We start from the raw sequence: 45,376 nt of genomic DNA, 5'->3' as shown, positions 1-45,376 counted from the left end.
TTTCTACTGGTTTTGTTTCGTTTGATTGTTTGTCACTCATTTGACAGCCACCTAAAATCAGGCTACTGAGAACTATGGCTAGCGTTTTTTTTGTTTTTATATGCATAGTTCTCCTCCTAATTTTTAGCACTTATGTACCTTTCTTTTATGGTATCAACATGTATAGAGATTGTTATTTAAGCTATCTCCCTAATAGTTCACTAAACCCAACCTTAATGATTTGCTCATCTTAAATTTCAATTATAAGCGTAAGATTTGTATCAAACAGACAATAATAAAAACTAACTGCTTCAATTTTATCTAAAGATTGAAATATATGATTCAGGCTTGTTTCGATTACTGGAAGTTAATTGTCATCCCAAATGAGATAAACTCTGTCTTCAAAGTCCTTTACTCTTTGCTTAATGCGTGGAAGTAACTCTTCCCTGTTCTGAATAAGCAAATGATTTTCTATATTGCTCCAATCAACTTTTCCAGAAACAGAGATAGGAAACTTTTCTTCTATTAAATTAGTAATTGCTTGACTCTTTTCGTTCGAAAGGATTACTGTATTTTCTCCAAGCGTTTCAATACATTCATCAAATAATTGATGGTCACTACCTTTCGTGTTTATTTTAAGGTCTTTTAAGTTTTGTTCTAACTTCTACTGCCTTACTATTTTATTATCCACTTAATCTCATCTCTTTCCACAAGAAAAATTCATAAAACAACTATAGCATATAGCCAGAGAAGACGTTAAAAGGCTTATAGAGAAAAAGAACTCCTACCTTTTGGAATTCTTCTATTTCTATATAAGCTGTTTTCGATTTCACTTAAAGGTAATTGATGACATTACCTTGTGTGCTCGATCTTTTATTTTTTCATTTGATGGTTCACACTGGACCTGAAGCTGATTACACCCTACTGAATATACTACTTTTACTCCACCTTTTTGACTTTTGGGATGAACATATGCCGCATAACCAACTGCGTCTTCGTCCACCTTGAATGGTGCTATATACAATGTTCGATTTTTCAAGTCTACTTTTTCAAAAGCTGATGAGATCCCTAAGTTATTCGTCAAAAAATCAATAGAATAACTTACTCCTTTTTTATCGTTATAAAGCTCTTGGTTATAGTTGATACGGATTTGCGCTTCTACTTGATCATCGTATACTGCGCCTATTACATAGGATTCAATTTGGTTTTCTGTATATGAATAAAGCGTCTCAGAAATTCCCCCACCAGCCGGAAACAACATCTCATACTCCCCCGTTTTGGATTCAAGCGTATAGTATCCTTTTTCCGTTTCCTGTGCGGATTTCAGCATGCTGCGCGTAAATTCATCTTGGAGTGCTCTTGCTTTTATTTGTTCTTCTGTTGTCGCTTCCGGTTGCGTTTCTTCCTGTTCGTTTACGCTTTGACAAGCTGTGAGGCTCAACGTTACTATCAGTAAAGCGGTGAATCTTTTTAAATTTAAACGCATTGTATATCCTTACCTCCTGTTGTTACAGATCATCAAGTGAAACGACTTCTCCAGTTATAGCATTTACAGCGTAATGGCAGTCTAGCTTTCCGCAAAGAACGTACCTTCCTTGTTTGCGGTCATAAACATAGCATGGCGTAAGTTCTATGAAATTGTGCAGCTTCTCAAGCGCTTCTGCTTTCGCAACTGTTACTTCTTCTGCTTTTTGAAAGTCTGCAATCATTTCTAAAAGGGACTTTGTATCCATATAGTTCATAACCTCATAGCAAGAACGATCAATAAACAGCTGAATGTTTCGTTTCAACACACTCTGCGTTTGTTCTTTTAATTGTATTTTAGCGACTAAGTAGCCTTTGTCTCGATGTATAGATTTTAAAGACCACTTTCCAGAGTCGCTCTTATATACTTGTGCTAAAAAGCGCTGAACCGCTGCGATGCTCCGCTCAATATCTTCCTTCGTCACTTCTTTTAAGTCAGGATGTGGCTCTCGTTTCAATGCTTGATTAAATGATACTTCTTCTGTTAGCGTCAAGCTTTTTTCTTGAAACGCTTGTTGAACTTCACCTTCCCACTTGATTAGTTTATCAAGTTCTACATAGGCCTTTTCAGCAACAATGACGCTGAATGGTATCAGCGACAAATCGCGATTTCGTATGTATACTTCTTCAATCGCATAAGCAGGCGTCATTTTTTCCGTCTTCATATTTGGAAATTCAGCTAACTTTAGCTGCTCAGCCACAATGTGCTTCACTTGCGGTAGAGTAAGCTCATACTTTTCTCTGTTAAACGTCTCTTTCTTTGAAAAATCTCCGTTGATTGAGAAAAATGTTAAATTCCCCGCTTCATCCACTTCAACTTCAATCAATCCAGATGGCGATACGGAAACACCGTTTAGGATTTTTCTAAAGGACATTCGCTTGTCCTTACGCTTATGAAATACAAAATGAGTGCCTTCTTGAAGTCCCGTTTCGCTCTCAATCCAACGAACAACAGCATTCGAGTCTTCAATCGAAAGCTTGACACCTTCAGCATAAGAAATCCCGCCAACGAAAATAGCAGTTGTAAACAGTCCTGTGTGAAAATCGACTTCCACTACAGCTGTTCCAGTAGGGTTAAGATCTTCATCTAACAAGTCTTGTTCATGATTGGGAAACCACTCCATTGAAAGTGTATAGACTGTGTTTCCTAAAATAGTAGCACTGCGCCTAACGTCTGAACGATATAAATAGTAGTCTTGCAAGCCCAATTTCTCTTTTGTATGTTGAATGAGTTCATTTATTCTTGATTTCATTTGATTCTCCTTATCCTATTCCATAGTTTGGTAGATTTACCCACTATGATAAGGGAGAAACGCATTTTTTACAATTATTTTCCACAAACACTTTTAGAGCTTCCCTTTCCGATAAGCAAGTGGCGTCATTCCCATCATTTTTTTAAACTGATCAATAAAGTAGCTGGTGCTGTTAAATCCCACTTCAAAAGCTACGTCCGTAATGCTTTTTTCCTCTTGCTTTAAGAGCAGAATACTTTTTTGAATGCGATACTTCATCACGTACTGAAGCGGCGTAACGTCTAGCATCCTTTTAAAATAGCGGCAGCACTCAGATCGGCTTATTTGACCGGATGCTGCAATATCATCGAGAGTAATTTTTTCGCTATAGTTCATATGCACCCACGTCAACATAGCTTTTATGCGCTGATTTTTCACTTCTTCTGTGTACACGTACTGCTTCTGAAAAGCGTGAACCAAGAGCTGTTTCCAAACCTTAATAAGATTAGCCGTAATCTCAATTTCAAACAGCGGTTCTTTCGTTTGCACAAGCTTGCGAATGACAAATAAAGCTTGTTGAATAGCTCTGCTCCACTCTTTGCTTCCATCAATCAATACATACGATAAATTGGTGGATTGAACGTAAGGCAAAACGTAAGTTGTATAGAGCTCTTGAGGTAAAAAAAGATGCGGAAGCACGTTTAAACAAATATACACGCAGCCCGTTTTCTTGAGATCTTCTGCCATATGCAAGCAGCCGCTGTTAATAAAGAGTCCATCCCCGCTACGCAGCTTAATTTTTTCTTCGTTCACTTGAAAAATCGCTTCTCCTTTTAAAACGTAGATGAGCTGAATTTCATCGTGCCAGTGAAGCGGAATGTAACCGCTGGCGTGTTCTAGTATCGTCGTCTCATAGCAAGCAATCGGCAGCGCTCCCGTGTAGTGCTTCGTTAGCTCTTTTAAGTTTTGTTCATTGATTAAAAACTGCTTAAACTTCATAGCCCACCTCAATATTTTTATATTTTTAAGCTCGATTTGAATATAAATACGCGTTTTTTCTCTTTATGATTATACTATCATGATATTTTGTAAAGGTAGGAAATCAAATGAAATCTAATCGACGTGCTGGCTTATTATTCGTGATTGTGGGCGCAACGTTTTGGGGAATTGGAGGAACAGTAACAAAAAAGCTGTTTCAAGACTATGAAATTGACGTCAACTGGCTAGTGACCACGCGTTTATTACTAGCCGGATTGCTGCTTTTACTTTTAAGCTGCTTTGGTAAAAATCGCCGGGAAGTCCTTTTCATTTGGAAAGAAAAGCAGACGGCTCTTCAGCTCGTCACTTATAGCATATTGGGCATGCTTGGCGTACAGTATACATATATGGCAGCTATTCATCATGGAAATGCAGCCGTCGCAACGCTGCTTCAATATTTAGCACCCGTCATTATTATTGTATACTTGCTGTTTCGAAGACAAATGCGTTTTACTAGACAAGACGGAACGATCCTTTTATTAGCTTTAACCGGATGCTTCTTCCTTCTTACAAACGGGTCGCTCTCAACGCTTTCTGTGCCCTATCTAGCCATCGTATGGGGACTGCTTTCTGCGGTATGCTCCGCTTTTTATACGCTGTATGCAGTTCGGCTTCTTAAACGATTTAACTCTTTGGTTGTTGTTGGATGGTCAATGGTGGTTGGCGGAGTTGCGCTTAGCTTTATTCGAGCGCCTTGGGAAGCTCATTTTGATACATTTACGTTTGCTGCGTACGGCTACTTGCTCTTTGTCATCATCTTTGGAACGATGCTGGCGTTTTGGCTGTATATTAAAAGCTTAGATAGCCTCCCCCCAAAAGAAACAAGTTTGTTAGGAAGTCTGGAGCCTCTTGCTGCTGTTTTGACAACGGTCTTTTGGCTTCAGCAGCCGTTTGGGTTCTTTCAGTGGGTAGGAGCTGCTTGTATCTTTGGTGTTGTCTTTTTACTTACGCTTCAAAAAGCTCCTAAAGCAAACACGCTTGAACAGAAAGATCCCCCTCTCAAAATCTCTTAAATGATGAGAGGAGGATCTTTCTCTATAGTTTATTCAACTGGCGTTTGAACGTCTTTGGTGGTTTCAATACTTTTAATTTTAAGCTTATCTTCACCTTTTAGCTCCACGCGATAGATTCGATTCTTTACAAACTTTGTACTGGCATCATACGAATCGGTAAACGTGTACTCTTCTGTTGCATACACCGAATACTTACCTTCACCTGTCTTTTCAACTTTACCAACAAGCAATTGATCATTGGCAAACGACACGTTTTTTCCAGCTAAAGACGTAATATACGCTTCTAAATCACTATACACTTGCGCATCTTCATCGATATAAGGTGCCATTCCGCTAAAGTCACCGCTGTTTAAGCTTGAAAAATAAGCGGCTTTATAAGACCCTACAAAGTTGTGAATCTCTGTTTCACTCACGTCTTTTACAGGCTTTGGGTCATTTTCTGCTGATTGCTTATCTTTTGCCTCTGCTTTTTCTGTCATAGCTGGTGCAGTGTTATCATCCGTAACCCCGCGGCCAAAATTCATATACACAATAAAAATGAGCACGATTGCAAGAACTGCCCCTACGAAAAAGGGAAACGTTCGCTTTGTTTTTTGCTGCTTTTCTAAAACCGGATAGTCGGCTGTAGCTGGAACGCTTAGCTTTTCTTCTTTCACTTGCAAACTAGCAAAATAAGAAGGAAGAGAAACAGGTGACATACGTTCCGGCCCGGTAAGCATTTGTACTTCTTCAGCAACTTCAATAAATTCAGCAATAGCTGAGCTTCGGTACAGGTCTGCTACTTGGTCGAACGCTTCAATTTCTTTTCCTTGAAAAAACGTTCGTGAAGCGTTCATAAACGATGATAGCCATTTATAGTGCGCATCCATTTCTTCAACGTAGGTTACTCTCTCGATTTGTTTTTGTAGCTGTTGTTGAGAACGCTCGCTATCGTTTATCATTTCATTAATTTCTTTTTCAATAGCCCGCAGCGCCTCGATAGCGTATGCTTTCATATCAGTTTCAAGATTCGCAAAACTGTTCTTCAAACCAGGTAAGTCGATTTCTTCGAGCTGTTTATTTGCGACGGTAAGACGGCGAATGCTTTCATTGTATTCGTGCTGCTTCGTACGAAAACCAGTTGCTGTTTGCTTTGTCACGTACTGCTTTTTTCGGAGCTGATTCCATTCTTCAAGCAGCTCACTTTCTTGCTTTTGAGCAGTTAAAGCATCTTCTTTTAACCCTTCACGCTTTTGATCAACATCCATAAACGCTGGCAAATATTCTGCGCACTTCGCTTCAAGATTCGCTAGCTTTTTTGTTTGACCATATGCTGATATAGCATCGAAAAAACGATTTAACAAGCTGGTCATGTCAGACGATGTGTTAATGTTTGTTTCAAAAAGGCTTAGTATCTCTGTATGTAGTTGTTTTAACTTCTCTACTCGGCGCAAGTTTTGACTGCGCGCTTCCAGAAAAGCTGGATAATCTGTTGAAAGCAGCGTTGTCACTAAAAATTCTCCGTTAGTCATATCATACTGCTTGCGCTCTGTTTTCACTACTTTATAAACCTCATGCAGCTCTTTAGAAACTTCCATCATAAACTCTTGTTCCGTCAGCTGATGAAGCTTGTCCTTTACGTTACGTAAATGGCGTGAGCGCAGCGGTTCTTTTTCGTTATATAAGCTCAGCCATTCTTGCAGCATCTCATAAGCTGCTTCATTCCATTTAATTGTGCTCATGTAGTTATTCACCCGTTAATTCAATATTTTCTACTATCACTATACAGGAATTTCACGAGATTTCCAGACAAAAATAGCTATACGATAACCCGCATAGCATTTCGACATTAATATTCATAAGCTTTTAACTCTTCTTCAAATACCATTTGCATCGCGGTAAAATCATCTGGATGGGCCTTCATCGCATCATGTAGGTGGTTTAGCTCAAACTGCGAAGTAATCTCGTATTCTTTTAAATATTCATAGCTTTCAAGCTGTTCTTTAACCACGTACTGCTGCATCGTTTTGTTCTTAGGATATTTCTCTTCGGCAGCTTGATAGACCGCATGCTCAACCTCTTTTTTATCTAATGACAAAATTGGATTCGTAAGCGTAGCTGAAAAAGCTGTTGGCGTATCATGACTGGTTGCCGTTTGACCTGCGAGCTTATCTTCAAGCTCAGACAGCTGCATTTTTACATGTTCAAGCTGCTTTAAAGCCTGATTTTTTTCTACGAGGACTTCTTTCTTTTCTTCTGTCAGTTCAGCAAGCTCTTCTTCTAGCAGTGAAATTTTTTGATAGCTCGTAATAATAAGTGCAGAACAAAATAAAAAGACAATCGTTAGCGCAAGCATCAGCGCAAGAAACCACCATTTTTTATAAAGAGGCATTGGAACTGTTGACATGTAAAACCCCTCCTTTATAGCTTGGCACACTCTTTTAATACCCATGTATATGCGTAAAGAAGGGATTTTATTTATTGATAGACGGCTAAAACGTTTTTAATACAAACTCTTTAAAATTCTGCACGGCTGGTGAAATGTATCTTCCTTTAACCCAAGCTATGCCAATAAGACGTTCGCATTTCGGGTAGTGGATTGGAATTTTCACGATATGACTTTGATCTACTCCTTTTAAATCCGGCAAAATCGATACGCCAAGCCCAGCGGCCACAAGCCCCGCAACCGTGTCTGCTTCTTCTCCTTCAAAGGTTACGTGAGGATTCACACCCACTTCATGAAGAAACTGCTCAACCGTGACGCGTAGGCTAAACCCTTTTTTCAAATGAATAAACGGTTCTTCTACTAGCTCTTCAATGGTTATTGCTTCTTTTGTGGCAAAAGCATGATTCGTCGGCACAATCGCAAATAACTCTTCTCTCCAAAGCTCTTTCCACGCTACGGGTTCTTTAATACCCATGGGAGAGATTAAGCAAATGTCTAACTCTCCTTTTTCCAGCTGATCTAGTAGAATATGCGTTGGACTCTGTCTAAGTGAAAAGTTGACCTTGGGATACTGTCTGCGAAATTCCACAAGCAAATCAGGTATGAGGTTGGTGCTCAGCGTATGTAAAAACCCTAGAGAAACCTGACCTTGTTCAGGGTCAAGTAAATGCTGAATCTCTTGCTTCCCTTTCTCAAATTCACTCATCATATTCGTAACGCTTTTTAGTAGAATTTCACCGTACTGATTTAAGCGAATCGATCTTCCCTGTCGTTCAAAGAGTGAAACACCGATTTCCTCTTCAAACCGAGCTAGCGACCTGCTTAAAGCGGGTTGCGTAATCGAAAGCTCCTTGGCTGCTTTTGTCATATGCTGTAAGCGTGCTAAAGTCTGGAAATACTCAAATTGCTGCCATTCCACCTCGTTTGACACCCCTTCCACTCATTACATAAATACATTAAAATCATGATAACTATGCATTATACATTATATATCAGAAGTGATAGGATATACAGGAGAGAAATTCTTCTATAGCTATAGAATCGAAATTAATAATCAAAAGGATGGATAAAACATGTGTGGAGAATATGATCATGAACAAGTGATGATAGTATGAGCTATATTCAGCAGGGAACAAAAGCGTTTCGCAAAACGAGCTTTGCATTTTTTGCAGCGGGCTTCAATACTTTTGCCATTCTTTATTGCACTCAGCCATTAATGGTAACGTTCACAAACGAATTTGATGTTTCACCGACTATCGCAAGCTTATCGCTATCCATCACAACTATTACCCTCGCCATCAGTATGCTTGTCTTTGGTTCTCTTTCTGAAGTCTGGGGTCGAAAACCTGTGATGGTTTATTCGATGTTCACTGCTTCTGCGCTTTGCATTTTAACAGCTTTTAGTCCTAATTTTTATATATTATTAGCATTTCGAGCACTCGTCGGAATCGCTTTAGCAGGGTTACCGGCCGTTGCAATGGCTTATCTTGGCGAAGAGATTGAAAGAAAAAGCTTAGGTGCAGCCATGGGATTATACATTAGTGGAAATGCAATTGGAGCCGTAGCGGGGCGCGTCATTTCAGGAGTTGTCAACGACGCAGCCAGCTGGCATCTTTCCATTGGATTAATTGGAATTATTAGCTTAGTTGCTACAATTATTTTTTGGCGCAGCCTACCTGCTTCAACAAATTTTGTACCGCGTAGCCTCAATGTCGTAAGTTTAGGAAAATCACTAGTTGATCACTTAAGAGATCCTGGCTTACTCTTTTTATTCTGTATTGGCTTTTTGCTATTAGGAAGCAACGTTGCTTTGTTTAATTACATCGGCTACGTGCTAACCGCTAAGCCTTACGGACCCAACGAATCTGTTATCAGCTGGATTTTTATTATTATGATGATTGGAACATTCAGCTCGATTTGGAACGGAAAGCTCATTGATCACCACGGTAAACAGCCCATCTTGCTTGTGAACCTACTCGTTTCGTTTGCAGGTGTCTGCCTTACGTTGGAAACCCACTTACTCTTAAAAGTTATCGGTATTGGCCTCTTTACCTTCGGCTTTTTCGGCGCTCACTCCATCGCTAGCAGCTGGGTGGAACAGCGAGCCCTGCACAACAAAGCACAAGCTTCGTCCTTATATTTATTTTTATACTATACGGGTTCAAGCGTCGGCGGGACTCTAGGCGGGATATTCTGGTCACACTACGGCTGGCACGGCGTTATTGGAATGATCGGTGGATTTCTACTGACTGCCGGAATATTAACCGCTTGCTTATCAAAAGTAAACGTCAAATCAACTGCGCTTGTAAAAGCAAAGGAAAGCTATTAAAGAAGGTGCTATAAACAGTAAAAAGCTCTGTGAGAATAATTCACAGAGCTTTGGGTTTGTTATCATTCACGAAAAATGGCTGAACTTTTTTAACAGGAAAAGAAACTGACATGACCTACTATTTAGATTATTTTCACTAACTTTTTTGTAAAAATACTATCTTTTTCACTTGGGCTCATACACCATCTTCTTCCCCTCTACTCAAACCACTTGTCATCGTCAGAAATCCACTTATTTTGATGCAAGTCCAAGCAAAGGTCGTGGTCGTGGAAGCTAAAATAACTTCGAAGCTTGATGGAAGAGCCACCCGCTTCTAACTAACAGCTATAAAACCAGCTTGCAATGGGACTCTTTTTAACTATTGCTTTGTACTCCTCTTCTGAAAACACTTCAATGGAATGTCTTCGTAAAAGAGCTGTTGTCACTCCCATTCCGGTAACTTGTGTCCCTTGAAACGTGCCGTTGTAGATCATCGAACTTCCGCATGAAGGACTGCTTTCTTTTAACACCACAACAGTTGCGTTTAGCTCTTGTGCTTTTTCAAGCGTTTGATAAGCTCCTTGTATGTATAAACTCGTCACGTCTCTACCTGATTTTTCAATCACGCTCGCCGTTCCGTCTAGCACATCTTCAGCGCTTCCTCCAACAATTTCTGCTGGCTCGCGCGGCGTGGTAAAACCACCTAAAAGCTTGGGGCAGACTGGAACGGCTTTTTTGGAGACGTACTACTTGAAAGAAAAATATCACAGGCAATGCCGACTCTTTTGGCATAGGCTGCAATCGCTGTGCCAGCATTTCCGCTGCTATCCGCAATGACACTTTCTAGCTTTAACTCTTTTGCTTTTGCAATCAATACGGCTGCTCCGCGATCTTTAAAAGAGAGTGTAGGCATCATGTAATCAACTTTGACATACGTATTGGGGGCATTTGGTTCTAAGGAGATAAGCGGCGTGTTGCCTTCTCCCATTGTTACTCGCTTCCAGCTGTCTGCTTCTTTTGAAAAAGGCAGTGCATCAACATAGCGCCACATCGTTGGCAGGTGGTGATGAATGTTTTCACTTTGGAAAGCTACCTTTTCCTTTAACAAATCCAATACTCCTCCACATTTGCACTTCCACAGCATGTCTTTCACAGGGTACGTTTGATGACACTCGCTGCATATATATGCTTCATTCATGTAAACCTCTCCCTTCGTTTAACTACCTATATTATACAATAGTAGAAAAATTCTTCGTTTGTTGTAAAATTTTTCTTACCACGCTAGTATATAGTAGTATAGGCGAAAAAAGGAGAGATTTTATGAGACAAAACCTTGTAAAGCTTGGTTATTTACTGGGCATTTCGTTAGTGTTGGCAGGAATACTGTATTTCTTTGCATCAAACTGGCAAGGGTTTGACCGCTATACAAAAATCGCCTTAAGCATGGCAATGATGCTTTTATTTTACGGAAGTGGATTTGTTAGCAGAATGCTGTTACCTCACCAAGCATTTCTTAGTCACTGGCTGCTCGTTGCAAGCTCCATTTCATTTGGTTTAAGCACTGCGCTCGTCGGGCAAATCTATAACTCTCATGCAGACGGGTATTGGTTATTTTTCATTTGGCTCTTACCAGCCGTTTTATTTAGTGTATTTACAAAATATCAGCCGTTTTATGTTCTTTCGTTTATCTTACTTCAGCTCACCATGTACTTTTATATTTCACCAACTGCCGTTTTCCACCGAACAGAAAATGAAGAAATTTTTCTTTACCTTACAATGGCGTTTATCAACGCTCTTATCTTTCTATTCGTAAAAAAGCAATATGTAAAGTCGCCTATTGTAATGTATGGTGCTTTTATTGTCATTCACTTCATCTTTTTAAGCATTTCACAACCAAATTATACTGTGCTAAGCGTAAGCGTTTTGATTGCTTATATCGCTCTATCAATTGTTTCACTGTTTTATTTTTCAAAAGTACAATCACACAAAGGATTGTTAGGAATTTCAATCGTTGCCGCTGCGCTGCTCGTTGTCCAGCAAGTTTTGTGGTATCTGTTCGATAACTATAGTGAGCTCACTTTATTTTTGGTACTTGGATTTGTTTTTTTATTTGTTGCGGCTAGCGTTTGGTTCATTAACTGGCTTTCTCACCACACCAATGCTCAGCAAAGATCGCTGCGTGTAATTAAACAAATTATTATCATAGGAATTACGGCAATTGCTTCTATTTTAGGTAGCATATCCATTGGTGGACTTGTAACGCTCTTTACTGGCGAGTATTCACAAAACTTCATGATGCTGATTGGAACAGCCATTATGCTTTCGTTTTTCGTTATCAAAGCGGCTGTTCCAACCGTTAAGTATACCCTTTTTATGACGGGCTTTTTAATCAGCGGAGTATCCGCATTCTTTGTATACGATGCGCTGTTCTTTATCTATTTTGTACTCTTTGTATCACTTCTATGGTTTGCTAAACAAAAATCCCTGCGCGCAGCCATCTACACGCTTGCTCAGCTGTTGATACTTATTAAGCTACCAACAACTTATTATGAAGCTATTCAACTTGATTACGTTTTAATTGCGCTCATTCTTTTAAATGTCATTGTGTGTTGTTTGACAGCTTGCCTACCTTTTAAAAGAAGCTCACTTTTGCTTACGTTTATCTTTTCACTTTCCCTTATTGGAAGCGTGAATTCACCTACTCTAAACATAACCTACAGCATCTTGTTCTTTGCTTTTTCTACGGCGTTTCTCTTTAAAAGCGTGCGGAAAGATAAGAAATTTGAGTTTACAGCTTCGATTATTTTTTGGTTTATCTTTTTAGGAACGCAATATTATGACTACCTTTGGGATCTTCTCGATAAATCGTTCGCACTTTTGCTATTAGGTGCTTTATTTACCGCATGTAGCTATAAGTTTGATCTTGTTGAAAAACAACACCCTTCCTTTATCGAGCAACATAAAAAAAGAATAGTATTCATCATTGCTCTACAGCTTATGATTCTTGGCGGATTGTTTATGAAAAATGAAATACTTCTCCAAAGTGGAAAAGAAGTGAAGCTCGAGCTAGCTCCGTTAGATCCACGCTCTCTTTTACAAGGAGACTATGTGGAGCTACATTATGAAATTTCTGATATTGAATTAGAAAAGGTTAAAGATGGTCAACGTGTTCAACTGCTGCTTCGCAAAAATAAACAAGGTGTTTTCGAATACGCAAAGCAGTATAAAATTCATGATAAGTGGAATTCTCCTTATCAAGCAAAGAAAGGTGATGTTCTCATAACAGGTACGTACTACAGCTGGGGAATTCAATACGGCATTGAGCATTACTTTATTCCAGAAGGAACCGGTTTACAAATCGAGCAAGAAGCAAAGCATGCCAAAGTCAAGGTTGGAAAAAATGGAGATGCAATTTTAGTAGAGGTAACACCATAACAAAGAGAACCATTCCTTGCATTTTTTGTCCACGGAATAGTTTTTACTATTTTTACCTATTCTTTTAAAATTGTCTTGTAGAAAGGTGTGAATAAAATGAGTATTAATACGTATTTAATAAGGCTTTCCTTCATGATTATGTTGATATTTGGCGGTATATTTATTTTTCGCTATGTCAAAGCGAACGAATTACTGCTGGATTCGCTGCTCCCTTTTGCAGTAGCCTTTCTTTTACTACTTAGTTCCGTTATTTGGCGCAAAAAAATGAGAAAAGAGCTTAGCTAAAAATGAGACAAAGTGGAGATGTGTATATGAAAACTCATAATAGAACACCTGAAAATGAGCGAGAACAGCTGCGCCAAAAGGAATTAGAAAGTAATCATGCCGGAAACTTACGAGATGCTATAGACCGTGCGCAAATTGGCACTTCTCCTAATGGAGCTGGAGGCTCGGGCTGGAAAAGTACTGGAATTCCACTTATTGTTTTAATAACTGGATTCTTTGTAGTAGCCATCTTTCTTACCTAATGAGCGTGGAATTGTAGCAGATACGTATACTAAAAAACGTGTAGAGATGTCTCTACACGTTTTGCTTTGCTAGCATCTTTTTATAGGTTGATATCTTATGAGTTAACATCTCTTCTGTAATGATTAAGGTTTGAAGCTGCTCTTGGATAGCAAGGTGATGATTCTCTAAAAGTTCAAGGCGAGCTTGAGCTGTCTTATCCCCTTCTTCAAAGTTCTACGTCAGTGTATTTACAGAAGGCCTTGGCCAAGAACTTCAAGCAAAAGGTGCAAAAATGAAGGCAAAAGTGCTGGCACCAGCCGCTACTGAAACCGAGTTTGCTAATCGTGCTCGTGGAACAGCAGGATTTGACTATAAAGGTAATGTACCAAAATATCATACAGCAAAAGAGATGGCAGGCTTCTTATTAGATTTATATGACGGAGATAAAACTGTCGGTATTGTAGACGGGCACACGTATGAATTTGAGCTTCGTGATCCTATCTTTAACTATGCGGGAAATCGATAAGCAAACAAGCAGCTGAATGATTCAGCTGCTTTTATGTTAATAACTCACCGGATTCACCTACTAAACGTTTAATCATTCTTCTTCGTCATGAATAAGCGCTGCGTCGATATCACATAAAGGTGTTCCTAACATAAGACCAACAACATACACACCAATCTCTATTTCTTTACATCACCTGATTAGTACGAAGCTCTCCAATTTGAGACGATATCTTGAATCTTTCGCCTGCATATACTGAAATGACATATTCAAAAGGCTTATTGTTTGTAAGGTATGTCACCGTTTTAATTAACAGTAAAGGTGCATTCATTTCTAAATTTAAATAGTTTGCTTCTTGCTCATTTGCAAGCGTAGCTTCAACCGTTTGTTTCGCGTCACCGATTTTCACATTAAAATTCTTTTCAATAAAGCCATGTAGAGAATGCGTAATATTGTTGTCTAGCACGTAATCCCTATATTCTAGGGGCAAAAAAACCGTCTCTAGTGCTACTGGCACGCCATCTCCGTATCGTATCCTCTTTATGGATAACACTTTTGAATCGTCCTTCAGCGCTAGGTTATGTTTGACAGATCTTGAAGCGGTAATTTCATCAATGGATAAAATAGTGCTGGTAGGAACCTTCCCCTTCTGATGCATTAATGAGGTAAAGCTCGTTGCTGCTACTAATTTTTGTTCAATCTTATTCTCAAGTACAAACGTTCCTACTCCTCTTTTCCTTGTCAAATAGCCTTCATCAACTAATTCTTGAATTCCTTGTCTCACAGTTAGTCGACTGACAGACAATAGCTTAGAAAGCGTGTTCTCGGATGGAATCGCACTTCCCGCTTGCCATTCTGTTGACATAATTTTTTCTTTTATCATTTCTTTAATTTGATAATAAAGAGGTGTAGAAGAGCTTTTATCAATCATAAAAACTCTCCTTTCACTCTGCCATAAGCTAATAAATAAGCATTATTCTCCACCGTCATTGTTGTATCAGTCCTTATTCTTTATACGACTGATTATACGATAAGAAGTGAGAAAGAAAAACCCTGTGGCTACTTATGAAATTAAAATGTAGCTTCTCCCTCCTAAACCACCCATAATATTAAACAAGTAAACTATCCTAATATATTTTTCCAACCACAAGAATCTAATCCAATCGACAAATTCAAACAAAATACTTACCATTTTTTTAATACAAACAATGAGAGGGATTCTTCTTCATAAAGTTTAGTTATCACGGCTGTTACATTAACTGATGATAACAAACAGATATTTCAAGAAAGAAACGCTCCATTTGTAAAATAATTTTATTTTATTAACCTTGATATTTATGTACATTCAGAATATTTATAGACATTATTTTACAAGTGAAAATATTTACAAATTACTATTCAAATTAAAAAAAGTAAACATGTATTGCTGTCGTTTCACATATTTTAGTTAAAGGATTAAAACAATCCTGTTCATTTGAAGGGTCGTGAGGAGGAACTTATGAAAAGTCTAGGAATCGTACGAAAAGTAGATGAGTTAGGGCGCGTTGTCATTCCAGTTGAGATGAGAAGAGTGTTGGGAATTAACATAAAAGATCCTTTAGAAATCTTCGCAAAAGACGGCGAGCTTATGTTAAGGAAATTTGAGCTAGAAAATAAATGCCTTATAACAGGAGAAGTAACGCCAGAAAATAAGCAGTACGCAGAAGGTCTTATTTTAAGCCCATCTGGTGCCAGGCTTTTATTCGATCAACTAAAAGAAGGTTGGGACATTTAACTTTAAAAAACTGCAAAATAGTAAACAAAAGCAAATCCCCCCTACTGTAAATACATTCGAATAGAGTGTGATTTTTTACAATAAAATATACATATTAAATACATCTTATCAATAAAAAACCTTTGTTAATTCCACAAATGTGCTAGTCTATTCCATCCAGTTCCTTCACTGACTTTATCAACTTTTCAGCTCTCCTCAAAATCTCCTCTTTCAACATAGTTTCTGTCAACTTTAAGTAGTAGTTATCACCGTATAGAAAGTCATCAATTAAATTACTAATTTCTACAAATGATGCCAGTTGTTTTGGAGAATCTAACTCATATATGATGAGGGTAGACAAGTCGTATACCTTGTTGAAAAGATCATCTGACTGATTGATTAATTCTTCAAGCCTTTTGTATACAACATATGTGGTGCATTCTTGTTCAGTTGGTACTTTTAGTTCAAGCTCTTCCACAGCTCTTCGAAAATAGTGTTCCGCTTCAAAAATATTATAAGGTTTTTGAAGAGCCGCCAGAATATATAAAGATGTAGATTCATAGTCACTCTCTATCATAGAAAAAGCCCATGGCAAGTAATGTTCAGCAACTTTTACATTGTCTTGATAAATATGATAGTGCAACTCTAGCGTGTTCATACTGCTTTCTTTCCTATATCTTCAGCCAGCCGTAATAAATAACCGTCTGGATCCATAACCAAGAACTCTTGTTGTCCATAAAGTTTATCATCAACGCGATACCAGCTTTCTGTAAGTTTATACTTAATTGGATAATCATACTTTTTTAATCGACTGTAAATAAACTCAGCGTCGTCTACCATAATCTGAAAATTAATACCTCGCCCAAATGGATAAGCTAGCTCACCTGTATTCCAATATCCGTTTACCTGTTCAATCATGATTTCACACCCACCCAAGGTCAGCATGGCAAACTTGTCCTCTTTTCGTTCGTATTTTACCTTGAATGTTAACAAGTTGATGTAAAAGTTCAAGCTCTTCTCTATATTTGAAACTGATAGCTCAGGTGTTAGTTTAGAGCCTGTAAGCATATAAAGGCCTCCTTCCATTCAATGCTTTTTACTTGTATCGAAGCGTTCTGTTTTTTAATTACAGATTTTCATTTCCATACTTTAAGGTACTTCTTTTGATACTTCGCGTCTGTTTCTATCTCTACTAGCTTTAGTGCCTGCTGCTTTAATTTTTCATCATTTGTTTCATCGTATAGATTTCGTAAGCCTTGAATGATATCAAAGCGAATAAGAGTGGCATTTTTTTCGCCTTCACATGTATGAAAGCGATCAACTAAGTGCTTAAGAACTAACTCTTTTTGTCCGTCTCCTGCTAAGCCCACTTTCCAGATTGCCTGTAGGGCGTGACGAGCCGTAACAAATTTTTCGTCTTTGGTTACTTTCCACAAGGAACCAAAATCAGTTAGTATTCGTTTTTCCTGATCACTTTTCGCAAGACCTGCAAGAATTTGAGCTCCTCTTGCTCTTTTATGGTTATCAGCATCTCCTAACCACCTCATTAACTCCTCCCACACTTCATAAGCCCAATCTACCGGTTCAGAAGTTGCGTTTAGAATTTCTTGAAAAGCTTCATACTGAAGGGCTTTATCAGCTGCTTCTAAGTTTTTAAAATGGCTGCTCATAGACTCGTTCATACTTTCCTCCATTGATACTATTTAAATTTATATGATTCATATATTTTACCATATGAAATCTCTCACCTCCTATCTATACATAAAAAAACTCCTTTTTAACCAACCTAAAATTCAGGAATAAATAGGAAAAGGTGAAAGAATGAATTTCATATGGCAATCGCTTATTTTAATCTTAACAGGTATATTTTTACTTAGGATAGCTGGACGTAAATCCATTGCTCAGATGACGCTAGCTCAAACCGTTGTAATGATTTCACTAGGAACTATTATCGTTCAGCCTATTGTCGAAAAAAGCATGTTTAAAGCAATTATAGGCGCTGCTGTTTTTGTACTAGCTATCTTGGTTTTAAAATACGTACAGGTGAAATCCAATGCGCTAGAAAAGTTCATTACAGGCAAACCAAAAGTTGTAATTGAAAATGGCCAGCTTAATTAAAAAAACTGCGTTTAACCATTGATCAGCTTGAAATGCGGCTTCGTAATCAAGGCGTGGCAAAGCTAGAACACGTAAAATCTGCCACGATTGAACCCAATGGACAACTTGGCTATGAGCTAAAAGAATCGGAAAAGCCATTAACAATCGGAGAATTTAAAAACTTAATGAATCTTTATTTTCCTCATTTAGCTCAGCAGTTAGAGAACAGTCCACCTAGTGACACAGGAACTCAAAAGGATCTGTTTCAAGAGATTAACTATCCAAAAACGGATACCCCTCGTTATTTACAATGAGCTCTCATAAAAAATGCACCTCAGCTAATATTCTGAAGTGCATTTTTTATGGTTATTAACGCTTTACAACCGTTACGTATGAAAGTTTACTCACATTTCCAGCTGCATCTTTTGCCGTTACGTTTAAAAGAGTCCCTTTTTTCTGTGCAGCAATTTTCACGGAATACACGCCTTTAGAGTTAGCTTTCGCATAACCCAATCTGTTTTTACCGGCATTCACCGTTACCGTTGAGTTTGCTTCCGCTTTACCCGTTACTACTTTATCAGTTTCTTTTACTTTATTAACCGTTGGCTTTGCAGGTGGCGTCACATCAGCTTTTACAACTTTGACATAGGATAAGCTGCTGACATTTCCAGCTGCGTCTTTTGCCGTTACGTTTAGCGTCGTTCCTGCTTTTTGAATAGGAATACTAACAGAAAATGATCCGTTTGAGCTTGCTTTTACATAGCCAATTCGATTTTTACCAACGTTCACCGTTACCATTGAATTCGCTTCTGCTTTTCCTGTAATGACTTTATCATTATCATCAACTTGATTAACAATTGGCTTCGCAGGTGGCGTCACGTCAACGCTTGTCACTTTGACATAGGTCAAGTTGCTGACGTTTCCAGCTGCATCTTTTGCCGTTACGTTTAGCGTTGTTCCTACTTTTTGAGCTGGAATACTAACAGAGAACGATCCGCTCGCATTTGCTTTCGCATAGCCGATTCGATTTTTACCAACATTCACTGTTACCGTTGAGTTCGCCTCCGCTTTTCCAGTGATTACTTTATCATTGTTAGTAACTTGATTCACTACTGGCTTTGCTGGCGCAACGTTATCAACAAACGCCGCTGACAAAATATAAATATCTTCTTCCGAATTATCATCAAGGTCATCGATATTATCAAAGTCAATAACTGGAACATAATAAGTACCAGCTTTGTTTACTTGATACACTTGCGTTTCAATCTCTTCGTCAAACTCGCTGCCTAAGTAGCTGACATTATTATTATCTTTATAATCTTTTTCGGTAACCGTAAAGCCTAAACCGATTACAGGTGAAGAGGCACCTCCTGCTATAATGAATGCGCCGGCTGTAGGAACATTCACTTTATACATGTCCAAATCGTAAAGTGGTAAAAGCTGACCAATGACTGTGTTACCGTAAGACATTATATTTGCTGTATGAAAATCATCATTGGGCTCTGATTCAAAAACAATTTCTTCATTATCAAAGCTTACGCTTGATCGCTGAAGACTTTTTGCTGCTTTATTTGAAAATGGTGCTGGCATATTTAACGACTTCAAAACATCTGACTTTACCTCGTTTATTATTTCTGGCTTCACAATGTTTTTTTCTAGCTTTTTGCTAACCTCTGCCTGCTCTTCAATTGTTTTTTTTGATACATCATAATTATTCGCTTCTGCGTAACCTGTCCCCATCGATAACGAAGAAACCAATAAACCTGCAGTTAATGCTGTAACAACCTTCTTCTTACTCATCAAAAAATCCCCCTAAGTCCCATTCGGTTACTTTTTACTCACGACTATAATACTACTATTTTTCTAATAAAACTATTAATTTCTACATCTATTTTTCGACAAAATCTACTTTGGTTTGAATAAGGTCCGTTTAATTATAAGAATATTTAAATATACAATTATTTACATTTTTTTGTTATATAGCACTAATATTTAATGATATAACCTAGTCATAAAGAAAGGTGTTTTAATAGTGCAGGAACATTTGATTTTAACGCAACGTGCGCTGGCTTTACTTACAGATTACATATTGCCGATAGCTTTATTACGTCTGGATTACACCAAAAAGTCTTAGTTGTTACAGCAGAGACACTATCAAAAGTAACGGATTATAAAGACCGCTCTACCTGCATCCTATTTGGCAACGGGGCAGCAGCGGTAAGCACGTGTATCGAACGAACTTATCCACAACGATGAACGAAGAGCAGCTTCAAACACCTGGTAAAATGGTTCAAAATGGACGCGAAGTGTACAAATGGGCTACCAGAACCGTTCCAGCAGGTATTGATTCGCTGTTACAGCAAACCAATCTTCAAAAAGAAAACATTGACTGGTTCGTCCCGCACAGTGCCAACTTGCGAATGATTGAGTCCATTTGCGAAAAAGCTGAGTTTCCGCGCGAAAAAATGCTAACGAGCGTCGAGTATTACGGCAACACATCAGCTGTTTCCATTCCACTCGCTTTGCAGCTCGCCTTAAAAAACACGCAACGAAAAACAACAGAAAAGCACAGCTATAAAAACAGCTGTGCTTTCTATATATCCAACGGACGTAAATTCGCTTCAATTTCTGCTCGACGCGGTTCTAAAAATGGCGGTAGAGCGAGCTTCTCTCCCATCGTTTCTTTGGGCTCGTCGGTCGCAAAGCCAGGCGTATCGGTTGAAAGTTCAAATAAGATACCGTTTGGCTCTCTAAAATAAATTGCTTTAAAATAGTAGCGTTCGACTTCGCCGGAGTGAGGAATACGAGCTTGCTTTAAGCGTTCAAGCCAGTAGCGGTATTCTTGCTCATTTGGGACACGAAACGCAACATGATGAACGCCACCTCTTCCAAGCCTTGCTTTTGGCACCCCGGGTTCTTCTACAATATGTACTTCAGCTCCGCTTCCCCCTTCTCCTGTTGCATAAACTTTCATTGAATTATAAGATTTCACATGACGAAATCCCATAACGTTTGTTAGGATATCCGCTGTTAGCTTCGCTTCTGCAACTGTTAACGTAACCGGACCTAAGCCAATAATTGCATGCTTTTCTTCAATATCTTCTCGCTTCCATGGAACACCGGCACGTACACCTTTTTCTCCGTTATCTGCAACAAGCATCAGTCGTGTACCTTCGTAATCACGAAACGCAAGCGCGTTGCGACCTGCTTGGTTTGTCATCTCATCGTGATCGATTTCTAGCTCTTCAAAGCGTTGCTTCCAATAGTGAAGGGATTCCGTCGTCGGCACACGCAAGGATACGGTTGAAATATCCGTTGTTCCCGGGTAGGTTCTACCAAGGCCAGGAATATCAAAATAAGTGACTTCCGTTCCAGGTGTTCCTTCTGCATCTGCGTAAAACAGATGATATGACTGCGGGTTATCTTGATTAACCGTCTTTTTTACAAGACGCATTCCCAGTACGTTTGTAAAGAAGTCATAATTTTTTTCGGCTTTTCCCGTTAAAATTGAAACGTGATGTAGACCTAATAGTTCCATTACTTTCACGCCTTTCTATTCGTTCAGTTATTGAACAGCTTCTAGTTCTTTTTCTTTAATTAGTGTACCCAACCTTGCATTGTAATTTCCGCCACCCTGTCCATGGTGAATATGACTATGACAAATTGGACAAAGAGCCGCAACTTGGTCCACTCTATTTAACCCGCTGTCGGTTAAGTGGTTGATGTGGTGAAGCTCTAGATATGGCATTCCTTTTTTATCTTTAAACGATGCTGGTGCACCGCATGATTCACACTTTCCGTTCGCTCGCGCTTTTATATAACGATGAAGGAAAGCTACCTTTTTCGTTAAGTTCTTTTCCTCATAGAATTTTTCTAACAGCTCTTCTTGTACCGTTGAGTTAATGCTAATTGCGTTCGCTTTCTCTTCTAATACATGGTTGCGTTTTAGTTCAAACATAATCGCTTCCCGAAAGCTTCCGTCTGCATCCCACATCAACTCAAGCTGATGGTTTACATACGTCATCTCATCTAAAAACTCAACAATTCCAGACTCTACGTACTGAAATAAATAGATGGTTTCACCGTTTGCCGCGTGTTCCATCACCGCTTTATTTCCTTTGATTAGCTGCATCGTACCACGCTGTCCTTCTCCAGTATAAAAGAAGGTTGTTTGATCGTCGTTCCATCCATGAGAAGTACCGTATTCTTCACCGCTCATCTTTGTAAAAATAAAGATGTATGGGTATTCCTTTGGCGTTGAAATTTCACTTTGCTCCTGCCCTTTATAAAGATCATGAATTTGCTTGCGGCGATATCGCTTTCCTCGTACAAAAGCCTCACCAAACTGTAAATCTGTAATCACAATTGTGCCCCCTGATGTAGATCTCTTTTCTTAGTTTTAGTGTACCATAAAAAAGCACAACTTGAGTTTAGTTGTGCTTAAAAAGGAGCGTCTTTCTTTGGACCATTATCGTTTTAAAAAAGGTTTATATACTAAGAGTTATTGATCTTCCACCTCTACTAAAAAAACTCTTTCGTTAAAGCCACCTTTCTCATCTGCTTTTTGCTGACGCACATGTTCCAGCTGCTGAGGAGTTGCGCCGTTTAATGCAGCAAGCGCATAAACAACTTCTAGTAAATCCGCAAGCTCTTCTACTGCCTCGTGCTCCGTTTTGGCTTCCTTATATTCGCTCCATTCTTCTTCAGCTTTTTTCTTTAGTTCCTTTTTGTATTCATCAATAGTTAGGTTGCTTGTTGTATACTTCTTTCCGCTTTGTTCGATAATCTGCGGAATGTAATCACGGACTAGCTTATTATAAGCAGGCATTTGCTCGGCTCCTTTCCTCTAAATGATATGACTAATTATACTAAAAGGTGGAAATAAGGTGTAGTAAAGTGAATCGTTATGAATGGTATATTTTCTCTATTATGCCATTGACAAAACACGAACTAATGTTCTAATATTGAAATAGATTGAAAGGATGGTTATGTATGAGACCTAAACTGAATCAACACATTAAGACAAAAGAATTTCTCAGCTATTATTGGTTAAAGAAAGAACTACAAGGTTTTTGCCACGACCACCACATCCCCAGAAGTGGATCCAAAGCAGAATTAACAGAGCGAATTCATCTCTTTTTGCAAACTGGAGAAATAAAACGTCCTGTTCATAAAAAGACGGGTGCTCCTAACGGTAAGAAGTTAGAAGAACTGAGTCTTGACACTGTTATTACAAAACACCATCGCTGTAGCCAAAGCGTACGGACATTTTTCAAAACTATCATTCCAAACTTTCATTTTTCAACCTATATCCAAAACTACTTTAAACAGAACAGTGGCAAGACATATCGTGATGTTGTGACGGCCTGGTATGAAGAAGAAAGCCGAAAAAAAGATCCTTCCTATCAGCGAGAAATTGGAGCCCAGTTTGAATATAACCAGTTTACAAGAGATTTCTTTGCAGACCCAACCAACAAAGGGAAAAGCCGTGCAGATGCAATTGCAGCGTGGCGTGCAGTAAAAGAACAGCCTGGAGCTCGAACATATAAAAGAAAAAACTAAGCACCGTACATGCCTAGTTTTCTACTACATTATGAAAGTCGTTTTGAAATAAAAAAGGAAATTGTTGCTGCTAGCATTGCTACTACAAGCGGAAACATATAAGTACTTTCACCAAAGGTAACCGTGCTTCCTAACGTTCCAACTTCTTCCGTCAAGCCTGGCTCATACAGCATTGTTAACAGCATACCACTACCTACTTGCAATACAAGCATTAACATTACAAAGCTAGCAATGAAGGCTATGTAATTTTTCAATGAATCCCCCCCTTTATTTCTATTACGAACGACCATCCAAAAAGTTTCATTTTATGGAAAATAAAAGAAATTATTCTTCATTATTGTTCTTCAACAAACTTTGAATATAAAGAGCATCTTCCACAGGAATTGTAGAATAGTCAACTTCATCCCACGTCTCACCCGTACGTTCCGCTATAACAGCTCCCTTATCGTTTAGCCAAAGACGAGACTCAACTAATAATGCCGATTGCTTTGGACTATTAAATGCTACGTAAAGATCCGGATTGTTTATATCTACATCCGCAGTATCAATGCTTTCTCGGTGAGCGTAAATCAGCGATAAGTTATCAACAGCAGCTTGATTTTCTAAGTCCGTAATGACCTTTTGAACGTCTGTCTCTCCGTCCTTCCCGTCGCCAATCCAGATTTCCCGAGTGACTTGATCAGACGTGGATTTTCCAAATACGTATCCTCCTAGAAAAAGTAAAAGCGCACCTATTATAATGGCAAATGGCTTGAAGTATCCTTTCACACAATAACCTCCTACAGTACTAATGAGTTTAGTATATCATTATTTTTATAAAATTCGTTATTTTCTTCCTTTTAGCATCTTATTCACCAAAGTTCCCCCTAACGCTTCCATAAAAAAACCTCTCTGAAGCAGAGAGGCTTTAAACGATAACAACAAATAAACTAAATAGCGCAATTGGAGCTACAAAAAATCCAAGTACATGCTTCCAATGATATGGCGTCTTTTTAAGTGCCAATAAGCGATCCACAATAAAGAAAAAAAGCAGCATCGGGATGAAAAAAAGTGATAAAACAAAATGTAAAGCACCCGTAATCCACCACTTGTACTTACCTTCCCAGCGATTTGTAATCGTTTGCGCAGTTAGCTCTACCACAAAAGAGGTTAAGATAACAGCTGAGCCTACAATAAAAAAGTAGTACCCAAGCGCGAAAAAACTCCCTTCTTTCTTAAACTCCTGAATAAAGTTAAGGATAGTAAAGTCAGCTGGCTTATCCGCAGGTATAATCGCCGTGACAAACGCTAAGACACTAATGGCAACAACCATGATTAGTCCTGCAATAAGCTTACGACTAATTAAATAGCCCATCGACTTTACAGATGAGGTTTCATTCATATATTCGTTCCTTCCTTATGTATCTTCTCTACTTTAATAAGTAGCAACATACAGCCTAAGCTGAAATATTTTACTAAAAGTGTATGAAACAACCTGTCAAAAGTCAATGAAAAACGTCCTATCCACTAGGAATAGAACGTTCTTCAACCACTTTTACTTCTCAACAACTGGATTTGACTGAGCTACTCGCTTTCCTACTGTTAACGTTAAGACGAAACAAACGAATAAAACGATGGCCGCTGCTACATATGGAAAGTTGATATCAATATCAAATAAAATCCCTGCAACAAGAGGTCCTGCAATGTTTCCTAAACTTGTGTAAGCAGAATTTAAGCCGGCTACGTAGCCCTGCTGTTCTTGAGCAAGTTTTGACATTTGTGTACTAATAGCTGGTCGTAAAATATCGATTGCTAAAAACAGCGTAAACGTTACGACAACAATCAACCAGTATGCATGCGTGAACAAAGTTAAAAGTACGAATAAGCCTGCTACAAACAGACAGATTGAAATAACCCTTTTCTCACCAAACTTATTGACAATCCACCCAAAAATAGTGAGCTGAACAACAGCTCCTGCAATGGAACCAAACGTGATAATAAATGCTATATCTTTTGGCGTAAAGCCGAATTTACGATCTACAAATAAACCAAATACCGTCTCATAATTCGCTAAGCCAAACGAAGCAACAAACACAATAATTAAGCTTAAAAAGTACGGTTCCTTATACGAATTACGTAACTGTGTAAATAAGCTCTGCTTTTCTGTTTGAAGTGGGTCAGCCTTCACGCGTTCTTCCATTGGTGATTCAGGCAGAACAAATAAGGTAAGTAAGGCTGCGAAAACTCCTGCAACGGCTGCTGAATAAAACGGGACTCGCATGCCAAATTCAGCAATGAATCCACCGATTCCAGGGCCGATGATAAAGCCTGTTGTGATTGCTGCATTAATATACCCCATTCCTGTTGCGCGCTCTTTTGGCGTCGTAATATCAGCTGTATAAGCCATAACGGCTGGCATAATTAATGCTGCACTAATTCCGCCCAGCATACGAGCGCCAAACAATAGCGCCGGTGCATTGGCAATTCCAAATAGCCACTCTGACACGGCAAAGATCAACATACCGGTAACGATCATTTTTTTACGCCCAAAAGAATCCGATAATCTCCCTGCAACAGGTGAAAAGATAAACTGTGTTAACGAAAATGCAGCGACAAGCATTCCAACGATACTTCCGCTAATTTGAAGCTCAATCATATAAGTTGGCATAATGGGAATTACAAGACCTATTCCCATAAACACCAAAAAGATGTTAAGCATTAAAAGCAGCATGGCTCCTTTATTTCTTAACAGTAGTGACATAAATAACCCTCCAACTTTCTCCTATATTCTCCATAAAACATGAAAACCATTTTTGTTTTTTTAGTTTTTATCGACCGATAAAAGAGACTGACTCCCATGAAAACAAGAGATATGCCAGACTCTGTCGTATGCGCTCTATTTTAAAGTTCCGATTTTACCTTACTTGTTAAAAGGCCGTGCAATAGCATATCAACAATCGTATCGAGCGCATCTGATACGGTTAATCGATTTTCTAAAAAAAAGCTTCGATCTAAAGTCGAATTCACAGCGTCGATGATTACCTTCATCATTAAATCAAGATTTCGATTTACAATAATTCCTTCTTCTATTCCTTGCTTTATGAGCTCTCTCAGTGAGTCCCACTGGTTCAAAGCCACATTTAACTGCTCCCACTGTGCTGGGTAGTAGCGCTTCATCTGCTCAATGATACATAAGTCATAGAAGTCATTATACTCTGGAATAACGGTAATAACTCGCTTGATTTTGTCCACCAAAGATAGATTTTCATTATTCACAATCGCTTCGGTTTTCTGATCAAAATCCTGTAGCGTTTGAGTGATAATGGTATCTAAAATCTCTACTTTGGACGAGAAATGTTCGTACAGCGTCCGTTTACTAATGCCTAGCCTTTTAGCTAAGTCATCCATTGTAAATTTCATTCCTTTATGATGAATCTCTTCGATAAATGCCTGCATAATTCGCTCTTTCATTATCAGTCCTCCTCGTGATAAACTCATAAAACATTTTTAGTTTTTCTATTTTCTCATTCTATCTCACTTCTCATATAAGTACAAGAAAAAAACCTACTTGCTGAAATAAGCAAGTAGGTTTTCTCTTAACAAATCGAATCGTTTGGTTTTGGATTCTTTAATCCGAACAATGGTCGAATAAATAAGGCTAGCGTTGTTCCTAACATTGCCATAACCATCCATACCCAACCGTGTAAGCTAAACGATGCGATTCCTCCAAAATAAGCACCAATGTTACAACCAAATGCTAAGCGAGAACCATAGCCCATTAATAGGCCACCTACAACTGCTGCTCCTGCAACTCCTGGCTTAATTTTACCAGGCTTGAACGTTCCTTGAGCTGCCGCTGAGATAAACGCGCCTAAAATAATGCCAAAGTTCATTACGCTTGTAGAGTCGGCAAGAACCGTTTGCGTTAACGCTTGACCATTCGCTCCTTGGAAATAACCCCAAGTCGAAACATCAATTCCTGTTGCCATTAACGCTTTACCACCCCATAAAGCAAATGCTGACGTAATGCCCCAAGGGTTACCGCGTACTGTTAGCGTTAGAGCATTTAAAAGTGCTAAGATAATTGCTGCCGCAAATAATGGCCAAGAACCACGAATAACTTTCTTCCATCCTGTTGTTGTTGGAAGCTGCTTCATCATTGGCGGATTTTTCTTTTTAGCAAGCTGAACTGTAATCCAGTAAATAACTGCAAATGCCACCATTTGAACAACCCATGCACCGAAATAGCCAAGCCCAGTTGATTCAGCTAACGAAATTGGTTGGAACGATGGCATATCCTCCATCCAAAATGTAAAGTGATACGCTGCAAGTAGTGAACCTCCAATGAATGAAACGAGCGTAATGATCATAGAAGACGAACCGCCACCAAGATTATAAAGAGTACCTGATGCACATCCGTTTCCTAGCTGCATTCCAATTCCGAATAAAAATGCTCCTACCACCACACTCACGCCTACTGGTGACACATAACCTGCCGGTGTCGTACCGGTAAAGCTAAACCCAGTGCTTAAAATAATAGCAAACAGCGTGGAAGCTACTGCTAGCATAAGCATATGTGCCTGTAAACCTTGTACGTTTCCGACCGACATTAATCGTCTAAACGCTGAAGTAAAACCAAATCGTGCATATAGTAACGTCGCGCCAAGAGCGAGACCGATAATAAATAATACACCTTGTGTCCAATTTGTTGTGTTTACAATCGCTGTTAGTAACACGACCGAAATTAAAATTCCGACAATAACTAACGGCTTTTGCATTGGACTAAGCTCCGTAACAACCGTTGTGCGAGCTGAATTAGTATGCTTAGAAGTTTGTACAGTTGTTGATGCCATGATATACACCTCATATCTTATAGATTTAGTAAGAATTAAACTTTTTTTATCGTACAACATATCTTTTATCCTGTAAACCTCTTTGCTCTCTTTTCATCGAAAGAGTTGATTTTCAGTGCTTCATCCATTATTTTTAAAACTAGGTGATAAAAGTGAAAGTAGAAAAGCTGAAAAAAACGCTAACAACTGTAGGTATTGTAATTTTTGTTTTAATGTTTATCGTGAACTTAATTATTACAAAAGGAGCCATTGTGGACACGCTAATTCGCATGTCTTCTCTTATCATTCTCTTGCCTATTTTTTTATTTTTCGTCTATCAAATGGGGAAGACACACTATAAACGTTTGGAACAAGAAGAAAACGAGTAGGGAACTCCCTACTCGTCAATCTACAAAAATCCGGAAACGTATATTTTATGGTTTACTTTGAATGATTCTCCTAATTTAAATAATTTGACTATCTTTTTGGTCTTCTTTTCTTTTTCTCCATGTATTTTCCATCTGTTCAAGCGTTTTTCCTTTCGTTTCCGGAACAAGCTTCCAGACAAATAAAGCAGAAAGTACACTCATCAAACCATAAAAACCATATGTTAATCCTCCACTATACTCCATCATTGTAGGGTATGTAGAGGAAATAAAATAGTTAGCCGCCCATTGAACTGCTACAGCGATAGCTACAGCTCGGCCTCTAATTTTATTAGGAAAAATCTCCGAAATCAGCACCCAGCATATTGGTCCCCATGACATCATAAATGAAGCTGTATAAATAATAATAAATATAAGTGTCCCTATTCCAATCATATTAGAAAATGCCATACTTGATACACCAAACATTCCAATAGACATTCCAATTGAACCTACTATTAATAAGGGCTTTCTCCCCCATCGATCAACTGTTAAAATTGCAATAATTGTAAAAACAACATTCACTAATCCCATAATAATGGTTTGCAACATTGAAGAATCTTTAGCAGCTCCCATACTTTCAAAAATACGTGGGGCATAATATAAAGCTACATTTATACCTACAAATTGTTGAAAAACAGAAAGTAGTATTCCTACAATAATCACCAATTTCCCATAGGCGAATAACTTTTGAGAAGAAGCATTCATTGTAATAGTTTGTTTGATATCCATCAAAATGGCTTTTGCTTCTGAAAAAGCTTTACTAGCTTCTTTTTCTTCTGTAGAAGAAAAAAATGAAAAAAATTTGGTACGAAAAGAAATTATTGAACGTGCAAATAAAAATGATGTGGATGCCTTAAATGCACTACAAAACTTTGGATTCTATATTAGTATTGGCATCACTAACATTCTCAATACTTTTGACACACAAGCCATTATTCTAAGGAATAATATTATCGAATCTCACCCGATTGTGTTAAACACCATTAAAAATGAAGTTGCTTCTAGGGTACATTCTCATTTAGAAAATACATGTGAACTACTCCCCTCTTCATTAGGAAAAAATGCACCTGCATTAGGTGCTGTCTCAATTGTTATTAATCATTTCTTAAATGTTCAAAACGAGTAGGGAATTTTCCCTACTCATTTATTATTAGATAGACTGATACACTTTTCCTGAAAACTGTGGTAACCAATCACCGTGTGCTTCAATCAAATCGTCACATAGTAAAACAATATCATCCATTGATAGTTCAGCACTTGTATGAGGGTCTAACATTGCAGCTTGGTAGATATGCTCACGCTTTTTGGTCACTGCTGCTTCGATTGTTAAAAGTTGCGTATTGATATTTGTACGATTAAGCGCTGCTAGTTGCTCTGGTAGCTCTCCGATATAACCTGGAATAATACCGCTACGATCAACGATACACGGGACTTCTACGCACGCTTTTTGTGGCAGGTTACTAATTAAACCACCTGTGTTTAATACGTTGCCTGCAAACTTAAATGGCGTATTCGTTTCCATCGCTTCAATGATACGTGAACCATATTCATGAGAGCGCGTGTGCGTGAGATTTCTGTTATGAACAAGCTCTTCTCGCATCGTTTCCCATTGGCTAATTTGCTCTTCGCATCGTCTTGGGTATTCATCAAGCGGAATGTTAAATTGGTCGATTAAACCTGGATAGTTGTTCTTAATAAAATATGGGTGATACTCTGCGTTATGTTCAGACGACTCCGTAATATAATAACCAAACTTGTCCATAAGCTCGAAACGCACCATATCATTATGCTTTATTTTTTGCTTTTCACGAGCACGGCGCTTAATTTCAGGATATAAGTCTTTTCCATCCCGCTTTACTTCTAATAGCCATGCCATATGATTAATACCTGCGATTTTTTCTTCAATTCCTTCGTGATCCATTTCAAGCGCCTTAAATAAATCTTTGGTACATACCTGTACGCTATGACAAAGCCCGACCGCCTGAATATCCGTATAGCGTAACATCGCACCCGTTAAAGTAGCCATTGGATTTGTGTAATTTAAAAACAGCGCATCCGGGCAGACTTCTTCCATATCTTTTGCAAAATCAAGCATCACTGGAATGGTGCGCAGAGATCTAAAGATACCACCAATGCCAACCGTGTCACCAATCGTTTGGCGAAGACCATATTTCTTTGGAATATCAAAATCAATTACCGTACTTGGTTTATATCCCCCTACCTGTATGGCATTGATTACGTACTTTGCGCCTTTAAGCGCTTCTTTTCGATTAAGGTACGATTTAACCGTCACGTTGATTTTATAGTTTTCTTTTAGGTTATTAAGCATGTTTTCTGAATCCTTTAAACGCTGCTCGTCGATATCATATAAGGCAAATTCAAATCCTGCCAAAGCCGGAACAAACATGCAGTCTCCTAAAATATTTTTGGCGAATACTGTACTTCCTGCACCGATAAACGTAATTTTTGTCATTAATTCTCTCCCTCTCTTTTCATCATTTAGCCTTTAACAGATCCCGAAGCTAAGCCGGCAATAAAATATTTTTGTAGAAGTAAAAATAAAATTGTCATCGGCAGCATAGCGATTAAAGCTGCTGCTCCTACTAAGCTCAAATTATGCTGATTTTGTGCAAAGAAACTGGCAAGCGTAACCGTTAATGTATGCATTTCTTTATCTTGCAAGAAGAAAATCGCAAACTGATAATCGTTCCAAATATACACGCATGAAATGATTAAAACAGACGCCGTCACTGGCTTTAACAGTGGGAAGACGATGCGGAAAAAGATACCTAACGTACTTGCTCCATCAATTTTCGCTGCTTCTTCGAGCTCTTTTGAAATCGTCGAGCGAATGAATCCTGCATATAGAAAGATTGTTAATGGTAAAAATGCTGCCACATTGTTTAAGATAGCAATTTGGTATGTGTTCATCATCCCCATGTTAACCACCATTTTGTAAAGGGGAACAAGTGCTGTTAGCGGGGGGATGACCATAATTCCAATAAAGATAAAGTAGACGTATTTATTTAGCTTTGTTTGACGACGTGCTAGTGGATAAGCAGCGAGCGAACCTAATACAATAAGTAAAACGGCTGAGCAAAACGTAATAATAACCGTATTTAAGAACGCTGTACCAAGTCCTGCTTGACTCCACGCATCAGCAAAATTTTGAACATTGGGCTGTGATGGAAATACCCACTTTGAACTGAAGTCTCCCGCTGGTTTAAGCGATGTTGTCACAAGAATATAGAACGGCACAATATGAAAGATGGTGATCACAACAGCCAAAACTGTAAGCCATCTTTTTTTCTTCTTATTCGTGTAATCAATCATGCTTCTGTCTCCTTCCTCTTAAAGTAAATCAATGCTCCGATGCTAATAATTAAAATAATCACAGCCATAAATACCCCCTGCGTTGCAGCGTAACCTGCGTCTTGTCGTTTAAAGTATAAATCATACATAAACGTTGACATAGATTGTGATGCATCTCCAGGCCCCCCGCCTGTTAAGGCAACAATTACGTCAAACAACTTTAGTCCTCCAATAATATTTAAAACAACGTTAATTGTAATAGACGGCATTAGTAAAGGAAGAGTAATCGTTTTAAACTGCTGCCAACCAGAAGCACCATCTAACTGAGCTGCTTCATAATAATCTTTTGAAATCCCTTGAAGTCCCGCAAGATAAATAATCACCGCAATCCCAACAAACTGATACGTATTAACAAATACAATGATCCATGGATTCAAACTTGCATTCCCTAGTGCGTTAACCGGTTCATACTCAAAGAGCATCAGCACATCATTCAGCGCTCCACCTTGAAATGAGAAGAAAAAGTACCAAATGTATCCCATAATAATCGGGCTAATAATAACCGGTAAATAAACAATCGTACGCGTGAATGTTTTCATTCGAATACTTTGATTCAACAAAAGTGCATACAACAAGCCCAGTATATTCTGAAAAATTGTACTTCCAATTCCGTACAATAGCGTATTTTTCACAACCAGCCACGTTGTTGGATCCGCTAGTAACCTCTGATACTGTTCAACTCCAATCCAATCATATGTTTGCGAAAAACCATTCCAGTTTGTAAACGAAAGCTGGATGCCATTAATGAATGGATAAATAATAAACAGCGTAACAATGACAAGCCCAGGTAAGTACATCCACCATAAAGATGATTCTTTTTTGAGCTTAGTTGACTTTTTTTTCTTTATAACTGAAGTAGACTCTTTGGGTAGCCGCTCGTTTCTTACTAATTCGCTCATAACCTCACTCCTATTTCAGCTAGATGCAGTTTGCAGAAAGCAGCACAATTAAGCACTGCTTTCCCTAACTTTTTACTGCTTTCGCAAGCGGTTATACTCTTCTTCCATTTTCTTAGAAAGCTGTTTTGCTGTAAGCGTTCCAGCTAATAGCTCTTGACCTGTTGTTGACATCACAGACCACATGCCGCTTGGTAAGTACTTACGATCAAAGTATGGCTCTACCTTTACTTCTTCATATTGCTTATAAAACTCTGAGTAGTAGTTATCTGCTTCCACATTTTTTAATGCCGCTGTAGAAGATGTGCCTTCAGCTATTTTCTTTACATTTTCCGGCTTAGCCGCAAATTCAATAAATTCCTTTGCCTCGTCTAGGTTTTTAGAATCTTTCCATGCTGCTAGTGTAAAGCGCTCGCCGCCAATCCAACTTTGTGCATCCCCTTTATGAACAGCTGGTACAGGAATTGTTCCAACCTTTACTTCAGGATTTAGTTCTGTTGCATCAGGACCTAAGGAGCCTCCTACGAATGTAAACGCAATTTTATCTTGTGCCATAAGCTCCGTTACCTGGGATTGTTTCGCTGTTAATACATCTTTGTTGAGTAAATCTTTTTTCTTTAAATCGACCATCAACTCTCCTAGCTGATCGTATTTTGACCAGTTGAAGCTTCCATCTAACAGCTCGTCTCCATGTCCATTCTCTTTGTCAGTAATAAGATATGGCGTAGCGATTTGGTCAAAGATTTGCGCAATATTTCCGTTTTCTCCTCCAGGAATCCAAAGCGGTACGACATCACCTTTGCTTTTGTTTTTTACTACTTCTAATGCTTTCACAAACTCATCCATTGTTTGTGGTGGTTTAATTCCGTATTGTTCTAGTAGTTTCACATTATAGCTAATCCCATCTTTAGCTTGATTTAACGGGTAAGCGTACACCTTGCCGCTTTCATCTTTTAAAATTTGATTAAGCGCAGGATCTAAGTCTTTCACCCAATTCATGTCTTTTAAATCTGCAACATATTCACCGTATCGAAGCTGTGACCAACCGTGCGTATCAAATAAATCTGGCATGTCGTTGGCACCCATCTTCACACGAAGCATATCCTCATATCCGTTTCCAGGAAAGTTTGCTTCAATCGCTATATCAGGATTTTCCTTTTCAAAATCTGCAATTACGCTTTCTAATGCTGCTCTTTCTCCTTTATTACTCATTGTGGAAAACAGTGTTAGTGTGACTTTACCACCATCACCAGAAGAAGCTCCTTTGCTTCCACACCCCGCCGCAAATACCGCAAAAATCATAAACAAAATTAACAAACGCGTCACGTTCTTCATGTGCTCCTCCTACACGTTATTTATTTAGAATTTTCTGATTAATTAGGATAAAACGGTTTTATTGCCAGAAAATAAAAAAGTAAGTATAATAGGCTTCTATATGTTTTATTTGAGGTTAAAAACCCCTAGATAAGAAGGACTGCCATCTTGCTTGTTCCGCTTTATCTGCCAATAAAACGGAAGCATTTGCTCTAGGTTTTTTAATCTCTTTTTTTTATGTGTTTTTTACTTTCGATTTCTTCTCCCCCTTACAATCATTTACGTTCCAATAAGGCTCGTGCATCACCTCCTTTCAGTTATACTGTTTACGCCCCGCTAGCCATTCGTTTCATTGTTAAACCACAGCTATCTCGAATTACTAATTTTGTAGGTACCGTCACCTTTAGCGGAATCTTGCGCCCATTTATTCGATCCATTAGTAAGTTGACCGCTAACTGGCCCATCTGCTCCGTGTAGACCTTGACCGTGGTTAGAGGCGTACTCGTAAATTCTGCAACATCTACATCGTTAAAGCTTACAATCGCAACATCTTCTGGCACTTTACGATTCGCTTTTTGAAGAGCTCGCATTGCGCCAATCGCCATTGAATCGCTCGCTATGAAAAAGGCTTCTGGCAAATTTCCTTGTTTAATCGCTTTCTCCATTAACTCATACCCTTGAGCCATGGCGAATTCACCAATATGAACATCGCTAGAACAAAACATTCCTTTTTTCTCTAGTATTTTTTCAAATGTTGTTTGGCGCTTATCTTCAATAACCTGATTTCCGTTTATAAAATGTTCTCGTTCACGTCCTCCGATGTAGCCAATACGCTGATAACCTAACTGTATTAAATGCTCAAGCGCACTTTCCGTTGCGCGTTCAAAATCGCTGATGACTGAATCATATGTATTTTCATCCGCTAAGTGATTGACAAAGATAATATTGTCGAGATGATTACTAACAGTTTGAATCGTCTCAGCACTAATGCGCCCGACAACAATTAAACCATCTAGGTCATGAAGCACTTCTTCTCGATGCATGCTTTTTAGACGAAACATTCGATTTGTTAAAATTCCTCTCTCTATGCAAGCATTCTCAATTCCGTGTCGTATAGATGAAAAGAAGGGGTCTGCCAGCTCTTCTTCAACAGTTTGGGCAAACATAATACCAATACGGGGAGTAAGATTTGCATCTCCCGTCTCTCCTTTACGCGCTCTTACGGGTGTATAATTCAATGCTTTTGCAGCTTTTAAAACTCGACTTCTGGTTTCATCAGAAACAGAAAGTGTGTGATCATTGTTTAACACCCTAGATGCGGTGGTGCTTGAAACTTTTGCAGCAGTTGCTACCTCTTTTAACGTGGTCATATACACTACCTCACTACATGTGTTTTTTACTTATTTTTCAGTAAATTTTACCTCGATAAATGAAGAATAACATATAGATAAAGCGCTTTCAATATATTTTTTTTGAAATTTTCAATAAATTTTTATCTTTTATTAGTAAACTTTCACTAAACACACTAAAATCCAGGTAGGAGTTTCCCTACCTGGATTCAGCTCGCTTCTTCACGTTTTAATGGGGCTGAATGACGGAATGTTTGATTAAGCCCTTCTCTTACATACTGCTCATGCTTCATGATCCATGTTTTCATTAACACAACATACACAAGGGCTGCAGGAATTAAACCTAAAAACCACGAAAGTTCCACGTTAATAAACGCGAGAGACGTTCCAACAATTGTGGCGATAATAGCGGCAGGATTCCACCCTTTAAATGCCATAAATAGTTTACCTTCATATAACGGAGCCACATTATAATTACCTTTATGAATAAAGTAAAAGTCTGCTACCATAATCGCAAAAATCGGACCTAAAAAAGCTGAAACAACTGCGATAAATGTTAAAAATAATGAATCCGTCATAATAAACCATGGACACGTTACTACTCCTAGTACTCCGACAATTACGCAGGCTTTTTCCCATGAGATTTTAAATAAATCCATTGCCACAAGTACTGGAGGCATGATATTAGCTACTAAGTTTGTTGTAACTTGGGCTAGAGCAATAAAGATTAACACAATAATACTGGCTACTACATTCGAAATATGATTTGAGATAATATCAACAGGATTCCAGACGCCGACGGCCGCTGCTCCTAAAATGCCGACGAATGGCAATAAAATCATCGGTGGAACAATCCCTACAACGTGAGCTCCTACAAACGTACCAGCTGAAGATTTACGTGGGAAGTAGCGAGTGTAATCTGAAATATTAATGAGCAGTGCAGCAAATTGACCGATTAACACCGTCATCGCAAGCCAAAATGGAATTCCCCAGGAACCCTCGGTGTTAGCGACTTTCTCAACTTCGAATCCAAAGGTGGATAAAAAGAGAAAAATCAAATACACAACGCCCAGCATAATAATGACAGATCCTACAATTTCAATCCACTTAATCGATTGAATGCCTTTAGCTGATAGGAAGATTTGGAGCGCTTGAAATGCAAAAAACCAGACCCAAACGTTATCAAAACCGATAAGTCCCATAAACACTTGGTTCAGCGCCTGAGCCCCCAGCCAAGATTGGACTCCATACCAGAATAACGCGGGGACCGCTCGCATTAAAGCTGGAATTCGAGAACCTACCGGACCAAAGGAAGATCTAAGCTGAACAACCATTGGAATCCCGTGTTTCCATCCTACTCGTCCATTTAACGCAAATAACAAAGCAGCGAGAATATTCGCTAGAATTAAAGCGATAAAAGCTTGCGTCAAATTCAACTTCCCAAAAGGTGGAATTAAACTTGAACCTAACATAAATGAACCAACCATTACGGCATCTCCCCACCACATTGCCACATACGCTTTTGGACCTAAAATACGATATTTCTCGTGCGCAATTGGACGTAAATCAGCGTTTTGTTCCATTTATTACTCATCCTCCTAAACCTAACTTTTTGTGTTATAAAATATAACATCTAGTTTTTTTAGTTTACAGGATGATTATTGTTAATTCATCGGAAAAAGAATGAATTTTCAGTTTTTTATTTGTGTATTTTCAACAAAAGAACTACTACCTCTGTGTAAATAATGACTCTTTTGAAGGAGTTTTCGTGTTTCAATGATTGTACAAAAAAAGCCGTCATAACATAACGGCCTTTCCAAACAATTATCGTAAGTAATAATGTTAGATTATTTTATTCGTTCACTTTCAGCTAAAAGTTGGAATGACGTAGTCGCCACGAATTGGTTCCATACCATTTTTAAACTGAATTTGCAGCGACTCGCTTGTAAAGAGATTATGACCATTCATAACTTGAAAGTGAATATGAGGCTCTGTTGAATTACCTGAATTTCCACAGCTTCCAATCCACTTCCCTTCATAAACAAGATCTCCTTCTTTTACTAAAATACTCCCTTGTTTAAAGTGCGCTAATAAACTATATTCGCTGTTTCCGTGGTCAATTATCACATAGTTCCCCGCTGGGTGTTCGGTATCCACATCACCGATTGGGTTATCTTTTAACCCATCCACTACCGCAACGACCTTCCCTTCAGCCGGCGCAACTACTTTTTGGTTAAATGCATAGTAGTCTTCTAGTTCATCACCATATTCTTTATACGTGCTTTCATCACGGTGAATAACTAAGTCATACGCATAGCGCTGTGAAATAATTAGATAATGATAGTTTAACAGCGCGTTTGTACCTCCCCATAGTACAAACCATTCTTGGTTAATTGGCATTCTATATGTACGCGACGTTTTGCATATGTTCGCTTGTTGTTCAATTAGCTGAAGTTCCAAACCAACAATTGTCCCATTCTCCTCAACGAATAGGCTAATTCCTTTACGCTCCTTACTATCAATCCAGATATATTGTTGAACAGACGATGAGATTGACAGAAGTGTTTCTAAGCTATATTTCTCAACTCCTTGATTGAACTCTTCGCTCATATGTAAAAAGTCTGTGAACGGTACTTCTAACTGAAATTCTTCGCTTAATTGATGATAAATAATAGCAAACTCACCAGCTAAAAAAAACTCAGCAAACTCTTCGATTTGAAATTTTGTTTTAATATGCTTTTGTTTCATTACATTATTCCCCTTTTCAACACACGTTGTTTATCTTTTTCTTTCTTATTTAGTAATACGAATTTCAAGTTTAAAAAGTTTCTTATTTTGTAAAATTTATCTATGTTTTTTCTGGTATGATGAAGAAGAGGTGAAAATAATGAATCTATTTATAATGAAACGAACAAATGTGATTCTTCTTTTAATCGGACTGATTATGTGTGCAAACTTCATTGTTTATCGTACTTCAGCGTTCGGCCCTGTCCCTAATGAAGTAGTCATTGGATCTTTGCTTGACTTTTTAATGGTTATCCCGCTCTTACTTTATGTTTTCATCTTTAGACAAAAACCTACTCTCCACCATTTCATTGGAGTCATTAGCATACTCTCTATCCTTGCATACATAGCGATTCCAAAGCCTTACTTTACACACTATTCATTGACATCCTACTTAATTTTTATAATTATAGGGCTACTTACAATAAGCGCATGCTTGTATCTGTATCGCTTTCTAAGCATTCTACCTTTGTTGAAACGTTCTTATTTAGCAGAAGCTACTAACTACGCTCTTTTCCCAATAAACCTTGAAAAAGCCCTAGAGACAACCTTTCACAACTTAAAGACATCACCTTGGTGGCTGCATGACCTTTCCATCTTGTACTACACTTGTTCATTTAAAAAGAAAGTACATGTAAATGGCAGTTCATTTTCATACCATAAAAGCGCAAATGGAGTGGCTCTAAACCTGGTCATTATTCATGCTATTGTGTTAGAAACAGTCGGTGTCCATTACTTTTTACATCAATGGAGCCCAGCTCTCTCAATGATTCTTTTACTCCTAAATATATACGGGATTGTATTCATGATTGCCGAAATTCAAGCCATTCGTCTTTCTCCGTATGTCTTAACAACAAAAGAGCTGATTTTACAAACAGGCTTGACTAAAAGAGCCATCATTCCATTAGCTACGATTAAGGAAATTAAATGGTATGACGGCGCTGAAACGTTCACGAAGGCTGAGCAGGCTCACTTATACGATGCAAGGCTAAATGACTTTGTTCCAGAAAAGCCAACCTTTGAAATTCAACTCCACCAAAAGCAAACGCTAACTTTACCATACGGAATAACGAAAGAAATAGATCGAATTGTTTTAAACGTGGATGACAAACATACTTTCTATACTGAGGTATTGAAATGTATTAAATAGCAGCTGAAAGAAGCACTGGAATAACCATGTGCTTCTTTCGATTTTATTTGCTTTTTTCAAGTATAAAATTCTCGTTTGAGTTTTTGATAACAATATCAAAGTCCCTGTGATACGCGTGCATAAATACATCATATTGAATTCTACGTTCTTGATGAGTCCTCCTTAAATAATCGAGGTCCATTCCTCTTTCAAACACATCGCGTTCACTTCGTCTCATTAGCTCAGTTTCTTCATTCGTATATAGATAGATGGTCCTATCATATAAATTCAAATTAGTGAAGGCTACACTCATTCCTTCTATAATACTTATTCTTTTCCGCGCAGAAATTAGAATACTCTCTAAATAATGTGTTCCTATTGTATAAAAATCAAATGAGCTTCTAATCATTTGAACATCTCTTTCTAAAGCATTCCGATGATGAGCAGAAGGATGACAAGCCGTTATCTTGCCCTCATGTCGTTCTCCCTTATATTCATAGCTTATGAGAGTCTGCTTCCTAAGATTAGAATCAACAATATAAGGATCCGTATTGATATAATTAACTTCGTCCTCTCCAAGAAGGTGGATAAGCTTCTTCGCAAATGTTGTTTTTCCAGATGCACCGTGACCTGATATACCAATTATCATCTTTTTATTCTTACACTTAATTAAGCTAGCTACGTCTCGTACAATCTGATCCATAATCTCCTCCACGTTTTTTGATTTTATCAACCTATAAATAAAGCGCTTTCTTATTTTATCAGTATACAATACATGTTAATAGACTAAAGAAAAAAGCTGAGAATACATACACTCTCAGCTTTTCTACTCATATCTTTTTAACAAGAATCTTTTATTACTTCACCTTAATTGCCTCTTCACCATATACTTCACCCTGATCCTTTTTAAATAACCTGGCTGGGTATGCAAAATAATAAACAACTGAAGCAGCAAAGATTCCTACAATAATATAAATGAGCGGAATCGAACGGTTAAAAAGTATTAAATCCGTTGTCAGGACGCTGTATTTCACGATGCTAAATAAGCATAGTAAGCCTAACGAAAGCGCAATGATCGGAACAGCAGGATAGTTGACTTTAAACGGTCTTACTAAGTTTGGCTCTTTCTTTCGTAAAATAAAGAGTGACACTAAGCTAATGCAGTACATCGTCATTGCACCAAATACGGCTAGAATAATAAGTGCATTTGCAAACGTCGCGGATCCTGCACAAATCACGCCGATTACCCCCGGAATGAGCAGGCCTCCCACTGGCACACCTTTTTTATTCGTTTTTGCAAGAAATTTTGGAAAATACCCTTCTCGCGCTAGCGCATACGTTTGACGAGAGAAACCCATGATAATGCCATTTAAGCTTGCAATGAGCCCGAATAAGCCAATGATTGCAATTGTAATAGAAAGCGCATTTCCATCATAGACAAGCGATAACGCCTGTGGAAGCGGATAATCTGCTGAAGCTCTGGTACCGCTTCCTCCACCTAATCCCGCTGTGACAAATAGCGTGAAAATAGTAGCCGTTGCTAGGGTAATAATGGCAGCAATAAACCCTTTGGGAATGTTTTTTTGTGGATTCTCAACTTCTTCTGCAGCCATAGCTCCACCTTCAATAGCCAAGTAAAACCAAACGGCAAACGGAATAGCAGCTAAAATACCAGAAGGACCGTTTAAGAATGATTGTTCATTAAATAGATTGCTTGTTTCGATATGCGACAGTCCGCTCACGTAGAAGATTGCTAATCCAATAAGTGCTAGAATCGTAGCGCTTAGCTCAATTAAAGCTACTTCTTTAACGCCGATTAAATTAACGAGAATAAAGAAGGCAAAGACACCAACGGTTGCATATACGGGATTAATCGATGGAATTAAAAAATTTAGATATGCACCTGTTGAAACGGCAATAGCGGGCGGTGCAAACACAAATTCAAGTAAACAGGCAATCCCAGCTATAAATCCTCCAAATGGACCCGTTGCTCTTCTTGCGTAAGCTGACGGTCCACCCGCTTGCGGAATTGACGTTGATAGTTCGGCATAGCTAAACATAAAAGTTGTATAGAAAATCGTTACGATTAAGGTAGCAACTGCAAGTCCTAAAATCCCACCTGCTTCAAACCCATAGTTCCACCCAAAATATTGTCCTGAAATAACCATCCCTACTGAAATAGCCCAAAGATGGATTGGTTTTAGATGTTTCTGTAACGCCATTCTAACTCCTCCTTTTATGTATGTTGTTTTTACTGATAAAAACGATTAAATAACGAGGTGAACACCGCTTGTTTGCTGCTGGATCATTTGATAAATAATTGTACCGATATGTGCAGCTGCTTCTAACGGAGGAGTGCCGCCACGATGAATATTAGAAATCACCATGCGGTCGGACTCTTTTTTTCCTTTTTGTGGCTGATAGCACATGTATGCGCTCATCGATTCTGCGCTGACAAGTCCAGGTCGTTCTCCAATAAGTAAAACGAGTGTTTTTGGAGCTAAAATATCACCAATATCATCCATGCATGCAACCCTCCCTCCTTTTACAAAGAAGGAAGTCCCAACACTAAGGTCATATGAATCCAATGAATCAACCAAAGCTGGATAAACATCGCGGATATTTGCTTCGATTGCATTTGCGCTCAATCCGTCAGAAACAACAATTTGAACGTCTGGCTGCTTTCGGCAGTTACGTTTTAATTGTTCTTTTGCAAGCTCTGAAAGCAATCTCCCTTGGTCAGGGAATTTTAGATAATGCTCTTTTGACGTACTCTTTGTATCAATCGAAAATAATTCTAAATCTTCCAATAATTTATAATCCACTTCACCGTACACCGCATCAACAGCAGCTGCATGATCTGTTCGAAAAGCTAATACATCAGAAGTTAGCGGCCTTGTTCCCGTTCGTCCTACACCAATTCGGGCTGGCGTAAAACCTTTTAAGCGAGCTAGCAGCTGTTCTTTTTCATTTTTCATTACTTCATTCCTCCTAACACGCCGTTCATAAAAATGGTTGGATCACCTGCTTTGGACGTAAATCGATTGTTTTCCATAATGCCATACTCTTCTAACCACTGCTTAAAGATAGAAATCGGCCCTTGGTTTAAAATTCGTCGAACCGTCGCGATATCATGATAGCTTAGCGACTGATAGTTTAGCATACAGTCGTCAGCCATCGGTACACCAATTACAAAGTTTACGCCCGCTGTGCCAAGCAGCATGCTTAAGTTATCCATATCATTTTGATCAACGTTCATATGATTCGTATAGCACACATCCACTCCCATCGGTAAGCCGTGCATTTTCCCCATAAAATGATCTTCTAACCCTGCTCTTGTTACTTGCTTACTATCGTATAAATACTCTGGACCGATAAACCCAACAACCGTGTTGACTAAAAAGGGGTTAAACTGACGTGCTAAGCCGTAACATCTTGCTTCAAGCGTGACTTGATCAATATCGTAATGAGCTTCAGCAGAAAGCTCAGAGCCTTGACCAGTTTCGAAATACCAGCGATGAGGACCTACCGCAGTGCCTTTTTCATTAATCAATGCAGTGGCTTCTTTTAGCATCGAAAGCGAAATACCAAACGATTCGTTTCCTGCTTGCGTTCCCGCTAAGCTTTGAAAGATCAAATCTGCTGAAGCGCCTTTTTCAATCGCACGCATTTGAGTGGTCACATGTGCAAGGACACAGTTTTGGGTAGGAATTTGAAATTCATCAATAATTGACTTTGTTTCATTTAAAAGCGCATAAATATTTTCAGTTGTATCAATAACAGGATTAATACCGATAACAGCATCGCCAATACCATAGCTGAGCGCTTCGTATAAAGACGCACGCATGCCGGCTAAATTATCTGAGGGATGATTCGGCTGCGCTCGTGATGCGAGTACTCCTTTCATACCAATAGTTGTCTGACAAGTTGTTTTCACTTCGATCTTAGAAGCGGCTTGAATTAAATCTAGATTTGACATAATTTTAGTGACCGCTGCAATCATTTCGCTCGTTAATCCTTTGGCGATATAAAGTAAGTCCGCTCCTTCGTGCTGATCTTCTAGTACATATTCGCGAAGGTCCGCCACCGTCCAGTTTTGAATTACTTTAAAAATTTCTTCATGTACCTGTTCTTCAATAAGTGCTGATACATCATCTTGTTCAGGGCTTAAAACTGGATATTCTCGAATTTCTTTTAGCATTAAGTTTGCCAATACTTGCTTAGCTGCCATTCGCTCTTTCATAGAGCTTGCTGCAATCCTCGCTAATTCATCTCCCGAACGCGCTTCGTTTGCCTTTGCCATAATTTCCTTTAAGCTTCTAAATACAAATTGTTCTCCTAATACTGCGCACGACTTGATCATCTTTTCATCTCCTTTTAAAAAGCTAACGTTTTTACTGATACAGTGACTGCTTCTCCAACGGTTTTCATGCCGATATCAATGTAGTCTCCATACGTAAAATCAATGCCATCAAGCACTATGACTTTCAATGCTTTGTTACGCTTTTGAATAGCTTGTCCAAGTGCTTTTGCTAAATCTTGCTCACATAAAACGATGAGGCAAGACGCCTGTGAGAAAAAGTTCATATAGCTTTTGTATAGAGCTTCTGCTAACTCTTGAAGCATCGTATACGTGCAGGTAGTAAAAGCTTGCAGCGCAATAGCTGTAGCTTGTCCTTCACAATCGAATATGGTGTTCGCTTGAGATAGCGTACTTTGTAGCCTTTTCACAAAAGACAGTTCGTTCCACACTCCATTTTTCTCTACGTCTACTTTAACAATTGGAATGTTTTTTAGAGGCAAACAATCTTCTGCTATGTATACTGTTGCTCCGCTTATTTCTGTATTTTGCATGCCTGCACCAATGACCGTTGCTCGAGCTGTTTCTGGTGCTGCCTCTGCTCCTTTTTTCCTTAAGCTTGCTGCTAAAAGTGGACCAATGTCACCAAATGCCACGGCTTCCTTTAGCGTAGTAGGAGAGTGTTCATTCATCATTTTTCCAATTCCACCTGAAATAAGCACTTTTTCAATGGTTGGTAAAGATTGACTTAGAGTGGCTAAAAGAAGCACAGACGATGCTCGGTCACGTTCTTTTAGAAAGCTTAGAAGTTCATCTGCTAAGCGATCGCTTAGCACCGCAGCTTGTTCAAAATCTATCGTTCTACCAACCTGCATAGTAGATTGATATTCCTTTAAAAAAGGTTGTAAAAACGGTGAAATATAGTCTACACGACCACCTTCTTGAATTCGGACTAATCGTCCTCCAATATGAAATGTAAACGCGCCAATAACTTTTCCATCTTCACAAAGAGCAACGTTAGCCGTTCCTCCCCCGATGTCAACATTAGCGATGACTCCTTCTGTTTCCTCGGACAGGGCAACCGCACCAGAACCTTTCGCTGCCAACATCCCTTCTAAGTCCGCACCAGCTGTTGCTACGACAAAGTCTCCAGCTCGATTAGCTAAATAATGAAGAATTTTTTCTGCATTTTCTTTTCTGGCTGTTTCTCCTGTAATTATGACCGCACCCGATTCCACGGCTTGAAGTGCTACGTTTGCTTTTTGATACTCTACCTGAAGCAGTTCACTGAGTGCTTCTACATCAATTTCAACCTCTGTTTTTAAAGGCGTTGTGTAAATCTCACTTTGATAAGTAACTTTTCGATCCACAATATCACAGCTAGGCAGCGAAAAGGCGCCGTTGATCTGATTGACTAAAAGTTCACTTACAATCAGCTTTGTGGTACTTGTTCCAATATCAAGCCCAATGCTTGTAATCCACCGTGTTGTCATATCATCATCCTTTAATTCGTTACGTTATGTTAACCTTAAACTAAATAAATGAATTCGACAGCAAAGATGTCAGAAAACATAACATGTTTTTTTGTCACCTTCTCTACCATTACTTTATAAAA

The 45,376-nt window shown here is 38.6% G+C and carries 42 protein-coding genes and 7 pseudogenes; 13 read left to right on the top strand and 36 right to left on the bottom strand.

Going from position 1 to position 45,376, the window contains the following annotated elements:
* Positions 1-346: 346 nt before the first annotated feature.
* From BFL01S_RS21430 to BFL01S_RS04000, 4 genes are all read right to left on the bottom strand, one after another.
* Positions 347-613 (bottom strand): CDI toxin immunity protein, encoded by a 267-nt coding sequence (locus BFL01S_RS21430; RefSeq protein ID WP_427625262.1) that lies wholly within the window; start codon positions 611-613, stop codon positions 347-349.
* 195 nt (positions 614-808) lie between these two features.
* Positions 809-1,465 carry a YvcA-related protein gene (locus BFL01S_RS04010; protein WP_061784951.1) on the bottom strand — a complete coding sequence of 219 codons (657 nt, stop codon included), beginning with the start codon at positions 1,463-1,465 and terminating at the stop codon, positions 809-811.
* 22 nt (positions 1,466-1,487) lie between these two features.
* Positions 1,488-2,756 (bottom strand): hypothetical protein, encoded by a 1,269-nt coding sequence (locus BFL01S_RS04005; protein ID WP_061784950.1) that lies wholly within the window; start codon positions 2,754-2,756, stop codon positions 1,488-1,490.
* A 93-nt stretch (positions 2,757-2,849) separates the two neighbouring features.
* The gene (locus tag BFL01S_RS04000) at positions 2,850-3,734 is read right to left on the bottom strand and encodes an AraC family transcriptional regulator (RefSeq protein ID WP_061784949.1); all 885 of its coding nucleotides are present in this window, start codon (positions 3,732-3,734) and stop codon (positions 2,850-2,852) included.
* Between the two features lie 107 nt (positions 3,735-3,841).
* Between BFL01S_RS04000 and BFL01S_RS03995 the strand changes: the two genes are divergently transcribed.
* Positions 3,842-4,786: an EamA family transporter gene (locus BFL01S_RS03995; RefSeq protein ID WP_061784948.1), complete on the top strand. Its 945-nt coding sequence runs from the start codon at positions 3,842-3,844 to the stop codon at positions 4,784-4,786.
* A gap of 29 nt (positions 4,787-4,815) precedes the next feature.
* Here the strand turns inward: BFL01S_RS03995 and BFL01S_RS03990 are convergent, their stop codons facing one another.
* From BFL01S_RS03990 to BFL01S_RS03980, 3 genes are all read right to left on the bottom strand, one after another.
* Complete coding sequence (locus tag BFL01S_RS03990; protein WP_061784947.1) at positions 4,816-6,507, bottom strand: TcaA NTF2-like domain-containing protein; 1,692 nt, start codon at positions 6,505-6,507, stop codon at positions 4,816-4,818.
* Positions 6,508-6,614: 107 nt separating this feature from the next.
* Positions 6,615-7,172 carry a hypothetical protein gene (locus tag BFL01S_RS03985; RefSeq protein WP_061784946.1) on the bottom strand — a complete coding sequence of 186 codons (558 nt, stop codon included), beginning with the start codon at positions 7,170-7,172 and terminating at the stop codon, positions 6,615-6,617.
* Between the two features lie 85 nt (positions 7,173-7,257).
* A complete protein-coding gene (locus BFL01S_RS03980) occupies positions 7,258-8,130 on the bottom strand; it encodes a LysR family transcriptional regulator (protein ID WP_061784945.1) in 873 nt (290 codons plus the stop codon).
* 192 nt (positions 8,131-8,322) lie between these two features.
* On the opposite strand from BFL01S_RS03980, the gene BFL01S_RS03975 reads away from it, so the two are divergent.
* Complete coding sequence (locus BFL01S_RS03975; protein ID WP_061784944.1) at positions 8,323-9,540, top strand: MFS transporter; 1,218 nt, start codon at positions 8,323-8,325, stop codon at positions 9,538-9,540.
* 317 nt (positions 9,541-9,857) lie between these two features.
* Here BFL01S_RS03975 and BFL01S_RS03970 read toward each other — a convergent pair.
* Both BFL01S_RS03970 and BFL01S_RS03965 read right to left on the bottom strand, forming a co-directional pair.
* A pseudogene (locus BFL01S_RS03970) lies at positions 9,858-10,256 on the bottom strand (2-thiouracil desulfurase family protein); the annotation flags it as partial.
* Positions 10,250-10,717, bottom strand: a pseudogene (locus tag BFL01S_RS03965) (threonine synthase); the annotation flags it as partial. The pseudogenes BFL01S_RS03965 and BFL01S_RS03970, both read right to left, overlap by 7 nt.
* 122 nt (positions 10,718-10,839) lie before the next feature.
* Between BFL01S_RS03965 and BFL01S_RS03960 the strand changes: the two are divergent.
* The 4 genes and pseudogenes from BFL01S_RS03960 to BFL01S_RS03945 all read left to right on the top strand — a co-directional run.
* Positions 10,840-12,954 (top strand): GDYXXLXY domain-containing protein, encoded by a 2,115-nt coding sequence (locus BFL01S_RS03960; RefSeq protein WP_061784942.1) that lies wholly within the window; start codon positions 10,840-10,842, stop codon positions 12,952-12,954.
* Between the two features lie 96 nt (positions 12,955-13,050).
* A complete protein-coding gene (locus BFL01S_RS03955; protein WP_035321404.1) occupies positions 13,051-13,239 on the top strand; it encodes a hypothetical protein in 189 nt (62 codons plus the stop codon).
* 2 nt (positions 13,240-13,241) lie between these two features.
* Positions 13,242-13,481 (top strand): DUF6366 family protein, encoded by a 240-nt coding sequence (locus tag BFL01S_RS03950; RefSeq protein WP_139109179.1) that lies wholly within the window; start codon positions 13,242-13,244, stop codon positions 13,479-13,481.
* 206 nt (positions 13,482-13,687) lie between these two features.
* A pseudogene (locus BFL01S_RS03945) lies at positions 13,688-13,987 on the top strand (SDR family NAD(P)-dependent oxidoreductase); the annotation flags it as partial.
* 166 nt (positions 13,988-14,153) lie between these two features.
* On the opposite strand, the gene BFL01S_RS03940 reads toward BFL01S_RS03945, so the two are convergent.
* The gene (locus BFL01S_RS03940; protein WP_061784941.1) at positions 14,154-14,897 is read right to left on the bottom strand and encodes a GntR family transcriptional regulator; all 744 of its coding nucleotides are present in this window, start codon (positions 14,895-14,897) and stop codon (positions 14,154-14,156) included.
* 567 nt (positions 14,898-15,464) lie between these two features.
* Between BFL01S_RS03940 and BFL01S_RS03935 the strand changes: the two genes are divergently transcribed.
* Positions 15,465-15,740, top strand: coding sequence for an AbrB/MazE/SpoVT family DNA-binding domain-containing protein (locus BFL01S_RS03935; RefSeq protein ID WP_061784940.1), 276 nt, complete (start codon positions 15,465-15,467; stop codon positions 15,738-15,740).
* Positions 15,741-15,882: 142 nt separating this feature from the next.
* On the opposite strand, the gene BFL01S_RS03930 is transcribed toward BFL01S_RS03935, so the two are convergent.
* From BFL01S_RS03930 to BFL01S_RS03920, 3 genes are all read right to left on the bottom strand, one after another.
* Positions 15,883-16,377: a hypothetical protein gene (locus tag BFL01S_RS03930; protein ID WP_061784939.1), complete on the bottom strand. Its 495-nt coding sequence runs from the start codon at positions 16,375-16,377 to the stop codon at positions 15,883-15,885.
* Complete coding sequence (locus BFL01S_RS03925) at positions 16,374-16,787, bottom strand: bleomycin resistance protein (protein ID WP_061784938.1); 414 nt, start codon at positions 16,785-16,787, stop codon at positions 16,374-16,376. The genes BFL01S_RS03930 and BFL01S_RS03925 overlap by 4 nt, the downstream gene beginning before the upstream one ends.
* Positions 16,788-16,855: 68 nt before the next feature.
* Complete coding sequence (locus BFL01S_RS03920) at positions 16,856-17,401, bottom strand: hypothetical protein (protein ID WP_061784937.1); 546 nt, start codon at positions 17,399-17,401, stop codon at positions 16,856-16,858.
* 139 nt (positions 17,402-17,540) lie between these two features.
* Between BFL01S_RS03920 and BFL01S_RS03915 the strand changes: the two are divergent.
* A pseudogene (locus tag BFL01S_RS03915) lies at positions 17,541-18,130 on the top strand (DUF421 domain-containing protein).
* A 55-nt stretch (positions 18,131-18,185) separates the two neighbouring features.
* Here BFL01S_RS03915 and BFL01S_RS03910 read toward each other — a convergent pair.
* Positions 18,186-19,616, bottom strand: coding sequence for an Ig-like domain-containing protein (locus tag BFL01S_RS03910; RefSeq protein WP_169799838.1), 1,431 nt, complete (start codon positions 19,614-19,616; stop codon positions 18,186-18,188).
* Between the two features lie 243 nt (positions 19,617-19,859).
* On the opposite strand from BFL01S_RS03910, the pseudogene BFL01S_RS19855 reads away from it, so the two are divergent.
* Positions 19,860-20,353, top strand: a pseudogene (locus BFL01S_RS19855) (3-oxoacyl-[acyl-carrier-protein] synthase III C-terminal domain-containing protein); the annotation flags it as partial.
* 56 nt (positions 20,354-20,409) lie between these two features.
* Here the strand turns inward: BFL01S_RS19855 and BFL01S_RS03905 are convergent.
* The 3 genes from BFL01S_RS03905 to BFL01S_RS03895 all read right to left on the bottom strand — a co-directional run bounded on the left by BFL01S_RS03905 (position 20,410) and on the right by BFL01S_RS03895 (position 22,644).
* A complete protein-coding gene (locus tag BFL01S_RS03905) occupies positions 20,410-21,354 on the bottom strand; it encodes a ring-cleaving dioxygenase (protein WP_061784936.1) in 945 nt (314 codons plus the stop codon).
* Positions 21,355-21,381: 27 nt separating this feature from the next.
* Complete coding sequence (locus BFL01S_RS03900) at positions 21,382-22,179, bottom strand: HNH endonuclease signature motif containing protein (protein ID WP_061784935.1); 798 nt, start codon at positions 22,177-22,179, stop codon at positions 21,382-21,384.
* Positions 22,180-22,317: 138 nt separating this feature from the next.
* The gene (locus BFL01S_RS03895) at positions 22,318-22,644 is read right to left on the bottom strand and encodes a nucleoside triphosphate pyrophosphohydrolase (protein ID WP_025911836.1); all 327 of its coding nucleotides are present in this window, start codon (positions 22,642-22,644) and stop codon (positions 22,318-22,320) included.
* Between the two features lie 164 nt (positions 22,645-22,808).
* Here BFL01S_RS03895 and BFL01S_RS03890 point away from each other — a divergent pair, with 164 nt between their 5' ends.
* The gene (locus tag BFL01S_RS03890; RefSeq protein WP_061784934.1) at positions 22,809-23,378 is read left to right on the top strand and encodes a DUF6434 domain-containing protein; all 570 of its coding nucleotides are present in this window, start codon (positions 22,809-22,811) and stop codon (positions 23,376-23,378) included.
* A gap of 29 nt (positions 23,379-23,407) precedes the next feature.
* On the opposite strand, the gene BFL01S_RS03885 is transcribed toward BFL01S_RS03890, so the two are convergent.
* The 6 genes from BFL01S_RS03885 to BFL01S_RS03860 all read right to left on the bottom strand — a co-directional run bounded on the left by BFL01S_RS03885 (position 23,408) and on the right by BFL01S_RS03860 (position 28,210).
* A complete protein-coding gene (locus BFL01S_RS03885) occupies positions 23,408-23,632 on the bottom strand; it encodes a hypothetical protein (protein ID WP_025911834.1) in 225 nt (74 codons plus the stop codon).
* 70 nt (positions 23,633-23,702) lie between these two features.
* Positions 23,703-24,146 carry a hypothetical protein gene (locus BFL01S_RS03880; RefSeq protein WP_025911833.1) on the bottom strand — a complete coding sequence of 148 codons (444 nt, stop codon included), beginning with the start codon at positions 24,144-24,146 and terminating at the stop codon, positions 23,703-23,705.
* Positions 24,147-24,285: 139 nt separating this feature from the next.
* Entirely contained in the window at positions 24,286-24,759 is a 474-nt protein-coding gene (locus tag BFL01S_RS03875) for a hypothetical protein (protein WP_061784933.1), read from the bottom strand.
* 153 nt (positions 24,760-24,912) lie between these two features.
* Complete coding sequence (locus tag BFL01S_RS03870; protein WP_061784932.1) at positions 24,913-26,118, bottom strand: MFS transporter; 1,206 nt, start codon at positions 26,116-26,118, stop codon at positions 24,913-24,915.
* Positions 26,119-26,258: 140 nt separating this feature from the next.
* Positions 26,259-26,828 carry a TetR/AcrR family transcriptional regulator gene (locus tag BFL01S_RS03865; protein WP_025911830.1) on the bottom strand — a complete coding sequence of 190 codons (570 nt, stop codon included), beginning with the start codon at positions 26,826-26,828 and terminating at the stop codon, positions 26,259-26,261.
* A 125-nt stretch (positions 26,829-26,953) separates the two neighbouring features.
* A complete protein-coding gene (locus BFL01S_RS03860) occupies positions 26,954-28,210 on the bottom strand; it encodes a YeeE/YedE family protein (protein WP_025911829.1) in 1,257 nt (418 codons plus the stop codon).
* Positions 28,211-28,362: 152 nt separating this feature from the next.
* Between BFL01S_RS03860 and BFL01S_RS03855 the strand changes: the two genes are divergently transcribed.
* A complete protein-coding gene (locus BFL01S_RS03855) occupies positions 28,363-28,578 on the top strand; it encodes a hypothetical protein (protein ID WP_061784931.1) in 216 nt (71 codons plus the stop codon).
* A 75-nt stretch (positions 28,579-28,653) separates the two neighbouring features.
* On the opposite strand, the pseudogene BFL01S_RS03850 reads toward BFL01S_RS03855, so the two are convergent.
* Positions 28,654-29,367: pseudogene (locus BFL01S_RS03850) on the bottom strand (MFS transporter); the annotation flags it as partial.
* Here BFL01S_RS03850 and BFL01S_RS03845 point away from each other — a divergent pair.
* Positions 29,357-29,743: pseudogene (locus BFL01S_RS03845) on the top strand (ROK family protein); the annotation flags it as partial. The pseudogenes BFL01S_RS03850 and BFL01S_RS03845 sit on opposite strands and share 11 nt — an antisense overlap.
* A 24-nt stretch (positions 29,744-29,767) precedes the next feature.
* Here the strand turns inward: BFL01S_RS03845 and BFL01S_RS03840 are convergent.
* The 7 genes from BFL01S_RS03840 to BFL01S_RS03810 form a co-directional block, all read right to left on the bottom strand.
* On the bottom strand, positions 29,768-31,090 hold the full coding sequence (locus tag BFL01S_RS03840; RefSeq protein ID WP_025911825.1) for an alpha-glucosidase/alpha-galactosidase: 1,323 nt from the start codon (positions 31,088-31,090) through the stop codon (positions 29,768-29,770).
* 26 nt (positions 31,091-31,116) lie between these two features.
* Entirely contained in the window at positions 31,117-31,950 is an 834-nt protein-coding gene (locus tag BFL01S_RS03835; protein ID WP_263622020.1) for a carbohydrate ABC transporter permease, read from the bottom strand.
* Positions 31,947-32,786 (bottom strand): carbohydrate ABC transporter permease, encoded by an 840-nt coding sequence (locus BFL01S_RS03830; RefSeq protein ID WP_390894711.1) that lies wholly within the window; start codon positions 32,784-32,786, stop codon positions 31,947-31,949. The genes BFL01S_RS03835 and BFL01S_RS03830 overlap by 4 nt, the downstream gene beginning before the upstream one ends.
* A gap of 174 nt (positions 32,787-32,960) precedes the next feature.
* A complete protein-coding gene (locus BFL01S_RS03825) occupies positions 32,961-34,220 on the bottom strand; it encodes an ABC transporter substrate-binding protein (protein WP_061784929.1) in 1,260 nt (419 codons plus the stop codon).
* 305 nt (positions 34,221-34,525) lie between these two features.
* Positions 34,526-35,569, bottom strand: a complete 1,044-nt coding sequence (locus tag BFL01S_RS03820) for a LacI family DNA-binding transcriptional regulator (protein WP_061784928.1) — start codon at positions 35,567-35,569, stop codon at positions 34,526-34,528.
* Positions 35,570-35,757: 188 nt separating this feature from the next.
* Positions 35,758-37,131, bottom strand: a complete 1,374-nt coding sequence (locus BFL01S_RS03815; protein ID WP_061784927.1) for an NCS1 family transporter — start codon at positions 37,129-37,131, stop codon at positions 35,758-35,760.
* Positions 37,132-37,414: 283 nt separating this feature from the next.
* Complete coding sequence (locus tag BFL01S_RS03810; RefSeq protein ID WP_025911818.1) at positions 37,415-38,296, bottom strand: M23 family metallopeptidase; 882 nt, start codon at positions 38,294-38,296, stop codon at positions 37,415-37,417.
* Positions 38,297-38,450: 154 nt separating this feature from the next.
* Between BFL01S_RS03810 and BFL01S_RS03805 the strand changes: the two genes are divergently transcribed.
* Positions 38,451-39,482: a hypothetical protein gene (locus BFL01S_RS03805; protein WP_156474896.1), complete on the top strand. Its 1,032-nt coding sequence runs from the start codon at positions 38,451-38,453 to the stop codon at positions 39,480-39,482.
* Between the two features lie 43 nt (positions 39,483-39,525).
* On the opposite strand, the gene BFL01S_RS03800 is transcribed toward BFL01S_RS03805, so the two are convergent.
* From BFL01S_RS03800 to BFL01S_RS03780, 5 genes are all read right to left on the bottom strand, one after another.
* On the bottom strand, positions 39,526-40,164 hold the full coding sequence (locus tag BFL01S_RS03800; protein WP_025911815.1) for a uridine kinase family protein: 639 nt from the start codon (positions 40,162-40,164) through the stop codon (positions 39,526-39,528).
* Positions 40,165-40,318: 154 nt separating this feature from the next.
* The gene (gene eat / locus BFL01S_RS03795) at positions 40,319-41,683 is read right to left on the bottom strand and encodes an ethanolamine permease (protein WP_025911814.1); all 1,365 of its coding nucleotides are present in this window, start codon (positions 41,681-41,683) and stop codon (positions 40,319-40,321) included.
* A gap of 45 nt (positions 41,684-41,728) precedes the next feature.
* The gene (eutC, locus tag BFL01S_RS03790) at positions 41,729-42,439 is read right to left on the bottom strand and encodes an ethanolamine ammonia-lyase subunit EutC (protein ID WP_025911812.1); all 711 of its coding nucleotides are present in this window, start codon (positions 42,437-42,439) and stop codon (positions 41,729-41,731) included.
* Entirely contained in the window at positions 42,439-43,824 is a 1,386-nt protein-coding gene (locus BFL01S_RS03785; protein ID WP_061784926.1) for an ethanolamine ammonia-lyase subunit EutB, read from the bottom strand. Before BFL01S_RS03785 ends, eutC begins: the two co-directional genes overlap by 1 nt.
* Before the next feature lie 14 nt (positions 43,825-43,838).
* On the bottom strand, positions 43,839-45,254 hold the full coding sequence (locus BFL01S_RS03780) for an ethanolamine ammonia-lyase reactivating factor EutA (RefSeq protein ID WP_061784925.1): 1,416 nt from the start codon (positions 45,252-45,254) through the stop codon (positions 43,839-43,841).
* Between the last annotated feature and the right edge of the window lie 122 nt (positions 45,255-45,376).

It is taken from the genome of Priestia flexa NBRC 15715 (assembly GCF_001591565.1).
Classification (GTDB): domain Bacteria; phylum Bacillota; class Bacilli; order Bacillales; family Bacillaceae_H; genus Priestia; species Priestia flexa.
Note: the sequence above shows the minus strand (reverse complement) of the source record. Positions and strands in the feature narration are given on the sequence as shown.

Bases quoted from the DNA above. Each gene is read 5' to 3' on its own strand.
- BFL01S_RS03890 (WP_061784934.1), top strand. From the start codon at position 22,809: ATGAGACCTAAACTGAATCAACACATTAAGACAAAAGAATTTCTCAGC.
- BFL01S_RS03825 (WP_061784929.1), bottom strand. From the start codon at position 34,220: ATGAAGAACGTGACGCGTTTGTTAATTTTGTTTATGATTTTTGCGGTA.
- BFL01S_RS03875 (WP_061784933.1), bottom strand. From the start codon at position 24,759: ATGAATGAAACCTCATCTGTAAAGTCGATGGGCTATTTAATTAGTCGT.
- BFL01S_RS03995 (WP_061784948.1), top strand. From the start codon at position 3,842: ATGAAATCTAATCGACGTGCTGGCTTATTATTCGTGATTGTGGGCGCA.
- BFL01S_RS03840 (WP_025911825.1), bottom strand. From the start codon at position 31,090: ATGACAAAAATTACGTTTATCGGTGCAGGAAGTACAGTATTCGCCAAA.
- BFL01S_RS03950 (WP_139109179.1), top strand. From the start codon at position 13,242: ATGAGACAAAGTGGAGATGTGTATATGAAAACTCATAATAGAACACCT.
- BFL01S_RS03830 (WP_390894711.1), bottom strand. From the start codon at position 32,786: ATGTACTTACCTGGGCTTGTCATTGTTACGCTGTTTATTATTTATCCA.
- BFL01S_RS03815 (WP_061784927.1), bottom strand. From the start codon at position 37,131: ATGGAACAAAACGCTGATTTACGTCCAATTGCGCACGAGAAATATCGT.
- BFL01S_RS03895 (WP_025911836.1), bottom strand. From the start codon at position 22,644: ATGCCTGCTTATAATAAGCTAGTCCGTGATTACATTCCGCAGATTATC.
- BFL01S_RS03910 (WP_169799838.1), bottom strand. From the start codon at position 19,616: ATGAGTAAGAAGAAGGTTGTTACAGCATTAACTGCAGGTTTATTGGTT.
- BFL01S_RS03985 (WP_061784946.1), bottom strand. From the start codon at position 7,172: ATGTCAACAGTTCCAATGCCTCTTTATAAAAAATGGTGGTTTCTTGCG.
- BFL01S_RS03800 (WP_025911815.1), bottom strand. From the start codon at position 40,164: ATGGATCAGATTGTACGAGACGTAGCTAGCTTAATTAAGTGTAAGAAT.
- BFL01S_RS03975 (WP_061784944.1), top strand. From the start codon at position 8,323: ATGAGCTATATTCAGCAGGGAACAAAAGCGTTTCGCAAAACGAGCTTT.
- BFL01S_RS03835 (WP_263622020.1), bottom strand. From the start codon at position 31,950: ATGATTGATTACACGAATAAGAAGAAAAAAAGATGGCTTACAGTTTTG.
- eutC (WP_025911812.1), bottom strand. From the start codon at position 42,439: ATGAAAAATGAAAAAGAACAGCTGCTAGCTCGCTTAAAAGGTTTTACG.
- BFL01S_RS04000 (WP_061784949.1), bottom strand. From the start codon at position 3,734: ATGAAGTTTAAGCAGTTTTTAATCAATGAACAAAACTTAAAAGAGCTA.
- BFL01S_RS04010 (WP_061784951.1), bottom strand. From the start codon at position 1,465: ATGCGTTTAAATTTAAAAAGATTCACCGCTTTACTGATAGTAACGTTG.
- BFL01S_RS03785 (WP_061784926.1), bottom strand. From the start codon at position 43,824: ATGATCAAGTCGTGCGCAGTATTAGGAGAACAATTTGTATTTAGAAGC.
- BFL01S_RS03805 (WP_156474896.1), top strand. From the start codon at position 38,451: ATGAAACGAACAAATGTGATTCTTCTTTTAATCGGACTGATTATGTGT.
- BFL01S_RS03925 (WP_061784938.1), bottom strand. From the start codon at position 16,787: ATGCTTACAGGCTCTAAACTAACACCTGAGCTATCAGTTTCAAATATA.
- BFL01S_RS03930 (WP_061784939.1), bottom strand. From the start codon at position 16,377: ATGAACACGCTAGAGTTGCACTATCATATTTATCAAGACAATGTAAAA.
- BFL01S_RS03940 (WP_061784941.1), bottom strand. From the start codon at position 14,897: ATGATTGATAAAAGCTCTTCTACACCTCTTTATTATCAAATTAAAGAA.
- BFL01S_RS03920 (WP_061784937.1), bottom strand. From the start codon at position 17,401: ATGAACGAGTCTATGAGCAGCCATTTTAAAAACTTAGAAGCAGCTGAT.
- BFL01S_RS03990 (WP_061784947.1), bottom strand. From the start codon at position 6,507: ATGAGCACAATTAAATGGAATGAAGCAGCTTATGAGATGCTGCAAGAA.
- BFL01S_RS03810 (WP_025911818.1), bottom strand. From the start codon at position 38,296: ATGAAACAAAAGCATATTAAAACAAAATTTCAAATCGAAGAGTTTGCT.
- BFL01S_RS03955 (WP_035321404.1), top strand. From the start codon at position 13,051: ATGAGTATTAATACGTATTTAATAAGGCTTTCCTTCATGATTATGTTG.
- BFL01S_RS03870 (WP_061784932.1), bottom strand. From the start codon at position 26,118: ATGTCACTACTGTTAAGAAATAAAGGAGCCATGCTGCTTTTAATGCTT.
- BFL01S_RS03780 (WP_061784925.1), bottom strand. From the start codon at position 45,254: ATGACAACACGGTGGATTACAAGCATTGGGCTTGATATTGGAACAAGT.
- BFL01S_RS03820 (WP_061784928.1), bottom strand. From the start codon at position 35,569: ATGACCACGTTAAAAGAGGTAGCAACTGCTGCAAAAGTTTCAAGCACC.
- eat (WP_025911814.1), bottom strand. From the start codon at position 41,683: ATGGCGTTACAGAAACATCTAAAACCAATCCATCTTTGGGCTATTTCA.
- BFL01S_RS03960 (WP_061784942.1), top strand. From the start codon at position 10,840: ATGAGACAAAACCTTGTAAAGCTTGGTTATTTACTGGGCATTTCGTTA.
- BFL01S_RS03935 (WP_061784940.1), top strand. From the start codon at position 15,465: ATGAAAAGTCTAGGAATCGTACGAAAAGTAGATGAGTTAGGGCGCGTT.
- BFL01S_RS03860 (WP_025911829.1), bottom strand. From the start codon at position 28,210: ATGGCATCAACAACTGTACAAACTTCTAAGCATACTAATTCAGCTCGC.
- BFL01S_RS03865 (WP_025911830.1), bottom strand. From the start codon at position 26,828: ATGAAAGAGCGAATTATGCAGGCATTTATCGAAGAGATTCATCATAAA.
- BFL01S_RS03905 (WP_061784936.1), bottom strand. From the start codon at position 21,354: ATGGAACTATTAGGTCTACATCACGTTTCAATTTTAACGGGAAAAGCC.
- BFL01S_RS04005 (WP_061784950.1), bottom strand. From the start codon at position 2,756: ATGAAATCAAGAATAAATGAACTCATTCAACATACAAAAGAGAAATTG.